The organism is Rhodopseudomonas sp. G2_2311 (genome assembly GCF_047501505.1).
GTDB classification, from domain to species: domain Bacteria; phylum Pseudomonadota; class Alphaproteobacteria; order Rhizobiales; family Xanthobacteraceae; genus Rhodopseudomonas; species Rhodopseudomonas palustris_H.
The window spans coordinates 454,184-511,854 of sequence record NZ_JAZDRK010000002.1 but is presented as its reverse complement, the minus strand read 5'-3'; the positions used below and the strand labels follow the sequence as shown (position 1 = coordinate 511,854).

The following is a 57,671-nucleotide window of genomic DNA, read 5'->3' as shown; positions in this document are numbered from 1 at the left end:
GACAGCGGCGCCATCACCAGGCCCTGGCCATAGCCGGCGACCAACAACGCCAGCGCCAACACGAACGGCGTCGGCGCCGCGATCACCGTCACCGTGGCGGCGATCAGGCCAAGACCTGCGACCTGCAGCAGGCAGCCTTCGATCAGCACCAGCGTGCCGCGGCGCCGGGCCCGCGCGCCGGAATGCCGCGACGCAATCACGAAGGCCAACGCCAGCGGCAGGAATACCAGGCCAGCCTGCAGCGGCGGCACGTTCAGCTCGAGCTGCATGTACAGCGTCATCACCAGATAGAATGACTGGTTGGCGAAGAAGAAGCAGAACACCGCGCCGAGGCCGCGGACGAAGGCACGGTCGCCGAGCAGCGTCAGGTCGACCACCGGCATGCCGCCATGCGCGGCGACGCGGCGCTCGTAGTGCAGGAACAGCGGCAGCATCGCGCCGCCGCCGGCCATCACGGCCCAGACCCAGCCGGCCCAGCCGACATCGCGGCCGAACAGCAATGGCCCGATCACGCAGACAAGGCCGGCAAACAGGATCACGGCGCCGCCGAGATCGAGCCGCGTGCCCGGCCGCCGCGGCGTCTGCGGCATCACCCGGGCGGCGGCCACGATGATGATCAGCCCCACCGGGCCATTGACGTAGAAGATCGACCGCCAGCCGAAGCCGCCGAGATCGAGCGTCACCAACAGGCCGCCGAGCGCAAAGCCGGTGGCGCCGGCAAGCCCCAGCACGGTGCCGTAAATCGCAAATGCCTTGGCGCGCGCGGCATCCGGAAACAGCACGTGCAGCGTCGCCAGCACCTGCGGCACCATGAACGCTGCCGTGGTGCCCTGCGCCAGCCGCGCCAGGATCAGTTCGGGACCGGAGCGCGCCAGCCCACACCACAGCGAAGTGAACGTGAAGCCAGCGACGCCGAGCAGGAACACCGTCTTGGTGCCAAAGATATCGCCGAGCCGGCCGCCGGTGACGATCAGCGTCGCATAGCCGATCAGGTAGATCGCGATCACCGCCTCGAGCTGCGACGACGAGGCGCCGAGTTCGGTCGAGATCGTCGGCAGCGCGACGTTGACGATAAAGGCATCGACCCCGAACATGAACTGCGCGGCGACCACGATCGCCAGCACCTGCCAGCGGCGCGAGTTATCGGTTGCGGCAACGGTCTGGTGCATGGTGGCAGATCCCGGCAAGGCTTGAGCTGTCCCACGGTCGCAGCCCGGCATCATCGGGTCGATTACCAGCCAGGTAAACAGCTGCCGTTCAGCAAAAATCTCTCCCGCGTCATTGCGAGCGCAGCGAAGCAATCCAGGAGTCCCGCGTACGGAGTTTATGGATTGCTTCGTCGCCTTCAGCTCCTCGCAATGACGGATGAAGGTCACCGATCAGCAAAAAGGCCCCGGCGAACCGGGGCCTTCGAAGCATCCATCACTTGGCAGGGACTAACCCCACGGACCGCGACCACGCGGCTGGCCACCCCAAGGGCTGCGGCCGGTGCCGCGCGGGGTGCCGCTCCAGGGCGCCGCGCCGCTCCGCGCGAACGCCGGAGCGGAGCGAGCCGAACCGCCGATCTCGACGGCGAGCCGCTGCAGCGCCGCAATCCGGTTGTCGGTCGACGGATGGGTGGCGAACAAATTGTCCATGCCCTGTCCCGACAGCGGGTTGATGATGAACATATGCGCAGTCGCCGGCGAGCGTTCGGCATCGTAGTTCGGCACCTGATGGGCCGCGGCTTCGATCCGACCGAGCGCCGAGGCGAGCCACATCGGCTGGCCGCAGATCCGCGCGCCCATCTCGTCGGCGGCGTATTCCCGGGTCCGGCTGATCGCCATCTGCACCAGCATGGCGCCGAGCGGCGCGAGGATCATCAACGCCAGCGAGCCGATCAGGCCCGGGCCGTTGTTGTTCTCGCGGTTGCCGCCGAAGAACATGCCGAATTGCGCCACCATCGAGATCGCACCGGCGATCGTCGCCGTGATGGTCATCAGCAGCGTGTCGTGGTTCTTGATGTGCGCCAGCTCGTGCGCCACCACGCCGGCGAGTTCCTCGCGGCTGAGCTGATGCATCAGGCCAGTCGTGACGGCAACGGCGGCGTTCTCCGGATTGCGGCCGGTAGCGAACGCGTTCGGCTGCGGGTTGTCCATGATGAACACCCGCGGCATCGGCAGCGAGGCGCGTCCGGCCAGTTCCGCCACCATCCGGTAGAGATCCGGCGCCGAGCGCTCGTCGACCTCCTGGGCACCGTACATCGACAGCACCATCCGGTCGGAATTCCAGTAGGTGAAGATGTTCATCGCCGCGGCAACGAGCAGCGCGATCAGCGCGCCGTTGGCGCCGCCGATCAGATAGCCGACCCCCATGAACAGCGCGGTCAGGCCGGCCAGCAAGAGAGCGGTCTTGAAGTAACTCATGGTCCTCCTCCTGCGTCTTCCACTCCTCGAGGGAGCCGGGATAACGCATCCGTGAGATGGGGAATTCCGCCAGCCGGGGCAAGATCGCTTCGTGCGGCAGGCCGTCGCGGCTCGCCGCCACCGCAATCCCTTAACGAAAGTTCCTGTGTGACCGATCCGACCGCACCACCCGACGCGATGCGCGTCTATCCCGCCGGCGTCAGCGTCGTCCGCCGCAGCCAGCGCGGCCCCGCCTGCCTGCCCGCCAGCATCACGCTGGCCGAGCTGGAAACCTGGCTGCTGCACGACGCCGCGGCAGAACCGGAGATGCTGCTGACGTTCGAATCGCTGATGTGGCGGATGACCGCGGTCGGGTTGCCGGTGCATCGCGCCACGCTGCACATCCGCACGCTGCATCCGCAGCTGCTCGGCTTCGCCTGGAACTGGCGCGCCTCCGACGGGCTGTGCGACGAAGTCCAGGTGAACCAATCGACCGCCGAGACCGACGCGTTCCGGCTCAATCCGCTGCACAACCTGTTCCAGGGCGGCAAGGCGATCCGGCGCAATCCGCAGGATGCCGCCGCGCAGGCGGAATTCCCGATCATGCGCGACCTCGCGGCCGGCGGTTACACCGAGTACCTGGCGCTGCCTATGGGCGGCGACCGCTTCCGCCACGCCGTCACCCTGGCGACCACCCAGCCGGGTGGCTTCAGCGACGAGCATTTGGCGCAGCTCAAGCGTCTGCTGACGCTGTTCGGCCTGCATGTCGGCCGCCACGTCGCCACCCGGATCGCCATCAATGCGCTCGGCGCCTATCTGGGCCCGGTGGCCGGCGCCAAGGTGCTGAGCGGCGACATCAAGCGCGGCGCCGGCGAGCCGATCCGCGCCATCATCTGGATGTCGGACCTGCGCGGCTTCACCGACCTGTCCGACCGGCTGTGCGGCAACGACATGATCGCACTGCTAAACGCTTACTTCGAGGTGTTCGCCGACGCGGTGCTGCGCAACGGCGGCGACGTCCTGAAGTTCATCGGCGACGGGCTGCTGGCGGTGTTTCCGCTCGGTGACGATTCGCGCGTCGCCGGCAACGCCGCCCTGACGGCCGCGATGGAGGCGCAGGCGGGGCTGGGGCGGCTCAACCTGGTCGATCCGGCCGGGGTGAATTGCGAAGGCTGGCGGCCGCTCCGTGCCGGCATCGCGCTGCACGAGGGCGAAGTGTTCTTCGGCAATATCGGCGCCGCCGAACGGCTCGACTTCACCGTGATCGGACCGGCGGTGAACGAAGCCAGCCGTGTCGAGGCACTGCAGAAGAGTACCGGGCGCAGTATCCTGGTGACGGCGGCGGCCGCGACCCATATCGACGCACCGCTAGAACCGCTCGGCGACTACCCGCTGCGCGGCGTCACCGTGCCGATGACGATTTTCAGCCCGCCCGAACAGCCGCTCCGGCAGCCATTAGCCGCTGCGTCATAATCCTCTCCGCCTCGGATTGGCCTTGCCAAGCCGAGCGGACGCCTCCTATTTTCAACTACAACACGCCACAGAACGGAGGCACACCTCCGCATGGCCGATACAACCGCCTAGGGAGGCCCCATGTCGATCCAAGTCGCGGATTCGTCACTCGTCGCTCGGCCAGTGCCGCCGAAGCCCAGCGCGCTCGCTCATATTCCCGGTGACGAAGGCTGGCCGATCATCGGCCGCACGCTCGCGGTGCTCGCCGATCCGAAAGGCGAGGTCGAGAAGATGGCGCGGACCCACGGTCCGGTCTATCGCAGCCGCGTGCTCGGCGAGACCTCGATCACCCTGCTCGGGCCGGACGCCAACGAACTGGTCCTGTTCGATAATACCAAGCTGTTTTCCTCGACCCATGGCTGGGGACCGATCCTCGGGCGACTGTTTCCGCGCGGCCTGATGATGCTCGATTTCGACGAGCACCGGCTGCACCGGCGCACCCTGTCGGTAGCGTTCAAGGCCGGGCCGATGCAGTCTTATCTGGCCGAACTCAACGCCGGCATCGCGCGCCGCGTCGCGGAGTGGCGCGCTCGGCCCGGCGAGATGCTGTGCTACCCGGCGATGAAGCAGCTCACGCTCGATCTCGCCGCGACCTCGTTCCTCGGCACCGCAATCGGCGCCGAGACCGAAGAGGTCAACCGCGCCTTCATCGACATGGTCGCAGCCTCGGTGGCGCCGATCCGCAAGCCGTGGCCGGGCACCGCGATGGCCCGCGGCGTCAAGGGCCGCCAGCGCATCGTCGCTTACTTCGCCGAACAGATTCCGATCCGCCGCGCCAAGGGCGGCGACGACCTGTTTTCGCAGCTCTGCCGCGCCACCCACGACGACGGCGCACTGCTGTCGAACCAGGCGATCATCGATCATATGAGCTTCCTGATGATGGCGGCGCACGACACGCTGACGTCGTCGCTGACCTCGTTCGTCGCCGCACTCGCGGCGCATCCGGAATGGCAGCAGAAGCTGCGCGAGGAAATCGCTGGTCTCGGCCTGAAGCCGGGCGAGCCGATCAGTTTCGAACAGCTCGACGCACTGCCCCTCACCGAAATGGCCTTCAAGGAAGCGATGCGGCTGCGGCCGCCGGTGCCGTCGCTGCCGCGCCGGGCAACCCGCGCCTTCAGCTTCAAGGGCTATACGATTCCGGCCGGCACCATGGTGGCGGTCAATCCGCTGTACACCCACCATATGCCGGAGATCTGGCCGAACCCCGATCAGTTCGATCCGCTGCGCTTCACCGACGACGCCTCCCGCGGCCGCCACCGCTTCGCCTGGATTCCCTATGGCGGCGGCGCGCATATGTGCCTCGGGCTCAACTTCGCCTACATGCAGGCGAAGTGCTTCGCCGTCCATCTGCTGCAGAACGTCGACCTGTCGCTGCCGCCGAACTACCAGGCTTCGTGGCAGATGTGGCCGATCCCGAAACCGAAAGACGGGCTTCGGGTCAATATCGCGCCGCTGAATTAGCTCGCAGAACAGCTTCTCTCGTCATTGCGAGCGCAGCGAAGCAATCCAGAGTTCAGTGCACCTGGCAGGATTGCTTCGTCACTTCGCTCTTCGCAATGACGGCAAGCGTGTTGTTCACCCCTCGCCGTGATCGAACGCCTTGCGGAGCGCGACGTAGCCCTGCTGCTGCGCGGTCCAGTTACGGCCGCCGGTGATGCCGCCGTCGACGACGAGATCATGACCATTGATGAAGGTCGACTCGTCGCTGGCGAGAAACACCGCGGCCTGAGCGATATCGTCCGGAATGCCGGCGCGCTGGATCGGCTGCGCGGTCTTGTAGATCTCGCGCATCGTCGCGGCGGTCTTTTCGGCCGCGTCGGTGGTCAGCCCCAGCGCCTTGCCGAAGATGCCGGTCGCGATCGCGCCGGGCGAGATCGAATTGACGCGGATGCCGGATTCGCCGAGCTCCATCGCGACGCATTTGGTCAGGTGATTCACCGCCGCCTTGGCGGCGCCATACACCAGCGACGACGAAAACCCGGCGAGCCGGCCGGCGATGCTGCCGTTGTTGATGATCGATCCGGCGCCCTGCTTCTTCATCGCCGGGGCGGCATGCTTCATGCCCAGCATCACGCTGCGCACCAGCGTCGCCATCGCAGCGTCGAAGCGATCGACCTCGAGGCCCTCGATGCCGCCGGTCTGCGCCGGCCCGCCGGCATTGTTGAACAGGCAATCGAGCCGGCCGAAGCTGTCGAGAGCGGTGCCGATCAGGGCCTTCACCTGGGCCTCGTCGGTGACGTCGGTCTGCTTGAACACACAGGACGAACCAAGCTGCGCCGCCAGCGCCTCGCCCTCTGCTGTGCGGCGGCCGGCGACGACGATCCGGGCGCCTTCGGCCACGAATACCTCCGCGGTACGCCAACCGATGCCGCTGGTCGCACCGGTGATCACCGCAACCTTACCGTCGAGCCGTCCCATCGCTGTCTCTCCCTGATCGGGCAACCGTTGCTGCCGCGTCTTTCGTTGTAGGTGTTGATACTCTGTTAATGACAAATACTCGACTGCAATTCAAATCCACTGCGGATGCAGGATTGAGCCGGCATTCAGGGGTGCACTTAACCATTATTACAGCGGCGTTCGCCATCCTTCGCGCGCATGACGAGCGCCGCACCAGCCTCTCCCTCAACCGTGACGACCGACGTCGCCGAGAGCGATGAGGCGCTTTCCGCGGACGCGGCGGGCATTGTGGCCGCTGACGCAGGGGACCTGCGGCTGTTCAAAGAAATCGTGCGCGCGCTGCCTTCGGCCGTGACGGTGCAGGACGAGCACGGCCGGTTTGTCTTCATCAACGACGCCGCCGCCGCACAATATCGACTTCTGCCTGAATCGACCGACACCGCCAGCAACCCGCCGCTCGATCGGCGCCGCAGCGACGGCGCCGCGCTGCTGTCCCAGGGCCTGTCCGGCACGCGCGAAGAACGCATCGCCCTCGGCGGCGCGGCCCGCGCGCTGCTGACCGCGCACAAGCCGGTGGAGATCGCGGGGCGCAAACTGTTGCTGTCGAGCTCGCTGGACATCACCGAGCAGAAGGTGATCGAGGACGAGCTGTTCCGCCGCGCCTATTACGACGAGCTCACCGGCCTGCCCAACCGCGCCGTGATCGAACGCCACGTCACCGCGCTGCTCGAGGACCACCGGCAGCACCATTTTGCGCTGGCGTTTCTCGACGTCGACAACTTCAAACATATCAACGATTACTACGGCCATTCGGTCGGCGACGCGCTGCTGGTCGGAATCGCCAAGCGGCTGTCGCTGGAGCTGCGCGACACCGACGTGTTGTCGCGGATCAGCGGCGACGAATTCTTGCTGCTGCTCGATCCCATCACCAGCGAAGCGGAAGTCGCCGATCACATCGAATTTCTGCTGCAGCGATTGAAAGCGCCGTTCTACATCGACGGCACCGAAGTGTTCGCGTCGGCGTCGATCGGCATCAGCCTGTATCCCGAGCACGGCCGCAACTACGAGGCGCTGCGGCAGAACGCCGATATCGCGATGTACCGGGTCAAGAGCGATGCCAAGGGCGCCTCGGCGATCTTCAGCATCGCGATGGAGCGCGAGGCATTGGAGCGGATGGCGGTGGAGCAGTCGCTGCGCCAGGCCATTCTCGACAGGCGCTTCTGCTGCGCATTCCAACCCAAAGTCGACATCCGCACCAACGAGGTCAAAGGCATTGAAGCGCTGGTGCGGCTGCGCGACGACAACGGGGTAATTCAGGCACCGGGCACCTTCGTCGATCTCGCGGTCGAACTCGGCCTGATCGACGAGCTGACTCATCTGGTGCTCGCCGAGATTATGAAGTCGATCGACCTGATCAACGCCACCTTCGGCGAACACGCCAGCATCAGCGTCAACGTCGCCGCCAAGCAGGCCGGCTCGCCGGACTTCATGCGCTCGTTCTGCGAGGCGCTGGCCGCGACCGAATGTCCGAAGCGGTTCATGGTGGAAATCACCGAGGACGCATTCGTCGCTAAAGCACACTTCCAGAAGCAAATCCTGCCGATGCTGCGGGAGATCGGCGTCGGACTTTCGATCGACGATTTCGGCATCGGCTACTCGTCACTGTCGGCGCTCGCCGATATCACCGCCGACGAGATCAAGATCGACCGTTCGTTCATCACAGACATTCACAAGCGGCCGCGCAGCCAGGGCATCTTGCGCGCCATCGAGTCGCTCAGTGAAGCGCTCGGCATGACGGTGATCGCCGAAGGGCTCGAGACCTTCGAAGAGCTCGCTTACCTGCAGGCGATGACCCGGATCCGCTATGCGCAAGGCTACTACTACTCCAAGCCGATCTTCCTCGAAGAACTGCGGCCGACCATTCCGACGTTCAGTACTGGCCGCCCCGGCGCGCCCGGTCGCCACCTCGAACAAGCGCGACTGCCGCTGACCCGGGCCACCTACGCGCGGCGCTGACCGCGCGATCAGCACCGCGCTACGCGGCCACAAAGCCGCATTCCGCACAGCGAACAAACGCCTGATTTTGCTGGCTTGTCAGCCGTTACCTCCGGTGATGTCCGGGGTATTTTGCTTGATCTATCGCAATGTGATTGGGGGGGCGTTCGGCGATTGTACCGCCACCGTCAGACATCTTGGAGGGCGAAATGCCTGCCCATAGCCGCCCCTATCCGCTCGTCGACCGGCTGATCGAAACCTTCGCCGACTGGCTGAAGCATCGCCGTGAAGTCGTCGAGATGTGCCAATTCGACTCTGCTGAATTCGGCCGTATCGCTCACGACCTCGGCGTCACCGCGTCGGATCTCGATGAGCTGGTCCGCCAGGGTCCGCACAAGGTTGAAGAGCTGCCGCAGCTCCTCAAGGTTCTCGGCATCGACGAAGACGCGATCGCCCGCGCTCAGCCGCTGGTGATGCGCGATCTCGAGCGCGTCTGCGCGCTGTGCCGCCACAAGGCGGAATGCGATCATGATATCGCCGACGGTTCGCTCGCCGAGCACTACCAGGCGTACTGCGCCAACAAGGTGACGCTCGACGCGCTGGACAAGGACTTCCACGTCGCGCCCGGCACGGTCCGCCACTAATCGTGACGATGCCGCAGGGTTGGTTTCGGCTCCCGGCCACTGGATTTCTGATCGTCGCGGTGCTGCTGATGGTTCGGCTGCACCGCGCCGACGCTGCCGCGCCGCAGGACGGCGTCTCTACCGGTCATAAGCTTGCCGCGCAGTGGTGTGCGGAGTGCCACGCCATTGAGCCGGACGATGCCCGCGACGGCAAAGGTCCGGGGTTCTCGCGGATCGCCAATTTGCCCTCGACCACCGCGCTGTCGCTGAACGTGTTCCTGCGCTCCAACCACACCGATATGCCGAACTTCATCATTGCGCCCGGCGATGCCGCCGAGATCGTGCAATACATCCTCAGCCTGAAGCGCAATTGATGCGGTCGCAGCGACGCCGCGCGCCGGCGCCACCGACCTCGGCGGACCACTCCGCCGCCCTTCCCGCCTGAGAGCCGCGTATGGATTTCGACCACAGCGACAAGGTGCAACGGCTGCGCGCGCAGCTTTCCGACTTCATGCGTTTCCACGTCGAGCCGGCCAACGTCGCCTGGCATCGTGAAGCGGCCGCGGGGCACTATCCGCTGGGGCTGATCGAACGGCTGAAGTCGCGGGCGTTCTCCGAGGATCTGTGGAATCTGTTTCTGCCGGGCCTGCGGGATGAGGATCCCGGCCAGCGTCTCAGCAACGTCGAATATGCACCGCTCGCCGAGATCATGGGCCGGGTGCATTGGGCCTCGGAAGTATTCAACTGCAATGCGCCCGACACTGGCAACATGGAGCTGCTGCATCTGGCAGCGACGCCGGAGCAGCGCGCCGAGTGGCTCGATCCGCTGCTGATCGGCGAAATCCGCTCCTGCTTCGCGATGAGCGAGCCGGATGCCGCCTCGTCGGATGCGCGTAATATTCGCACCACCATCACCCGTGACGGCGACGATTACGTCATCAACGGCCGCAAATGGTTTATCACCGGAGCGGCGCACCCGAACTGCAAATTGGCGATCGTGATGGGCGTCACCGGCGACCACCTGCCGGCGACTTCGACCGAGCGGCACTCGATGCTGCTGGTGCCGATGAACACGCCCGGCCTTTCGATCGTCCGCAACATCCCGGTGATGCACTACCACTCGCCGGAAGGGCATTGCGAGCTGGTGTTCCGCAACGTCCGGGTGCCGGCCGCCAATCTGCTCGGCGAGGAAGGCAAAGGCTTTCGCCTGGCGCAGGATCGGCTCGGGCCTGGGCGGGTGCATCATTGCATGCGCACCATCGGTCAATGCGAGGTCGCGCTCGAACTGATGGCGGAGCGCGCGCTCGAACGCGAGGCGTTCGGCAAGCACCTCGCCGACTTCGCGAATATTCAAGACTGGATCGCCGAATCGCGGCTGGAGATCGATCAGGCGCGGCTGCTGGTGATGCACGCGGCGCACCGCATGGACCGCGCCGGCAATGCGGCAGCGCGGGTCGACGTCTCGGCGATCAAGCTGGTGGCGGCGCGGCTGCAAACCCGGATCGTCGATCGCGCCATGCAGGTGTTCGGGGCGATGGGCCTGACGCCGGATACGCCGCTGTCTTACTTATGGACCTGGGGGCGCGCGATGCGGTTTCTCGACGGGCCTGATGAGGTGCATCTGCGCGTGGTGGCCCGCGCCGAACTGGCGAAGGCGAAAGCGCAGGCGGGCCAAAATGCCCACCACTTCGTTCCGCCGTCGCAATTGCTGCCCGAGTGATCAGCGCCGGGCCGGCTGCGCCATCACGGTGACGATCCAGCGCGGGGTCTCGCCGGTCTTGTCTTCCTTGACGGCGCGAACGATGCCGGTGACCGAGGAGCCGCCGACCTTCAGCGTGGCGGCACGGCCGCTGAACTGCGCGATCCGCGATCGGCGCGCTTCTTTCAAATCCGTGGTTTCGAGCGTCTGCAGCATGGGTATTCTCCCCTCAGGCTCGACTATTCGCAGTCGTCGTTACGCAGTGATTAAGTTGATCGCTGGTAAGAATACCGGTCAGCACTCGACCAAAGGCGAATACGCCGCAGCGGGAGCTTCGCTCCGCGCCCCACAGGATGCCGCACCTTGCCACCTATTGGTCCGGTCGGAACGTCCGCGAACCACTTTCATCCAATGATCACTGTCAGCAATTCGCCTGACTGGCAGCGTTTTCTCATTTGCCCTATTCAAAAAGAGCTGGGAATCGGCACGCGTCGATGTTCCGCAGGCGGTGGTTGTGAGCGCACGAGGATGACGACCTCCGCAACAGCGAGCGCGTGCCTGGCTTGTCATTCCACCTCACCCGCGACGACCGCGCGTGAGCGAACCTGAAAGGGCACCCGCGAGCGCCGGGTGACGAAAGGTAAATCAATGCAGTATTGGATCGGTGCTTTTGCAGTCGCCCTGGTGGTCGTGATCGGCTACGCGGGCGGCCCTCTCGCCGCGGTCATCACGATCGTCGCCTTCCTGGTCGCGCTATTCCTGCTGTGGGCGCGCGAACTCGGCTTCAAGGGTGCTTGGGAGAAGTTCGGCCTGCAGACCCTGGAGCTGCCGCTGAAGGTCGACAACTGGGATCGCTTCAAGCTGATTTTCGCCGACGAGAACAAGCTGGTGAAAGCCTGCGCCACGGCGGTCGCACTGATCGCGCTGGCGATGATCCTGCCGCGCAATCTGGCGGCGCTGGTGTATCTCGCCGCCGCCGCGTGGGGCGTGTTCGAAGTCTATCGTGCCAACAGCGCTGCAGCGCCGCGCGCCGGCACGCCGATCAACTAACCGGGCACCGCTCGGCACCGGCAGTCAGCTGCCGTTCGTATTTCGAAAGGGCCGGCGGAGCGATCCGCCGGCCCTTTGCTTTTGCGCGGCAGACCGTCGTTTGAACCTTCGCAGCAATTGACCCGCCAGCGCCGGTATGAGCAATATTGAACAGGCGCAGTCTTGAACAATTCCAGCGCCGCCCCCCGATTCAAGTTTTGCTTACCGTGATTGCTAACCCGCCTCTCATCTGTGGCAGGTAGTTTTCGCAGGATGCAGCACGTCCGGCCTCCAGATCCGGCTTTCGAACCTCCTCCTGACATCGGCGAGAACTCGTCCGTCGCCGGGATGCTGCGTCTTCGCCCGATCCTCTGGCTGATCCTGAGCGGCGCCCTGCTGATTGCCGGCATCGCGGTCACCACCACGCTGACGGTCAGCAACTTCAAAGAGAAGGCGCTGCGCAACGGCGAGCGCGAACTGTCCAACACTGCATTGCTGCTGGCGCTGCATTACGACCGCGAAATCGACGATTTCCTGGCGATGCAGAACGACATCGTCACCACCGCCCGCCAGATGCAGCAGCCCTCGGCCGAAGCGTTCGGCGGCACGATGGCGACGCTGGCGATGCATCAGACGCTGCGCTCGCGCGCCCGAGGCGCGACCGAGATCACCGCGCTGAAAATTTTCGATGCGGGCGGCACCCTGATCAATACCTCCGACGTGTGGCCGGTGCCGGTGCTGTCGATTGCCGATCAGCGCTACTTCCTCGACCACAAATCCGGGACCGCGCAGCGGGTTACCGTCGCGCTGGAGCAGAACGCGCTGGCCGGCGGCTGGAGCATCGTGCTGGCGCAGCGGCTGACCGCTGCCGACGGCGAATTCCTCGGCGTGGTGACGCGCGCGATCACGCCGGCGCATTTCGATCGCTTCCTGTCACAGGTCTCGCTGGTCGGCGAATCCGCCGTCTCGATGCACCACAGCGACGGTATCTTGCTGACACGCCATCCCTATGCGGAGGGCATGATCGGCCGCAACTTCCGCGACGGCCCGCCCCAGCAGCAGGCGATGTTCGACGACGACACCACCGCGCGGCTGACCAGCCCGATCGACGGGCAGGACCGGCTGGTCGCATCGCACGCGCTCACCGAACTGCCGATCGTGATGGTGGTCACCACCACCACCGAGGATGCGCTGGCGAGCTGGCGGACCCAGACCAAGCTGATGGTCTCGGTCGCGGCGGTCTCGGCTCTGGTGGTGACCGTGATCCTGTTGCTGATCATCAACCAGATCGGCAAGCACCACCGCGCTACCCAGCGCAAGCTGCAGCTCGACAAGCAGCGGCTCGACACCGCGATCAACAACATGTCACAGGGCTTGCTGCTGTTCGATGCCCAGGCCCGGCTGGTGATCTGCAATCAGCGCTACATGGAGATGTACGGCCTGTCGCCCGAGGTGGTGAAGCCCGGCTGCAGTCTGCGTGACGTGCTCGAACATCGGAAATCGACCGGTTCACTCGGCGGCAACATCGACAAAATCACTACCGACCTGATCGACCGGCTGTCGTCGCAACGCGTATCGGAGATTCACAGCATCCACGACCGCTCGATCGAGTTCTCAAGCGTGCCGGTGCCGGGCGGCGGCTGGGTCATCACCCACGAGGATGCCACCGAGCGCAAACGTTACGACGAGCGGATCTCCTATCTGGCGCATTTCGACAGCCTCACCGATCTGCCGAACCGCTCGATGTTCCGGCAGCGGCTCGAAAACGAACTGCAACGCGCCAGCCGCGGCGCGCCGTTCGCGCTGCTGTACATCGACATCGACGAGTTCAAGAGCATCAACGATACGCTCGGCCATCCGGTCGGCGACGAGCTCTTGAAGCAGGTCGCGGTCCGGCTGCGCGATTGCGTGCGCGAGACTGACTTTGTCGCCCGGCTCGGCGGCGACGAATTCGCCATCATCCAGATCGGAGTCGGCGGCGCCGACGAAGCCACCGCGCTGGTCGACCGCATCTACGAGTCGATCCGTCTGCCCTATCAGTGCCTCGGTCACCTGCTCTCCACCGACGCCTCGATCGGAATTGCGATCGCGCCGCGCGATGGCGCTGATCTCGACCAGTTGGTGAAAAACGCCGACCTGGCGATGTACAGCGCCAAGGCCGAAGGCCGGCGCACCTTCCGGTTCTTCGAGCCGGAAATGGACGCGGTCGCCAAGACCCGCCGCCAGCTCGAATTCGATCTGCGTAACGCGATCGCCGACCGCGGCTTCGAAATCCACTATCAGCCGCAGGTCGATCTGCGCAGCGGCGCGATCACCGGTTGCGAGGCGTTGCTGCGCTGGCGGCATCCGACCCGTGGCATGATCTCGCCGGCCGAGTTCATTCCGATCGCCGAGGACACCGGCCTGATCAACGAGATCGGCGCCTGGACGCTGGCGACCGCCTGCTCCGAGGCGGCCACATGGGACGCCGATATCACGCTCGCGGTGAACATCTCGCCGGTGCAATTCCGTCAGCCGTCGCTGGCGCTGCTGGTCGCCTCCGTGCTCGGTGCGGCGGGCCTGCCGGCGGAACGGCTCGAACTCGAAGTCACCGAGGCGGTTCTGATTCACGACGATGACGCTGCGCTGAGCACGCTGACCCAGCTTCGCGCGCTCGGGGTGAGGATCTCGCTCGACGATTTCGGCACCGGCTATTCGTCGCTGAGCTATCTGCAGCGCTTCCCGTTCGACAAGATCAAGATCGACCGCAGCTTTATCGACGGCATCGACACCACCGAAGGCTCGACCGCGATCGTGCAGGCCGTGGTCAACATCGCGGCGTCGCGCCGCATGACCACCACCGCCGAGGGCGTCGAGACCGCGCGGCAGCGCGAGATTCTCACGACGCTCGGCTGCACCCAGATGCAGGGTTGGCTGTTCAGCCCTGCCATCCCTGCCGCCGCGTTCCGCAAGTTGCTCACCTCGCACCTTTCAACCTGCGCCGCCTGATTATCATCACTGCTTCTGCGTCGTAGCAGCGGCTCGCCGCACGCCCTACACTACGCCGCGCTGGCGCACTGCGCCGGCCCCGCCGCGTGTTGTCCCCTTGCCAGCGAAAGCCTCCGCATGACCGACCAGTTCAGCCATCTGCAGCAGATCCGTAAGCCGGCGATCATTTCCAAGGGCGGCATCGTCGCGGCGCAGTCGCGCCGCGCGGCCGAGATCGGCGCCGACGTGCTGGCGGAAGGCGGCGACTGCATCGACGCGGTGATCGCCACCACCTTTGCGCTCGGCGTGCTCGAGCCGTGGATGAGCGGCATCGGCGGCGGCGGCGCGATGGTGCTGTACCGCGCCAAGGAAGACCGCACCGAAGTCATCGACTACGGGATGCGGGCGCCGCAGAGCCTGCGGGTCGAGGACTATCCGCTGACCGGCGCCGGCGCGGCGTCCGATCTGTTTCCGTGGCCGCGGGTGAAAGACGACCGCAACATCCACGGACCGGCCGCGGTCGCGGTGCCGGGCGTGGTTGCCGGCATGGAGGAGGCGCACCGGCGCTACGCCAGGCTGCCGTGGCGCGATCTGGTGGCGCCCAGCATCGCGCTCGCCGGCGACGGGCTCGCGGTCGACTGGTGGACCACGCTGATGATCGGCAGCGTCACGGCCGATCTGCGCCGGTATCAGGCCAGCGCCGCCTCGTATCTAGTCGACGGCCTGCCGCCGCACGCCCCGTGGGGCATCAAGTCGAACGTCGTCCTGCCGCAGGACCGGCTGCAGGCGACGCTGGCGCAGCTCGGCGAGCAAGGGCCGCGCGATTTTTACGAAGGCGATCTGGCGCGGAGCCTCGCAGCCGACATCCAGGCCGCCGGCGGCACACTGTCGGTGGAGGACCTCGCCGGCTTCCGCGCGCATCTGCGCGCTCCGCTGACGATCCCATATCGCGGCGGCGCGGTGTTCGCGACGCCGGAGCTGACCGCCGGACCGACGCTGGCGCACACGCTGCGTGTGCTCGGCGAGCACCTGACGCCGGCCGGCAGCGAACCCGACGCCGCGGCCTATCAGGCCTACGCGCTGGCGCTGCAATCGGCCTACGCAGAGCGGCTGCGCGACATGGGCGACGCCGACGGCCGCCGCGCGCTTGGCGCCGAGCATCTGGCGCCGGCGTGTACCACGCATTTCTCGGTGGTCGATCGCGACGGCAACATGGCGGCGGTGACGCAGACGCTGCTGTCGACCTTCGGCTCGAAATTCGAAACGCCGCACACCGGCATCATGATGAACAACGGCATCATGTGGTTCGATCCCGAGCCCGGCCGGCCGAACTCGCTGGCGCCCGGCAAGCGCTGCCTGACCAACTACACGCCGGTGCTGGCGCAGGCGCCGGGCGGCCGCAGGCTGGCGCTCGGCGCCTCCGGCGGCCGCCGCATTCTGCCGGCGGTGGCGCAGATGCTGTCGTTCGTCATCGACTACGGCATGGACCTCGACGCCGCGATCCATCAGCCGCGGATCGACGCCAGCGAAGGCGACGTGGTGATCGGCGACGTGCGCCTGCCGGCTGCGACGCGCAAGGCGTTGTGCCAGCGGTTCGATTACGAAGAGGCGCGGGTGCAGACCTTCCCGATGAAATTCGCCTGCCCCAGCGTGGTGCTGCGACACGGAACAACGAACAGCGGCGCGACCGAAATCGCCCAGCCGTGGGGCGACGCCGTGGCTGAAAGCTGAGCGGCGCGAGTTTAGTCCGCGCGCAGCAGAGTTAGGCCGGCATCGCTTCGGGCGCTGGCCGAGCCCGCGCAGTCGTCGTGCGCTCGGCGCGCGACCTCTGCGCCGGCACCTTCATCGGCTTCGGCCCGATCAGGTCATCGTCGTCGATGCCAAGCTCCGCGCCATCGAGCGAGCGATACGCCGCCACGTGGGCATCGAGCTGGGCGGTGCCGAAGGTGCGGCCATCCTCGTCGGTGATGACAACGTCCCAGCCTTCGCTCTCCCAGATCCGCGCCTTGGCGAACGCCACCAAAACACTGTCGCGCACGCAGCGCATCTTCTCATCTTGTCGAATGGCTGTGATGGTGTAGGGCAAGTCGCGATTCCTCGTGAACGAGGATTGCCGATACCCCGCAGCTTTGACCGCAATTCGCCGCCATAATGGCGATTTCGGGCTTAGGGAACCGGCTGTGGACATCTCGCTGCCGGGCCACGATGCTCGGCATGATTCCCGAGCCGACTGCGCTCTTGCCCGGCACGACGCAGACGTTGAAACGACCAACGTTTTTCCGGAAGGATTGGCCATGTCTCCCGTCTCGCTCCTGCTGAATATCCTTTGGATCGCGCTCGGCGGCTTCTGGATGGCTGTCGGCTGGGCGGTTGCGGCGGTCATCATGGCGATCACGATCATCGGTTTGCCGTGGGCGCGCGCGGCCTTCAGCATCGGCGTCTACACGCTGTTTCCGTTCGGTCAGACGGCGGTGCCCCGGGAAGCCGTCACCGGCCGCGAAGACATCGGCACCGGCCCGCTCGGGGTGATCGGCAACGTCATCTGGCTGGTGTTCGCCGGCTGGTGGCTCGCCATCGGGCATCTCGTCACCGCCGTGCTGCTCGCCGTGACGATCATCGGAATTCCGTTCGCCTGGGCCCACCTGAAGCTCGCCGGCATCGCGCTGTGGCCGATCGGCAAAGTCATCGTGCCGATCGACGACCTCGGCCTCAGAAGGTGACGCGGGCGTCGCCGCCGTCACACCCGTGGCACACCGCCACCGCTGCAGCCTCTCCCCGTCCCCTGCTCCGCCCCACACGATTCGAAGCCTGACGCCGCGACGTCATGCTTACCCCTTTGAGAAAATTTCGTTTTTCTCCCCCGTTGCCGATCTGGTTGCGATCGGCTACAGGAACGGAGCACGCACCCGTAGCTCAGCTGGATAGAGCGTTGCCCTCCGAAGGCAGACGCCATGTCAAGCGTGGAGTTTTCGGGTGTCGAAAAAGCGAGGGAAACCAAGGGATTGGTGAAGCTCGGCGAAAGAACGAATACCGCTTTGGAGGTCGCGGAAGCACTGCGGAAGCAAGTTGGAAGGAGGTTGTAGAGCGTAAGCGGCGCAAATCGGCGGGGTTGAAGCCCACCTTTTTTGCCGTCGATGCGATCACCGGATTCGGGATTGACCCTGGTCGATCTCGCCCACTATCTGAATATCGATGCACCCGTAGCTCAGTTGGATAGAGCGTCGGCCTCCGAAGCCGAAGGTCAGAGGTTCGAGTCCTCTCGGGTGCGCCAAATCTTCTAATAAAATCAGCGCATTGACAGGAGGTGCTCTCCTCCCTGCCGCGTTGTCGATTTCGAACCTACTTGCCTTGGATGCGGTGCCGGTTGCCTCCGCATGGCCGACAGCAAGGAGGGAGTCGATAAAGGTGAGCAGCTCTCCTTAGCCGCTTAAGATGAGAACCGGTGATCAATGCGGCTGAGCTGGGCCCGAACAACCTCAAAGCCGCCGTCACAGAAATCGTCGTTGCCGGCCAGCGCTCGATAGAGCTTCGCGAGCAAATAGTTCGGGCCGAACACTTCCTCAAAATCTTCCGCTCCCTCGATCAGCTTCTCTGCGACACGCTCCGCGTTTTCACCTTGGCCATAGGCGCGATTAAGCGCAGGGTGCTGCAGCTATTCTTCCGTCGATCTCCCAGGACAAGTGCATCAACGGCAAACGCCTATCCTCCCGGCCCTTCCGACACCCGGCGCGCCCAATCCGGCACGCCACGGCCAGCCACGCCTGACCATCGAGCATCTGAGGGGCCGGCAGCCCGTCAAGGGTGAGAAAGTGCCGGCTGCCTTTGGCTTCGACTCCGTGGCCGAATCCAAGCCAGAAACCGCCAAAGGCGAGACCTGATCACAATGCGCAACACTATCTTTACTGAAGAAACCATGACCCGGCCGCTCTTCGAGGAGCTTACCGGCGACCACGCGCGCGAGGACGAATGGTCGGGTCCGCACGGCTTCGCGGTCGGCGGTATGATGCAAGCCAATACCGCCTCTCTTGCCGAGGAATATTTCGCGGCCGCCAATGAGCTGGTGGACGCGATTAAGGAGAAGCGTATTGCCGACTATCAGGTCGGCAATGCCGCCCTATTCCTCTATCGGCACTCCTGCGAACTCATTCTCAAAGCCGCGTTGCCCATTTCCAAGCGAACTCACAATTTGACCGACCTCACCGACAGGTTCGTAGAAATGGTCAAAGAGAAATATGAGGAAGACGTACCTGTTTGGATCGTAAGGCGAATGAAGGAGTTGGCCGCCATCGATCCAAATTCGACCGCATTTCGTTATGGCAACTACGGAACGCCAATCGACGCGGCGGACGGCCCTATCGAGTCCGAAGCCTATGTCAGTCTGTCGCATCTGCAAGCTGCAATGCTGGCGCTTAATACTGCATTGGTTTCGACGGTCGCAGAGATCAGACTGGGTCGTCACGGACCCGCGTTATGACAAAGCGCGCGCCCGATCGCGATGGCGGGCGAGCCGCCGGCGATGCTCGTCAGTCAGCGAAATGGGCGAATCCCATCGGAGCTCGCCGCGTGCTTGCTCGCTGAGGTCGGGCGAGAATTCAGGATGGCCCTGGTCGTCGAAGGTCACGAGCGCGCGGTCGAAGGCGGCGTCCCACAGCGCCGACAGCAGCAGGCCATTATGCACGTCGAGCCGCTCGGCGTCGCTTTCGCAGTCAGCCCACGGGATGATGTGCGACGCGCGCAGCAGAGCCGGGTCGGAGATCCCGGTTAGCGGACAGCGCCCTTGCCAATAGTTCATCAGGCGATCACGAAAGACATCCTGCCCAATCCTCTGCACGACAAGCCGTTCGGCCTCGGTTGTCCGGGGCAAGCCGGCCACCCGGCGCTCAAACTCCTGGAGCGGCGCATCGGGCAGGCTGACACTCAGCCCGTAGATCCGATGCAGCGCCGCATAGAGCGTACTGAGCGTATCGAAGACGAAGCGGGCGTGGCCGGGACCTGAGATGTCGGCTTCGCGCACTTTGAATTCTCGGATGACGCCGAGATGGTCGAGGGCCAGATACCACGGCCCTGAAGGCCCCGTGCCCGCCAGATAGATTGTACCGTGCGCGGTAGTCGAGCCGAAAGCCGCCCAGCCGGCCTCTTCGCCCAGGATACGGCGGAAGCCGTTCTGCGATGCGGCCTTCTGGCATTCCTCACGGACGACAAAGGATTGGGGCGATTCGATCGTCATCGTGGCGGAGCTCAGATGTCCATGGCGAACAGACGTTGCTCCGCCGGAGTCGAACTCATCCGGAGCCTCACGTAGCTATCGCCCTGCAATTCAGGCGGCGGAGCTGTCGTCGTGGTTACGATGTATTGGAAACATGGCGTCCCGACTGCCTCCTCCCATTGATGCACCAGTTCGAACAGGCCGGCATAGAGCTGTCCGTCCAGATCGGCCTCGCGCGGACTGTCGTGAATGAGGAAGGCTGGCAGGTCCGCCTTCTCCTCGACCGCCATATGCAACGCGGCGAGATCGAATGCGACGATCTTCAGGGAATCCAACGCCGCCGTCGAAACTTCGCCTCGCCCCGAAAACTCCGCATCGACCTTCAGGCCGTGGCCGTCGAGCTTGACGGCGCCCGTTACCCCCTCGGGGAGCCAAGCCGCCATGATCCCTTGGTACTTTTCCTCCAGGGTCCTGATGGCCGCCCGTGCCCGTGAGCGCCCAGCGTCCAACTGCGCGCGAACCGCGTCCAGCGCAGCAGTCGCCGACGCCGTGGGCTTGGCTGCCGCCTCGCTTTCTCGGAGAGTCCGTACATCATCGAGCGTGCGTCTCGCCCGATAGACACGGTCCTGCACCGCCCTGGCGGCTGCCTGAGCGGCGCTGTTGGCGGCTGTGGCTGTCTTTGCCTCCGCCTCAAGCGCTTGCTTCCGGGGCTCAAGCTGCTGGATTAGGGAGCCGATGCGCTTCGCCTCCTGTTCCGCAGCGTTCGCCTCCGCGTCCAGTTCAGCGGCTTTCTTCTGCTTTTCCGCTATTGCCGCCCTCAGCGCAGGAAGATCGCACGGTTCGAGCGAAATGTTGCAACCCTTCGCTTTCACCTCATCTATGCCAATCCTACAGACTGGGCAGACTCTGATCCCTCCTTGAGTAATATCGACCTCACCGAGATTCGCTTCTGAACGAAGATGACTCGCTGCGATACGCTTGGGCTCAACATCCTTCTCGAACATTTGGCGTTTCGCCACCAACTCATCGCGTTCATCGTTCAGCGCCTTAAGACGCGCGAAGATCGAACTGACGTCGGGCGACTTCGGCAGATCGGCTCTCATGGCGTCGGCCAAGGCTGCCTCGGCCAGCGAGACCAATCCTTTTTGATCTATCGTGTCGTCGAAGCCCACGTCGTCGCCGACACCCAACGCCAGCCTCACAGCCTTCAGGCCATCGGCATATCGCTGTTGCTGATAGGTTTGGCGACGGCGTTCGTCCTCGACAGCAGCGACCAATTCCCGCTCGCGGACGGCGGCGGCGCGTTCTTCCGCGTCGAGCGCGCGCAACGCAAGACGAACCATGGTCAGCTTGGCTGTCTCGCCCAACACCTGCGCGCGGGATCGGGTCTGTGTCTGTGATGACCGCCAAGCCAGAATGTCGGCCAAGCGGCACTCCTGATCGCGTGTCAGCCACGCGCGAAGCACGTCCCAAACGTGGTCACCGCCGACCTCCGGCGGTGCTGCTGCCGCGATTGTCGAGAAGAAGCTGGAGACGATGACGGGATCGATGGATGTTTGATCGTCGTCGCGATGCCCCTGCGCGATCGCGTCTTCGATGGAAGCGGCCTGAACGACGAACTCCCCGCCCGGCACCCCCAGCGGGCGGATGGCGACCCAGCATGCGCCGTCGATCAGAACCTCGGCCGCGAACAGGCCATTCTGAAGCCTTGTCATGAGCCGCGACCGCTGAGCGTCCGTCGCATAAGCCGCTTCACCCAGGCACGCCCGGAGCAGACGGCAGAAGGTGGTCTTGCCACTACCATGCGCCAGGGCACGGCTGCCGCTGCTCGACATATCCGGCGTCCAGATGATGTTGAGGCCAGGCTTCAGGGGCACGTCGCGGATGATGGTCTGCGGATCGCGGAAGATTGCCAGACGACGCACCCAGAGCCGAGGCCCGGCCCGGCCTTCCGGCGCCTGCGGCGGTTGGATCGTCGGCGTGAAAAGGTCAGCCTGAGCGGCCATTTCCGAACCTCGCCCAGATCACATTGTCTTCGGGTGCTGCCGCAGCCGCGGTAAGGCTGCCGACGTCCATGCTCCGCACCGCGCGGATCGCGAAGGCGGTGCGCTGTGCATCGGCTGAGGCGGCTTGCAATCCCGTCGCGCTGAAGTGCTGTCCTCTCGTCCACGTCCCGTCGGCACGCTCCTCCAACTGACCCGAGGTGAGCAGCGTTTCGAACATCGATTGCCATGCCGCGTTGATGGCGGGACGAAGCCGGACGGTGCCCTGTGCCGGCTGCGCTTCGGAGCCGACGAGCCTGACCCATTGATTCCGATCATCGGCGGCGAGCAGAGGCGTCAACAATGCGGGTTCGGCGAGGCTGGCGATGATGAAGCGCATCCGTGCGCCATCATTCGCGGGGTCCATCTGCCAGAGCGCGTACTGCGCCGCGTAACGGAGACGATCCCGAGGCTGAATGCTTGAGGGCCAAGCCCATGCATCATTCGGTAGGCCTCCGAGAGGCGGCAATTCGACAGAAGCAGGAAGCGCAGCCGGCTGCTGGCTCTCATGCATCTGCTGCCACGCTTCCAGTACCAGACGTTCGGTGCGGTACTCGCCAAACTGACGCGCTTCTTTCTCTTTTAGTCCCCTGAAAGTTTCTGATGGATAGTCAGAGCCTTTGACCTTGGCTGGGTCGAGCACATATCGAAACTCCTCTTCGCTGAGACCGTATTTCCTGGCGAAGAAGGCGTCGAGTTCCGCGCGCAGTTGGGCGCGACGATCGCTGTCCCAAGCGAAAGGATTGCCGGAATATCCAAGAGTCTCCGCCCAGGGGTCCATGGCGCGGCTCGTGTAGGTCAGCTCCAGCACACGCGAGGCAATGAAGTTGAGATCTTTGTCAGAGAAATCAGAAGGAGGAAGGACCGGGAGCTGTTGGGCGATAAAAAAGTTAAGGTGAGTACCGCCAACTTTATGCCGGGCAGAAAAATCGAAAGTCAGGGAGCTAAGCATGCCGACAAAGGCCGCCGCTCGCTTTCCGTCGACGTCAGCGCCCGAATACCAAATAGGTAGGTTGTTGCCGACGCCGGCCTTGGGGAATACTCCCCCAACCACCGTCCGCTCGTTCGTCGCGTTGGTGATATCACGCCATCCAATGAGCCAACGCGGCTGTTTAATCGCGACCAGCAGTTCCGCGAGGGCGAGTACGTCCTCCGGCCCCTCGGCAATGAGGGTGAGATCAGCTCCCGTCAGCGGTGTTTCGTTTTGCATCTCGGCGGCGGCCGTGAGCGTCTTGGGATCGAGCAGAAAGCGTTCGGGCGATACCCTCAGAGCGGCACGCCAGTCCTGGGCTCGGCCGAGAAGGCGAAAGATGTCGGCTTCTCGGGCTGGGCGTCCTTCGAGAGCAGGCACTGCTCCAGCCAGCCATGTGGCGAGCACTTTAAGCGCCGCCAAGCGGCCGCTTTCCCCCACATCGGCGTCCACCTTGCGCCGTCCCTTTCCGCCTTCGCCTTTCACCAGCTTGATGGCGCTTTTCAATGCCGATGGCACACGGGCAGCGCGCAGGATGACCTCGTCCTCGGGCACCCAATAGCGCGGTGACGGTTCGAAACCCGGATTCTGCTTTTCGGCAAGGGTACAGTCGCGGGCACCTTCCTCATCGTCGCTCGCGCCGTCGCCGTAGGTTGCCCACCGATGATCGAAATGGTGGATCATCTTGGCTTCGTAGAGCGGCACGCGGCGTTCAACACCCGCCGCGATCTCCCGCACCCAATTCCCGCCTTCGCGCTGCCAGCCGTCGGCCTCCATCTGCCCTGGAGTGAGGAAATAGCCAGAGTCACCAGACATATCGAACATGCGCTGGAACGTGATGCCCCAGGGATTGATGTCGCCACCTTCTTCCTGCGGCCGTTCCCGGATCAGAACCGGAGCGCGGTCGTAGAGCTTCGCCGTCAACTCCGCATCGGCGCGCGTTCGGAAGACCGGCACTGTCTTGGTGTTGGGATTAACTGCGGCGATTTCGGCTGGCGACAAATGAAAATGCCGCCTCTCGTCGAGAAAATCTTCCGAAGTACGCGAGAAGAAACTAAAAGAAATTTCGGCTGGCCCTGCCTTAGGGGCAGCCAAGGTAAGGAGTGAAAACTTAAATCGCGCATGACCTATTCGGTCAAAGAAACCTCGGCCAGTCTGGAAATCATGCAGGCTGATCAATCGGCGTCCTTCCACCTGTGCGGCAAAAAAACTGGCCGTAGTGGAGTCGGTCGCGATGGCGGTTGGCACGATGACGCCGGCACGGCCAGTCGGCCCAACCAGACGCGAGAATAGCTCCGCAAAGAGCGCGTATGTATTGACATCACCTCGACCTGTGAGCGGGTAGCGGCCTGACGAGCGGGCAAATTCGCTCGCCGCTTCCGCTGTGCGCTTGGCGAAGACGAAGTCTTGCCAAAGACGTCCATCCGCACTTTCTGGGTCTGCCCTCTCCAGGTCATCGATTAGCTTCTGGCGCTCCGCCTTGTTCGGCGCGGCAGCGATCGCCGGCGAGCGCGCGGCGAAAAATTCCTGCTCTGAGAGCTTGATGCGCTCCCACGGCGGATTGCCGATGACGACATCGAAGCCACCGTCACGCTCCATGATCTCGGGAAATTCGATGAACCAGTGAAAGGCGCCCACCTTCTCGGAGGTCAGCGCTGCTCCCTGACGTAGATGCTCCGCGGGAGCCTGGCCGCCTGCCGCCTGCCACACATGCTCGGTGAGCGGCATGGCGTCCGTTCCTGTGGCGCCGACTGACTTCGGCGTGAAGAACGCCGCCATGTAGAAATTGGCCGAGATATAGAGATCGCTGGCCGTCTTTAGGCGTTGCCAGTCGTCGGACTGGCGGATCGCTTCGAAGCCTCGTGCTTTCGCCTCTACGCTCGCCAGATCATCTTGCGCGATCTCCTTCAACCTGTGATACCGCTCCGCTAGGATTTCGGGCGGCGACCAGTCTTTGAACAGTTGCGGATGCCCCTTCGCCCGATCGCGCTGCTCCTTATTGAGGCGGGCGTAACGACGGGAGAGTTCCTTGTCGTCGCCAGTCAACGGCTTGTAGGCCTCATCCGGCAATCCCTCTCGCAGCATCATGCGATCGAACACACCAATCAGGCTGTCGCCGCAACGAATCTGCGCGTCGAAGAACGCAAGCGGCCGGCCCGGCTCCAACGCTTCGATCCACAGCGCCACCTTGGTCAGCTCGACGGCCATGGGATTGCGGTCCACCCCGTAGAGGCAGCGACACGCGACCTCGCGCAACGCATGACGGAAGTCCGCAGCGGAAGGGATTCCGCCATTACGGTGGCGGGCAACGCGCGTGGCGATGCGTCGCGCCGCTGCGAGCAGAAAGTGCCCCGAGCCGCAGGCCGGATCGATGACGGTGAGCTTGAGCAGCTCCTCGGCGGGATCGGCAGCCCGGGCTTCCCGCTCGTCCAGTACCGGATCGAGCGTGGTGTCGAGCAGGAGCTGCACCAGACTGTCCGGCGTATAGTAGGAGCCAGTGGTTTTGCGCTGGTTGCCCTTCTGCTCGGCGGCTTCGGAGGCGAAGACGAGCGTCCTGCCGTCGTCACCAAGCTGCGGCTGGAGTTCGAGCAGGGATTCGTAAACCGAACCCAGCTCCTCCGTCTCCATCGCTCGCCAGTTCACCGGCACCATGCCGGTTCTGTCGGAAAGCCATGACAGACGGAACAGCGCCTCCATGAAGGCGCGATTGCGTAGACGTGCGGTTTCGAGATGCGGCAGCTTGTCGGCGCTGAATAGTCCGCCGAGCGCTGGAAGCCCGAGCGCGTCCTGTCCGCGCGCAAGGGCGCGGAAGACGACTTTGATACCCTCGTAGCGGTCGTGGTGCTTGTCCCAGGTTGCGGCGCGTGCCGCTTGCGCGCGAAGTGCGGTGAGGCTGTAACCTTCGGCGTAGAGCTTGCGGACGTCCGGCTTTGCCGTATCCGGGTGAAGCAGGCTCCGATCTTCCGCCACCATCAGGAAGATCAGGCGATAGACGAGGCGCAGAAGCTCGTTGAACCATTCGGTGAGATCGAGGTCGCCGGATTTCAGCCGGGCAGCGAGTTCGGGGTTGGCTTCGAGGAACCCCGAGCCGAGCACCTTGAGCGCGGTTTCGACTTGGGCCGCCAGCCGGTCACGGGCAGCTTCGCCCTCGCGCGAGCCCGACTCGCGCCAGCGTTCGAGCGCGCAATCGGTGACGGGCGTGCCGGCGACGCCGAACCGAGTGCGGTGGATCAGCGACCAGAGGACCGCGAAGGAAGCAGCGTCCTCGTTCGTAAAGATCGCGGCTAGGTCCGCCTCAACGTAGGCCGGCCGGGTCAAGGAGGCGTTGTCGCGCATAAGGCGGATCACGGTCCCGTTCGTGACCAGGCCCCAAAGGGCACCGTCGCTGTCGTTGAGATAGTCCTGAAGCGCAAATGCCGGAGACCGCGAACGATCGGTCGAAAGCGTCGGGCTGCGCCGATCGAGCTTTTCCTCAGATGGCGGCACGACGACGATCGGGACGCGGCCGCCGGCGAGGAAGGAGACCACGCCGTCGGCCGGGGCAAGATCATCGAAGCCGAAGGTTTCCGCCAGGAAGGCCCGCACGTAGCGGCGCGTCGCCTCCGCCGAGGGGTTTTGAAGTTTCAGGAAAGCGTCGAAATGAGACTGACCAACGCGGAAGGCGGTCGAGACCTCCTCGCGGATCGTCAGTCCCTTGCGGATCCGGTAGTCCTCCTCCGTCTGTTCGGAGGCTTGCCGGCGATCGATGCTGGCGACCATTGCTGGCGCGATGAGGTTGCCCTCCAGAGTGAGCGACGGCCAGGCCGAGATGTCGGTGACGGTCTTGCGCGCCATGGCTCAGGCCTCTCCCGGCATCAATACGAACAAGCCGATCACATCCGGCGGCAGCACGGCCTCCACCGTGACGCGCGAGGCCGAGCCTGACGCGGCGCGGAGGCGAGCATGGTCCTGCATCAGTTCTTGCGCGCGCGATCGGACGAAGTTGGCGACCGGCCCGTCGAGCAGGCTCGGCAGATCCTCTTTCGCCTTCACGATGAACCTGTCGCGAGCGATGGGCGCCAGATCGGACGTCGCTGGCGCGTTGAGCCAGTCCCGAGCGGTTTCCCCGACCGCCACAATCCGGCCGCCCTGGACCGCGATCAGCGCCGCTTCTTCCGCCAGCAGCAGTCGCTCCTTGCGGGCATGGACGGTCAGCTTGAACCGGATGCGGAGGAGAGCGAGGCGGGTTACTTGCTGAACGGCGGCGGTCGGCCAGGCGCCGACCCGACCGATGCCGAGACCCGACAGGGATTCCGGATCGAGCGAAGCCTCGACCAGCGCTTCGGCAAGCGTGGCCGTCAGGGGATGTGTCCGGGTAAGCAGCGCCGTGCCAGACGGCGCCGGTTCGACCGTCGCCAGACGCACCGATCCCGCCAGATCGTGCTCTTTCAACCGCTCACGCAACCCGGCGTCGAGGGCGTCGACATGAGCTAAAAGCACGGCTTTCCGGGTTTCCAGAGGCACGCCGAAACGGGCCATCGCCCGTTCGACGAAGAGCCTTGCCTCCGCTGGAGAGCCGAGGAGCGTCCGCACCTTCTCCCATTCCGGGGCGACTTCCTGCGGCTTCATCGCGTTCTGGGCAAAGCGCGCGCGGGATCGCTTCTCGTTTTCGGCGGCGTCGCGCCACCGTGTCTCCATGACCTTGGCCCCATCGTCGAGACGAAGATCGAGGGCGAGCTGGTGGGGCACGCCATGGCGCAGCATCATCGACGCCATCAGCGCGTCCGTCACTGGCCCGCGCTCCTCGGGGAGCGGCACGGTCACGCCCGTCGCCTTCCGGATCTCCTCAGCCTTACGAAGGATGACCTCGAGCACCGCGCCGTCGATGGCGCTGTCCGGCGAGAACATCATGATCGACCGGACGAGTTCCGCCGGCTGGCCGAAGCGGTCCACCCGCCCTTCACGCTGTTGGTGCCGGGTCGGGTTCCACGACAAGTCGTAATGGACGACCGTGTCGAAGAGCTGCTGAAGGTTGATGCCTTCCGAAAGGCAGTCGGTGGCGACGAGAATGCGCTGGACCGGCTTTTCGTCGTCCGCGGCCGCCATGTCGGCGACACGATCGCGACGCTCGTCCGGCGTGAGAACGCCCGTCACGGCTTCGATTGTCAGCTTCGAGAAAGCCTTGCGCAAGCCATCGCGCACATGCTCAGCCGTCGCCAGGTAGCGGCAGAAGACGACAGGGTTGGCGCCCTTCTTGATAAGGGGCGCCAACGCATCGACCAAGCCCGCTAGCTTCGGATCGGGCTTGCCGACCAATTCCTCGGCGCGCTTCACCAGGGCAAGAAGCTCCGGATCGGCATCGAAGGTCGTGCCAGGTTCGAGATCGACCGCGTCCTCGTCGTCACCGTCGTCATCATAAATCTGCGGTTCGAGGCGCTCGCTCTCGCTGGACATGCGGTTTCGCAGCGCGCTCAGGCCTGCCGCCGGCGAGGAGCCGACGCAGCGCATCAGGGCCAGCGTGCCCCAGAAAGCGAGGCGCCGTTCCCGCTGGCCCGAGCCTGCCCGGGACACGATCCCGAAACAGTAGTCGAGCACGGCTTCCTGGAAGGCACGGTGAGCTTCGGACAGACGATAGGCGAACTCCGTCGTCTCATGCTTCGGGAAGGCACGATCCTCATCCCAATCTCCCGAGATGAGATCGATCCGGCGGCGCTGCACAAAATGCCGGGCCAGGCGCTCGCGATAGCGCGTGTCCTCGAAGTCCATCGACGTGAATGACGGATCGACGAGGGACAGGAGGCGGGCGAAAGCTTCTTCGTCCCCCGAATGCGGCGTCGCGGTCAGAAGGATCATCCGCCGTTCGGGATTTCGGGCCAGTCCCGACAGAAGCTCGAAGCGCTGCTGCCGGCCTTGGTGTGTACCCACGCAAGCGTGGGCTTCATCGACAATGACGAAATCCGGGCAGGCGCGCGCGAAGCCCTCCCGGCGCTTCTCGGCCTTGATGTAGTCGAGGCTGACGACCGTGAAGGGATAGGCGTCGAACAGGGTCTGAGCGAGCGGCAGGCCGCGTTCCAGCCGGCTTGCGGTGCCGGATGTGACCGGGACGGCATCGATTCCGAAGCGCGCCTTCAGCTCTCCGACCCATTGTTCGACCAGATGCGGCGGGCAGAGCACGGAGAAGGCGTCCACCTCGCCCCGGTCCATCAGCTCGCGCAGAATGAGGCCGGCCTCGATCGTCTTGCCGATGCCGACGTCGTCCGCGATCAGGAGGCGCGGCACGGTCAAGCGAAGTGCCATCAGCAAGGGCACGAGCTGGTAGGTCCGCGGTTCGAAGGCGAGCTGCGCGGCAGATCGGAAGGGGCCTGCACCACGGCGCAAGGTCAGACGCATCGCGTCCGCAAGCAGCGCCGCTTTGGCCTGAACCGTCACCGCGGCATCGGCAGGGAGATCGAAGCGGGCCGGCTCGACCGGCAGGAGTTCGAGCACGGGATCGAGGACGACGGTGTCGTTCTCGCCACCCGACAGGGGACGCAGCGCCAGCACGCCATACCGGGGGGGCGGCAGTGCGACCCATTCACGTCCGCGCGCGCGGACCAAGTCCCCAGGGGCAAAGTTCATCGTCATCGGATTATTCCCCGAACATCGAGAGCATCGCGTCGGGCACACCCGCAGTGACAGCTTCCGGCAATTCAAACAGCGTCCAACCCTTGGCTTCCGCCTCCTGGCGCGTTGCCTCGGTGGGGGAGGAGACGCAAGCGGCCACAAAATGGCTGCGCCAGGCGAAGGTCATCTCCTGGCCCGAGAAGGCGACAGCCAAAACGTCAGGCGAAGGAATCCCCGCGTCCTTGAAGACGCCTTCCCATCCTCCGCTGTCGCCCGGCGGGCTCGAACGCGAGGCGAACACGACCTGGCCACGCGCGAGATCGACCAGCAGTTGTTTTACTTGCTCACTTGTCCGGTCGATCAGCTCGTGATCGGGCTGATTGAAATAGGAGAGGAGACAGCGGTAGCAGCCGTGCACACAGGCCACGCCTTCACGATCGACAAGCAGCTTGGGATCGCCGGCCGCGATCGCCTCGTCGACCTTTTCGAAGTGCATGAGGACCAGCGCTTCGCGGGCGACGGCGCCAAGCGCTTGCGGATCCTCAATCAGGCGGCTCAGAACGCCGGCGCCGCCCTCAGTGGCTTCGTAGGCCAGGACAGCTCGACGATTGTCGCGGGAAGGCAGCGGCTCGCCGAGAACCTCTCCCTCTTCTAGTTGGAAGACCACCTCAATGCCTCGCATGAGGGCGTGCTGGACCGTTACGATTGTCTCGGGCGCATAGCTCCCGGGCTCGATGAAACGGAAGAGCAGCGCATTCTTGTGGTCGCGGACGATCGGGACGATGCGAACCGGCTTGACCACGTCCGGCGGCGGATCGGTATCGGAATCTTCGTCATCGGCCTTCGCCCAGTAGCCGCTGCGCGGGTCGATATAGAAACCGAAGACGGTCTGATTGGCCCGCCGTTTGAGCCCCTTGTTGATCCGGCTGATCTCGGCGCTATTGGCGTATTGCAAGGTCAGAAGCCAGGCGTCCTCGCAACGGAAGTCGGCCTCGGTAATTTGGACCCGTCCGTCCCGCTTCGGCCAGGAAAACACGGTCTGAATGTCGAAGCCTTGCCGAACGCGCTCCTCATCGTTCGCTGTGATCCGCTCGGCGGGCGCCGCCTCGACGTTGTCGATCCTGAGTGTCCTCTGCACCGGGACCTCTCCCGCCATCGGACTGTTGCACGCATGGCAGCGCTCGACCTCCACGTCGTGGCAGGCGCCGCAGTTCGAACAGATGAAGATGTCCCGGGTGGCGAGCTCAGCCCCGTCTCCGGTTCGGACCTCCGGCGGCAACTTGGCCTTCATGACCCGATAGGCGCGGCCTTCGTGATAGATCAGGCTGCGTGGCCCGAACTCCGAAATGGCCAGGAAGCGGGCGCGCTGAAGGAACGAGCCTGATTTTCCCTCTCCGGGAATGAAGGCATAGAGCGGGAGCCGCGGGAAATTGTATCCCGGCAGGAAGCCCTCGGTGGCGAGATAGCGGTAGGAATAGAAATCCGAGCCATTCGAGGCCTTGCCCTGCTCGAGAATGGCGATCTGATCGCTCGCCTGTATCTGGGCGGCCTTGATCTTGCGGCGATCCGCCGCCGAGAGGCCCGTGATCTCCGAGCGGGCGTTGGCCTCCATCAGTTGCGTTCGCGCCGAGTTGTAAAGCTCTCGCCAGCGATCAAAGGCCTTGTCGAACTCCCGGGGCGCGCGTTGAGCCACTTGGATGACGAAATCGTCCGGATCGCTCATCCAGGCCGGCTTGCGGCTCTCCACCGAAGCGAGGATCTGATCGAGAACCCGCTTCATGGGATCATGTGCCGCCGTCGCCAGCTCCGGTCGATCGATGACATCGTGGATTTCCGGCTTCAGCGGATAGCCGGTCTCCGTCAGGTCGAGGATTTCTGGAATGTCCGGCGACAGGGCAAGTTTCGCTTCGGCAAGCCAGACAGCATGCAGGTGCGAGCGAACCAGCTCTTCGTTGGTGATGTCGAGCGCCGGCGGGCGGACAACGCCAGCGACCATCTCGTTACGACGTTCGAAGAAATACTGGTCGTGCGGCGACTGGGCCGCGCAATAGGTCACGATGACGGCGGCCTGACCGGAGCGGCCAGCGCGACCCGCGCGCTGAGCATAGTTCGCGGGCGTGGGCGGCACGTTGCGCAGATAGACGGCGTTGAGGGCGGAAATGTCGACGCCCAATTCCATGGTCGGCGAGCAGAACAAGGCGGGCAGGAATTGCTCGGACTCTCCAGCTACCCGGAGTTCCGCCACGTTTTTCGTGAGATTTTCCTGGTCTTCATTCTCGTACCGGAAGCGCCATTCACGATATTCGCGCAGCCTCTGAGAAACTTGGGCCGTGTGCTCGCGACCTTCGAGGCCCCAGAAAGCGCTGTGCCCCTCCTTCAGATCGACGGCGATTTCATTGTAGAGGTCGTGGAAATAACGGTTTCCTTGCGCCGCGCCTTTCCGGATGGCCTCGCCCGGCACGATGCGAACCGCCGACGGCGCCAGGCGCCAGCCCTGAAGATCCGCTTCAATGTCGACGCGGGAAACCAAGCCTTCGCTGGCGAGAAGCTCCATCAGGCCGGTCATGGCCGTCAGATAGTCAGCCTTGCCGAGCTTGGTCCCGATAACGCTCTTGCGGTTGATCAGGCGTCCGATGCGAGAATTGTGACCGGCGCGGACGATCGTCTGCTCTTCTCGCAGACTGACCCGGTCCTTGCCCGGAGCCTGGACAAACAGGGCCGTGCGGCTCCTCGGCGTCTCTTTCGCGTCGATGGCCCAGGGCGCGCGCAGGAGATTTCGCGACTTCTGCGCAACCGCGTCGAGTTCGGTCAAATCCAACGCTTCCGTGCCGACGGCCAAACCATCGAGCATGGCGCCCAGGAGCAGCTTCAGCACCTCCTTGCGCGCAGCGACGTCGAGCGTGCCGAATTCCGGGCGTATGGCGGCAAGCCGCTCCGTATCTGCCGCGATGTCGTCCAACCCGATAAACGCAACGTCGATGAGATCGAGCACGGAGAGGCTCGGGTTGGTATAGCGCCATCCCCGGCGCAGGTCCGTCCACAACCGATGAGCAAGAACCTTGGCGAGAGAGCGTTGCGCATCCTCCCGGATCACCGCACCGGCCTCTGGGTCTTGCATCCAGTGGATGCGGGCTTCCTTGTTGCTGGCCGTGAAGCCGAGCGCCTTTACAATCCGCAGGCCGAATTCGTCCTCGGCCATGCCATCGGCGCCGGCATCCAAAACAGCGCGCAAGATCGCTCCACGTAGGAGGCTGACGAAGAGAAAGTCGTTGAAATGGCCGGCCTGAAGCGCGGCGTCCTGCCGATTGTCAGTGAAGCCAAGGAGCTTTCGCTTCTCCTTGGGGACGCCGCTGTGGCGCTCATTCATCCACTCCAGAGCGGTCGAGACCAGCAGCGTAGTGGCTGAACTGCGGCCCTCGCCGGACAGGCCGGCAAGCTTGGTGCGCTCCCGCATGCTGGGATGCGGCTGATCGAGGCAGCAGGGGCAGAACCCAAATTTGCCCGGTATGAACCAGAAGCTTTTTCCCGTTGAAGCGGGGCGACCGTCGGGAGCGACTGAAATCATCTGCGGCGCCCGAGCTTTCCTGTTGGCGCGCAACCGTTCGACTCCGCTACGCTCCTCGCGCCAGTCTTCCGGATAGGTTTCGACGTCGCCCGTGAAGGCGTAGTCCGCATCGCCGTCACCGGTGGGCGTCAAATAGCCCGCAGCATCACCCTCCTGATCATTGAGCGGTGCATCATCGATGTTCCTTGGAACGAATAGGATGCCTTGAGCGTCGTCCATTCTGGTAACGACATGAGCCTCATGTCCGCACTCCCGGCAGAAGCGGGTCGGGTAGAGGCGATGGCCCGGCGCATTTGGGTCTTCGAGTTGCCCCTCGAACAGCACGTTTCTGGGCTGCGCGGCCAGCGTGGTGTAAATCTCTCCCGCGCCTGAGATGAACTGGTGAAGCTTGAAGGCCAGGAAAGCGCCGGCCCCAGAGCCGCCTCGGTCCTTTTCCGGGAGGCTGACCCGAGTGAGAAAGCCTTCGAAGCTGCTCCGGCAAATCTCGACATCGACGCCACTGTCGGCCGACAGCAGCGCGACGGCGTCCCCGAACGGGATGGGCCTCTTGCGCTTCAGTTCCTGACCATCCTCCAGGCCGATCGCCAATTCGGTCCAAACAGCCAAGGGGTGCTGCCTCAGAACCTCATCGGTTAATACTGTCGGAAGCGCGGATGTCAGGACCGAGGCGAGTTCTCCCCGCACATCGTCGAGCTTAAGACGATCGTCCGTCGCGCGTTCGAGCGATTCGTCGACGACCGATTCCGGCCCGATGGACGTCCCGAAAAGACGTGATGCCACATCGGCGACGGCTTGTGCTCGGTTGGCATCCGAACCTTCGCTCGCCATCGTAGCCGAAGTTCCGATGCAGATCGGCGCCTTGTCTGGCGTGCAGCGGTTGCGAAGGCGGCGGACGAGGATAGCGACATCGGCACCCTGCCGCCCCCGATAGGTGTGCAGTTCGTCGAGAACGATGAAATCCAGACCGCTCGCGTTCTCGATGACCTTGGTGTCGAGGCCGTCCTGCCGCGTCAGAAGCAGTTCGGCCATCATGAAGTTGGTGAGCAAAATATCCGGCGGGTTGTCCGCGATCCGCTGCCGTTCCTCCTGGCTTTCCTGGCCGGTGTAGCGGCGCACGACCGGCTTGATCTCGGAGGGCAGGCCAGATTGGGAGATGAACTTCTCGATCTCGTTGATCTGGCTGTTGGCCAAGGCATTCATCGGATAGACGATGATGGCGCGGGTCCTGCGCGGCTTGCCGGCCTTGCGCGCGCGAACGATCGAGTCGACCACGGGCACGAAAAAGCACAGCGACTTGCCCGAGCCCGTGCCGGTCGTGACCACATAACTCTGGCCCGCCCGCGCCTTGGCGATGGACTGCGCCTGATGGCGATGGAACCGCAGGGGCGTCGGCCCGAACCGGAAGATTTTCCCGGTTGCTTCGTCGAGATCGCCGGAGGCGACCAGATCGTCGACCGTCGGCCCTTGAAGGAAGCGAGGGTTGATGGACAGCAGGGCGTCAGGCCAGAAACGTCCCACGTCGTATTGGCGATCGATCTCCGCCTTCAGGTCTGCAGATCGGATGGCGCTGAAAGACCGAGAGAAACGGGCGTAGGAATCGATAAGACGATGGTCGAATTCGAATGCCCTCATCGCCTATCCCTCCCCGCAATATCTCCCATCTCTCCCCTCCCGTTCTATTTAGCCGCGTTATTTGTTTGTATTGTAATATCTGCACACTTCGCTATGAGCGCGCCGAACGGCTCAGCATCCCCCAGCAGGAGCCCGTCCTCAACCATGCGGGCGTAGTCCGCCTCAAGGGATTTCAAAGCATTGCCCACGGGAACAAGGCGCAAGCCGCCAGTGACCGCGACAGTGTAATCGATGGTGTTTCTGTCTGCGGCCTTCTCAGCGAAGAAAATGCTTTTGTGTCGAGCAACGGCCAGAGCAAGGTTGCGGTCGGCAATGGCCGCAGCGGCGATGCCGACTCCATCGAGCCGCACAACATCATGCCAGTGGTGGGCAAAGCGGTCTCCGCGCGGCCGTTCCTGCAAGCAGAAGACGTGGATGGCTGTGGCCTTTTCCCAGAACGTCCGCTCGGCGTGCATCACGCGCGGCCGCGCCACCGGGAAGACTACTCCCTCTACAAAGCCGGATGCGTCACAGGCGACATCGCGCAGGCTCGCCAGCTCGCCCGTCGAACGGGCGCCGAACTCAAGCATGACGACCGGTGCGACATAGTCCGACCCGTGGAGCTTGGCCAGCGCCCAGACCACCGAGACATCCTTTTCGAGGAGGTGGGCGGGACGTCCTGAACGGTCGGCCGCGACACCGAGAGCGTCGCGGCGATCCTCTGCCGACAAGCTTAGAAAGGCCTCAGCCATGAGCCGCCTTGCTCACACTCTGCGCGAGCCAGGTTGGGAGCTGCGGTGCCGCAGCCACCAGTTCGCCAAAGGCGGCTGGTGGCATTTTCCGTTTCAGCGTCCCAAGCGCCTCTCCCGCCTTCTTGGGACCGAGCCACGCCAAGGCCCGAACCGCTTCTCCCGCCGGCCGGTTGGCAAGCGTCAGTTGCCAGCGCGGCGCGTGCCGCAGCTCGACGATCTGCTTGCCAAGGCTCATCGTCCGGCTGCGGCCCGAGGTCAGATAGACCGAACGGACTGGCACCTGTGTCGTTAGGCCGAGCGCGTTTGCGGCGGCCGCACCGTTCGAGACGATGACCTCGCCCCTCTGGGCGGCGAGCGCCTCGACCGCCTGCTCTAGCGAGGGCGCCCGTGTGCCGAACCGGCTCGTGACCGGACGGAGATAGACGCCACGGCCCGCACGAATGAGCTGGCCGCGCCCGGCCAGGCGCGACAGGGCTTGGTCCACCGCAGCGCGATTGCCGAGGTGAAGCAAGCTTTTGGCGACCACGGGCGTCCCCTCGGGCAGCCTTTCCGCATAGGCTAGGATCTGTTCCGTCAACCGCTGCATCGGCGTTCTCCTGTCAGGAATATACGCAAATTTCTGACACTCCTCAAGGAGCTGTCCCAGCGGCTCCTCACGAAGAGCCGCGTGGGCACTCAGGCAGTTCATCGTCCCAAATGAAATAATCCGTCTCCCGCGCCTTGGCGGAATCCGCAGTACGTTTGGTAAGTTTTAGCATGTGTGGCGAGTGGCTTTCCCTTGGCGAACGCGCCAAGGAAGCGCCGGGAACGAGGAGCAACGAAGTGCCGCTTCCCCAGTCTGACTCGTCGGCGCGATTCGTGTTTCGTCTCAGCGCTTTAGACAGGGCAGCGCGACCGCGCCAACCCCACGCGCTTGACTACACACCCCGAAACCGAAGGTCACAGATTCGAATCCTGTCGGGTGCGCCAATTCAGAACTGCTCGCGCTAATCGTCGGCGAGCCCCGCCCTTGGGGGCACCGTCCGACGACCGAAGTGCGGACGGGGTATCCTAGCGGTGCCGACGGCGATCGCCGGCATCTACGGTATTAACTTCGAATACATGCCCGAATTGAAGGTCCACAACGGGTATTTCATCGTTTCAGGCGTCATCACAACCATATGCGTCATCCTTTACTCCAGGTTCAAACGGACAGGATGGTTGTAACGTCGATACATAGAGCGCGGAACCGAACGGAATCTCATGCACGAACGAGGATTTCACCAAATGCCCGGCAGCAGACGATAGCGCACGCGCCTAACATAGTCTCGATAGCCTGGAAGCTCCTCGGCCAAGACCTCTTCTTCTCCAAGCGTCCGCGCAGCAAGAATGACGGCCATCGGGACGAGTCCGACCAATCCCCACAGCGACCCGAGCATGAGCGTCGTGCCGATCGCGAACGGAAAAAGATAAGCATACATCGGATGGCGAATGACGGCGTAGGGGCCAGACGCTATCACCCTTTGGTTGCGTTCCTTTTGAACGCCAATTGTCGTGGCGGCAAAACTGTTGACGCGCAGAACCGTAAGGAAGCCCCAGAACGACCATACCATCAGCACCGCGCCAATCACCTGGAGCCAGATCGGCACATCGGACCATTCAAAGCGCTGCGCGTCGAGCGCAATGAAAACATACCAGGCACCGAAGAAGATCAAGAGCAGCGAGACGATAGCGCGATCGCGTGGTTTTTGTTCGGACTTGAGCGGCGATTGCATCCGCGCGGCCAACAGCGCGGGGTCGACCTTCAGCATCCAAAACGTCAAGGCGGTACTGCAACCGAAGAAAAGCAAGAGATATGCCCAGCCTTCCGGCCACGCTATCGTGCCAGCCGGCGCAAAAAGCAACAGGATGAATAGCAATACGCCGAACACCGATTGAACCAGGATTTTGCCGACCATGCCGCGACCTCGATCTACCAATCGCGCGACGGAGCGGCCGCGCGAGCAACCTTACTGTGGCTGGAAACCTAGTTCGTTCCTGAAATCTCTAAACCCGAGAGCCGGTAACCGACTTGCAACTCCGTGATCAGATGCACCGGCTGCGAGGGATCGTCCTCAAGCTTTTGCCGAAGCTGGGCCATGTAAATACGTATGTAGTGTGAGCGGTCGGCATAGCCCGGACCCCATACGTCCATGAGCAGTTGCCGATGCGTGAGAACCTTGCCGTGTCCATGGATCAGCGCCGTCAGCAGCCGAAATTCGTTCGGTGTCAGATGCACGGGTTCGTCTGCTCGCGCGACTTCATGGGTCGCGAGATTAACCGTCACCTGTCCAAACTTGACCAACGGCGAGGCCGTGTCGCCCTGTGAGACCGTGCTCGCGCGGCGCAGTTGCGCGCGCACGCGCGCAAGCAGCTCGGGAACGCCGAAGGGCTTTGTCAGATAGTCGTCGGCGCCGGCATCCAACGCTTCGACCTTTTCGGTTTCCTGTTCCCGCGCCGAAAGCACGAGAATCGGAGCCGACACCCAATTCCGAACCTCGCGAATAAGCGCCTTTCCATCCCCGTCCGGCAAGCCGAGGTCGACGATCATCAGGTCTGGTTTCCGGCTCCCTGCGTTGAGACGCGCGTCCTCGGCCGTGGTTGTCTCGAAAACGTTCATACCTTCCTTTTCCAGCGCCATGCGGACAAAGCGGCGGATGTCGGCTTCGTCCTCAACGATCAGGATTCGTGGCTTGATCATTCAAAGTCTCACTCTCGATCTCGGGGGGCGTACCGAGGGGCAGCCGGATCTCAAAGGCTGCGCCGTGCGGTTTGCGTGCTTCTGCCCTGATGCTCCCCCCGTGGGCGACAACGATGCTGCGACAGAGGGCCAGGCCGAGGCCGACGCCGGCGATTGAAGACTCCTTCTGACCCCGCGCAAAGGGCTCAAAGAGCGCCTCGGGAGTCGGCGTCGGCAGCCCCGGACCATCATCCTCGATGACCAAGTACATCGAGTCCCCCGACGCCCCGCCGCGAATGGTGATCGTGCTTGTCGTTGGTGTGTATTTCGCGGCATTGTCGAAAAGATTGATCAGGACACGCTCAATCAGGGTCGCATCGACCTCGACGAGAGGTAGGTTGGGCGTCAAGTTGGTTTGGACCGTCCTCGGCTTCAGAAATGTAGTCGATTGGGCGATTGCACTGCCTACGATCTCGCTAAGCGAATGCCATTCCCTATTGAGGCGCACGCCTTGGCTTTGCATTCGCGCCAAGTCGAGTAGATTGCTGACAAGCCGCTTCAGCTCGTCGGCTTGCTGCCTTATGGACCGGGCCAGGTCGCTTCGATCGCTGTCGGGAAGGCCGTGCGTCCGCTCAAGGGTCTCGGCCAGCCCGCGTATCGCTGTAAGCGGGGTCTTGAGATCGTGGGACACCGCGGACAAGAGGGCGTTACGAAGCTTCTCGCCTTCCATTCGGACCAGCGTGTCCTGGGCGACTTCCACGAAATGGATGCGCTCGAGCGCCAAGCCGATGGTCGAGCAGCAGGCGTCCAGTAGGCGGCGGTCATCCGGGTCGTACGCCGGCAGCTCGCCGATCGGCAGGACGGCAAGCACGCCTCGTGTCGCCATCGAAGCCTTCAGGGGAAGATAGAGGGCCTCGGCTGCGTTCAAGGTCTGAGTCCCAAGTCCGGCCTCTTGGGCGTGGTCGAAGGCCCATTGCGCGACGGACAGATCGACGTCGCCGCCCGTATCCTGGGTCGCTAGGAGTTGTCCCTTCTCATTCGGTATGAGGAGAATAGCCTGAGCGCCGATCAAAGGGGTAATTGCATCCCGGCATATTGAGAAAACCTGTTCGACCTTTATGGCGCTAGACAAGTCACGGGCGACGCGGGCCAGCGTGGAAGCCCTGCGCTCACCGGCCCGAGCGACCCGAGCCTCGGATCGCATGCGGGCGGCGAGTTGGCTGATGATAAGCGCCGCACCGAGCATCAATGCAAAAGTGAAGAGATACTGGGTGTCCGTGACGGCAAAAGACATCGTAGGCGCGATGAAGAAGAAGTCGAAGCAGGCGACAGACAGCAACGCCGCCCACGCGCCTGCGACGCGGCCGAGACGCATTGCGACAAAGACCACCGTCATCAGGAACAGCATAACGACGTTGGCGGGGTCGAAGACGCGGAGCAGCCAGGCGGCAAGCGCGGTCGTCAGACCACAAGCAAGCGTAGCGACGGCAAGCGCCCAACCGTAGCCTTCCGGTCTATCGGTGACTGTGCGTTTGACCGTCGGGCGGACCTCATCCACGCCGAGCAGGATCAGCCCCATTTCCGGGCCGGCGCGCGCGAGCCTCTCCTGAAGGCGTGATCGGAAGGGAATGAAGCGCCAGCCGAGCGGATTGCCGACGATGAGTTTGGTGACATTACGCCGACGTGCGAAATTCAGAAGCGTTTCGGCGACATCCTGCCCTGGCACGTTCGCAAATTCGGCCCCCGCGGCCTGGGCTGCTGAGGCGATGCTTTGCAGGGCCTCGCGAGCTTTGATGTCATCGCCGCGGTAGGGCCGATCAACGTGAACCACAATCCATTTGGTCTGCAAGCGCTGGGCGAGCCGTGCGCCTTCGCGGATCAACCGCTCTTGTGAGCGATCCGCACTGACGCAAACCATGAGCATGTCCTGCGTGGGCCAGACCGTCTTGACGGCGTGCGATACGCGATAGGTTCGCACGTCCGCATTGACCCGATCGGCGACCCGGCGGAGCGCTAGTTCGCGGAGCGCGATCAGGTTGCCGCGGCGGAAAAAATTCTGGCGCGCGCGCTCGATCGAGACCGGCAGATAGACTTTGCCGGCGTTCAGCCGCGCCAGCAGATCGTCCGGCGGCAAGTCAACGAGAACGACATCGGTTGCGGAGTCAAAGATGCGGTCGGGAACGGTCTCCCGGACGCGAATACCAATGATGCCACCAACGATGTCGTTGAGACTTTCGAGGTGCTGGACATTGAGCGCCGTGAAGACGTCGATGCCGGCGTCGAGCAGCTCTTCGACATCCTGCCAGCGTTTTGAGTGGCGGCTGCCGGCCGCGTTGGTGTGCGCCAACTCATCGACGACCAGGAGCTTGTATCCCGACGCGAGAGCGCCATCGAGATCGAACTCGGTGGTGGGCCTTCCGTTACCGCTTACCGTGTTGCGCGGCAAAACAGGAAGGCCCTCCAGCATTCCTTCGGTGTCTTTTCGTCCGTGGGTTTCGACGACCCCGATCCCGACTGCAACGCCCTCAGCGTGGAGGTGGCGCGCTGCCTGAAGCATTGCGAAGGTTTTCCCCACCCCGGCGCAGGCGCCGAAGAAAATCTTCAGCTGCCCGCGTTTGGCGCGATGGGTTTCATCCTTCACGACCTCCAGCAGATCGTCAGGATCGGGTCTTTCATTCGTCATCACCTGATATAACCCTCAAGACCGGACCCACCTCTGCTTGAGTTTCCTTCGCTAGAAGAAGGGGGTCAGCAGGATGTCGATCAGCTTTATACCGATAAACGGCGCTATTATCCCACCCAATCCGTAGATCAGCAGGTTCCGGCTGAGGAGCCGCGCCGCCGGTTCAGCCCGATATTGGACCCCCCGGAGGGCCAGGGGGATCAGCACCACGATGATCAGGGCATTGAAGATCACTGCGGAAAGGATCGCCGATGCCGGGCTGTGGAGGCCCATGATGTTGAGGGCAGCCAGCGAAGGATAGGTCGCCACGAAGGCGGCCGGAATGATCGCGAAATATTTCGCCAGGTCGTTGGCGACGCTAAACGTCGTCAGCGCGCCGCGGGTCATAATCATCTGCTTTCCGACTTCGACGACGCGCAGGAGCTTGGTGGGATTGCTGTCGAGGTCCACCATGTTGCCGGCTTCCTTGGCGGCCTGCGTGCCACTGTTCATTGCCAAGGCGACATCGGCCTGGGCCAGCGCAGGGGCGTCGTTGGTGCCGTCACCGGTCATAGCGACCAGCCGTCCTTCGGCTTGGTAATCCCGAATGAGGCGCAGCTTATCTTCCGGTGTCGCCTCCGCGAGATAGTCGTCGACGCCTGCCTCCGCCGCGATTGCCGCGGCAGTAAGCTTATTGTCGCCGGTGATCATCACGGTTTTGATTCCCATGCCGCGGAGTTCGGCAAAGCGCTCCTTGATGCCGCCCTTGACGATGTCTTTCAGCTCGACGACGCCAAGAACCTTAACGCCATCACTGACAACCAGCGGCGTGCTACCGCGCCGGGAGACGTCGTCGACGATCTTCCCGACCTCCTGGGGGAATACGCCTCCCATCGCTTCGACATGCGCGCGGATCGCACTGGCCGCACCCTTTCGGATTTCACGCCCATCGATGTTAATTCCGCTCATGCGTGTATGGGCGCTAAACGCGATCGCTTCAGCACCGTGCAGCTCGCGACCACGGATATTGAAGGTGTTCTTGGCCAACACTACGATCGAGCGACCTTCCGGGGTCTCGTCGGCGAGCGAAGCAAGCTGAGCCGCGTCAGCAAGCGCGCGTTCCTCAACACGGGGGGCCGGATGAAATTTGGTGGCCTCACGATTGCCGAGAGTGATCGTGCCCGTCTTGTCGAGCAAAAGAACGTCGACGTCGCCTGCCGCCTCGATGGCACGCCCTGAGGTCGCTAGCACGTTGGCCTTTATCATTCGGCTCATGCCGGCGATGCCGATTGCCGAAAGCAGCGCACCGATGGTCGTCGGGATCAGGCAGACGAGCAGGGCGATCAGCACGGTGATCGTCACGACCGAACCACCGCCAGCAACCAGCGTGCTGAAACTCGAGAACGGCAGCAGGGTTACGCACACCAGGAGGAAGATCAGGGTGAGCGCCACGAGCAAGATGGTCAGCGCGATTTCGTTAGGTGTTTTCCCACGCTTGGCGCCTTCCACCATAGCGATCATGCGGTCCAAGAACGCTTCGCCGGGCTTTGCGGTCACGCGCATGATGATCCAGTCCGACAAGACGCGCGTGCCGCCCGTAACAGAGCAAAAGTCGCCGCCTGATTCGCGGATCACTGGGGCGGATTCGCCGGTGATGGCGGATTCGTCGACGGAAGCCGCGCCTTCGATCACTTCCCCGTCTGCGGGAATGATCTCTCCAGCTTCAACGAGGAGGTACGTGCCGACACTCAGCTCGTCACTTGGCTGCGGCCAAGATTCGCTCTCGCGGCTTGGCTCCTTGAGCACGCGGGCGACGACCCGCTGGCGGGTTGCCCGGAGGGCGTCGGCCTGGGCCTTTCCCCGCCCTTCTGCCAACGCTTCAGCCGCGTTGGCGAAAAGGACAGTAAACCACAGCCAAGCCGCGACGGCGAAGATGAAGATGGCCGAAGCCTCCCCCTTTCCCGTCAGCGACTGAATCCAGAGCAACGTGGTCACGATGCTTCCGAGATAGACGACGAACATCACCGGGTTCTTCGCCTGGATCCGTGGAGACAGCTTGGCGAAGGATTCGCCGAGGACCGATGTCCATGAAATAGGCTTGACGTTGCCGGTCAGACTCGCGCTCTGCGACGTCGTTACATCCAGATGTGACATGATTACACCGCTTTCTTATTGCGCTGTGCGCCGCCCTTGGGCGGCGGCATCGAGCGCAAGATTCAATTCCAGGACATTGATCCTCGCATCACCGAGGAGACCGAGTTGGCGGCTGGTCGTGTGTTGATCGACGAGGGAAAGGACGCTCTCGGTAGAGAGGCCGCGCGCTTTGGCTACTCGTGGTGCCTGCAGGCGGGCGTTAGCGATCGAAATGTCCGGATCGAGGCCGGAGGCTGACGCCGTAACGGCGTCGACGGGTACGGGCGCGTTGGCAGCCAGGCCGTTTTCTTCGCGGTAGGCTTTGGTACGCTCCGCCACAGCATCGAGCAGCTTCTTGCTGATCGCACCTTGATTGCTGGCGGCGCTCAGAGCGGCGTTATAGGGCTGATCGACGGTCTTTGATGGGTCATTGGGATCCGTCCCCGACGTGACGCTCGGCCGACCGTGGAAGTATTCGGGTTTGGTGAAATACTGCCCAATCAGGCGCGAACCGACAGCCTTCCCGTCTTTGACGATCAGACTTCCTTGTGCCTGATCGGGAAAGAGTAGGTTTGCGACACCTGTCGTCGCCAGGGGGTAGGCAAGCCCGGTTACCAGCATGAAAAAGACCGCTGATACGAGCACTGGCCGCGTGAGGCCCTTGAACGCAGGCTGCGATGCCGGGACGGGCGCGTGCATGATGGTTTGTTCGTTGCGCATGAGAGTCATTTCCTCAGAATGTCGTTCCGGCGAGCATCAATAGATGTTCGACGATCGGGCCGAGCGCGAGCGCAGGCAGGAACGTCAAGCCGCCGACGACCAGAACCACGAACACCAGCAATCCGGTGAACAGAGGGGTCGCCGTCGACAGCGTTCCGGGTCCTTCGGGAACGGCTTTCTTGGCGGCCATCACGCCAGCGACGGCAAGCATCGGCAGGAGAGTGAAGAACCTGCCAATCAACATGGCGAGGCCAATCGTGGTGTTGAAGAACGGCGTGTTAGCGTTGAAGCCAGCGAAGGCGGAGCCGTTGTTGGCGGTGCCTGACGTGTATGCGTAGAGTACTTCGCTGAATCCGTGCGGACCCATGTTCGCAAGACTGCCTAGAGTAGCTGGCATCAGACAAGCCAACGCGGTGAAGCCCAAGATACTGAACGGATGCGCCAGCACGGCGATCATCACGTATTTCATCTCACGCGCCTCGACTTTCTTGCCGAGAAACTCCGGAGTGCGCCCGATCATCATGCCGACGAGGAAGACCGTAAGGATCGCGTAGGTCACAAGGTTGATCAGACCGACACCGTCGCCGCCGAACACGTTGTTCAGCATCATCTGCGCGATCGGTACCAGACCACCGAGCGGCGTGAGCGACGCGTGCATCGAATCGACCGAACCGGTGGTCGCCGCGGTTGTTGTCGTCACGAACAGGCTCGTCTGAGCAATGCCGAAGCGCAGTTCCTTGCCTTCCATATTGCCGCCAGCTTGGAGAGCTGTCTGAGCCTGGTTGACGCCCATCGGGGACAGTAGCGGATTGCCGCCCTGCTCAGAGCTATAGACAAGCGCAAGGAAGCCGATGAACATCACAAGGAAGGCGCCGAAGAATGCCCAACCCTGGCGGCGGCGCAGCACCATCGATCCGAAGGTGTAGGTCAGCGCCGACGGGATCAGCAACATGCTGAGGATGTGTAACGTGTTGGTGAGCGGAGTTGGGTTCTCGAACGGATGAGCCGCGTTCATGCCGTAGAAACCGCCGCCATTGGTGCCGATGTGCTTGATGGTCTCGAAGCTCGCCACCGGGCCCAGGATCAACTGTTGTTTGACGCCTTCCAGAGTTGTCACGATCGCATCGGCACTGAGCGTCTGCGGCATGCCCTGCCAAACATAGACAAGGGCCATAACGAAGCAGAGTGGCAAAAGCAGGCGGTAGAGAACCCGCGTAAAGTCGACCCAGTAACTGCCAATATCGGCAGTCGTCTTGCGGCTGAGTCCACGGATAAATCCGCCCGCCGCTGCGACGCCAGTCGCAGCGCTGATCGACATCAGAAAGGTGATGGCCGCCATTTGCGAGAAATTCGAGAGGCTCGATTCGCCCGAGTAAGCCTGCCAGTTCGTGTTGGTCGTGAAGGACGCGGCGGTGTTAAAGGCGAGGTCTGGCGTCTGGGCGGCGCGCGCGAGCGTATCGCCCGGCAGGAACCCCTGCATTCGAAGCAGGAAATAGCCCAGCAAGAGCATGGCGGCGTTGCTGAGCAGCAGCACGATTCCGTAGCGCTTCCACGACATGCGCTCCTCAGGATCGACGCCCAGGATACGATAGGTGGCCCGCTCGATAATGTTGTGTTTGGGGCTGGTGAATAGGTGTGTCATCCACTTGCCGAGGACCACGACCAGCCCGGTCATGATCGCAAGGATGACGACAAATTGTGTGATGCCTTCAGTCATGACGAGCGCCCCTCAAATCCGATCCAGGGCGATGATGAACCCCGCCGTGGTTACGAAGAAGACGAGCGTCACAGCTACGAATATGAGGTCGCCCATAGTTGTCACCGAGTTTTATTGTTACGATTACCGTCCTCAGAAGCGTTCCGGCTTCACGAGGGCGTAGAAGAGATAGACCGTGAGGCCGGCGGCGCAGAGGCCGGCGAGCCAGGTCATTGCTGCAGCCGCCATGGCTCACCTCCGGCGGGTTGCGAGGTAATGGAAATAACCAGAAGGCCAAGCGACGCGCACGGGTCGTTTGCGACGCACCTCGATGGTGGCCTTGATGATGGTAGTAGGTGACTGTTGAGCATGCGTATTGGCTCCAGTTTCAGCTTGGAATGCTGGCCCGGATGTAGTCCGTCGCATGTCAGGGTGGCGCTGAGTTTTTATGCCAACGCGTAAGGACGGCATAAAGATAAGAAGATCTGGCAGGTGGCGGCCTGCCTTAACTAAGGCTCTATGGCAAGCTGGGCGTAGTCTTAAGGCAGCCGTACATGGTTGGGGGAGAGTGTGGGCGCAAGCGGCTTGCCTAGCGCTTTACGCGATTCTTATATCGACGAATAAAACAGTATGCCGAATTTACATCCGTCTGCGTAAGTCAGCTTTTCCCCTCGGGCGACTAAGTGGCTGATAACTAGCTGACGTTGGGACAAGATTCGGAACGACCTCCTCCTGCCACGTGGTGACCCCATCCTAAATCGCAGATGAACTGATCGTGTCTATGCCGAAGTGCAATGTTGAGGTTCGGCACCTTCGCTTTGTCGTGACGGCCGCGGCCGAAGGGAGCTTCAGAAGAGCCTCCGCCAAGCTCGGCGTGCGGGAGTCGACGATCAGCCGGCAGATCAGGGATTTGGAAGATGGACTCGGCTCCAGTCTTTTCATCCGACGACGATCCGGCGTGTCTCTCACGCAAGCCGGGGAGAATTTTGTTCGCCGGGCGCAATGCGCGCTGACGCAAATTGAATATGCGGTGCGCGATATCGGCGTGATCGGGCGTGGCGGCAGCGGCGTCATCCGGATCGGCCTCTTTTCTTCTTTGGCGACCGGCTTCGTTGCCGAACTAATTTCGCGCTTTAGCGAACATCATCGTGAAGTCCAATTTGAATTCGTCGAAGATTATCACATTGAACTTATACCAGCGATTCGTCGGCACGAGCTTGATGTCGCTTTCCTGACCGAGCCATTAGAAATCGAAGGCTTTAGTTCCATTCGCTTCTGGAACGAACAGGTGTACGTCGTTCTGGCTGAGGGCGATCCACTCGCGTGTCAATCTGAAATCTCATTTGGCGATATACGCTACCGACGCTTCATAGTGACCGAAGTTGCACCAGGACGGGATATAGAAAGCTTCCTCATTCGTAATTTATCGACATTCGGGCATCAGCCCCAGATCCAGCGCAACCAAGTGTCTCGTCAAACCCTAATGCAGCTTGTCGCGTGTGGCCGTGGAATTACCCTAGCGAGCCACTCCGTTACAGAAGCGCGATTTGCTGGCGTTGTTTACCGGCCTCTGGCTGGATGTTCTCTTCCTTTTTGCGGGATATGGTCGGATGAGAATGACAATCCCGCGTTCCGACGGCTATTGAGCGTGGCAAACATCCTATGCAGGGGGCGCTTGGGTTTTGCGTCAAATGGATCCCGCGTCCCCCGGTCTAGCGCAGACTCAACCGATATTGCTTCTTCTATGTAATAGGGAGGCATCGTCGTTATATGATCCTTACGGGTCATGGGAAGATAAAGCGCCGATTTTACACCCCTCCTCTTAATTCTCGCGTGCATCGACCTTCAAGCAAGGGAAATGCACCTAATGACAACTCCTTTATCCCCACCATTGCGTGTTCTTTGTACTTCTCGGCGTTCGGGACGTGGCCGTCGCGGCAGCCCATCCGTGCGAGTGTTCCTTTTGCTTGGCAGTATCGGCGCCCTCTCCTGGGCCGGTATGGCCAACGCCGACCCACTTCCAAGCCCCAGCTTTTCCGGGCCGCTCGTCCCTAACCCGCAACCCTTCACGGTCGACGCGGGGCCCTTCGGATCGGTCGCCATTACCGGCCAGGTGAGCGGAATCGGCACCCTCCAGACGAATGCGAATCATGCCGGGGGGATCGGCAATCAAGATGGGTTTGTCGATCTGAGCAATGGACAGATCGAGATTCAGACCACCCAAGGGCCTCTGCAGTTCTACGTTCAGGCCGGTGCCTATTCCCTGCCGTCGCTAGGCTCGTCCTACCTGCAAGCGACCAAAGCGACGGACCAGTTGTTCGGTCCTGTTCCGGTCGCCTATGCGAAGGGGGTGATTACGCCGGAGCTGTCGGTCATGGCCGGCCTGCTTCCGACGATGGTGGGCGCGGAATCGACCTTCACTTTCCAGAACGTCAACATCGAACGCGGGCTGCTCTGGAATCAAGAGCCGGCCGTCAGCCGCGGCGTGCAGGTCAATTATGCGCACGGGCCAGTCTCCGCGGCGATCTCGCTGAACGACGGGTATTTTTCCGGCAAGCTTAACTGGCTTTCGGGGACGTTGGGCTATGCGATCGACTCGTCGAGCTCGATCAGCTTCGTAGGCGCCGGCAGCCTTTCGCGAAACGACAAGTCGTCGGTCGCCACCCCTGTCGCGCAGAACAACAGCAGCATCTTCAATCTCATCTTCACCCACACCAGCGGGCCGCTGACGCTCACCCCCTATCTGCAGTACAGCCATGTCGGGCGTGATGACCGGCTCGGCATCAACCGCCCGGCTGACACCTATGGCGGCGCGCTGCTCGTGAAATACACGCTGAACAGCGAATGGTCGGTCGGCGGCCGCGCCGAATATCTGAAGACGACCGGCGGGACATGCGGGGCGGACGCCAACTGCATGCCGACCAATCTGCTCTACGGCGCAAAGAGCGACGCCTGGTCGCTCACGCTCACGCCGACCTATCAGAAGGGCGTGTTCTTCGCACGTGGCGAGCTGTCTTACACCCGGATCGGCGGCCTTCAGTCCGGCTCGGGCTTCGGCCGCGACTTTAACCAGCGCGACCAGGTCCGCGGCCTAATCGAGACCGGAATCCTCTTCTGATGCTTGGGCGGCGTGGTCGGAAAGCTGCGCCGCCCAACCAAACGCAGACGATCACTCACGAGCAAGGAGATAGAGTATGACCTCCGACGAATCCGACGAACCTGACGGTGAATCACGTCAGCTCTTTTTCATGGCCCCCGACCATCTGGGCCATTGGGTCGTTCAAGACCGGTCCTGCAGCCGATCAGGCTATTTCACCAATCGGGAATGGGCGCAAAAATTCGCCCTCTCCGAAAATGGGCGCCGCCCTGACCTGATCGTCGAACTTCCCGAAGCCAGCGCCCTCATTTTTCGGCAAGTGGCCTTCCACAACAGCGATGCTTCGAAGAGCAGAGCGCCCTCTTATCGGAAGGCGGCCTGACATGCTCGCAATCAGCAAAGAAGTTCGCACGTCGCCTGTTGCGAAAGCCTACGACCTGTCGGGTGCCGCCTATGGCAGCTATGCCGATGGAGATACATCGGATCTGTTCCGCTTTAGCGGGCCGCACGCCTACGCGGACCACCAAGTCTGGACGTGCATCATGGCCAAGCTATCCGAGATACGCCGGTCCGGCGCGACGTCCGTCAGCGTCCTCGACGCTGGGTGTGGGCCCGGTACATGGCTAAAGCGCTTGGTGATCAGTGCTAGAGAAATGGGCTTCGTCGAGATCTCGGCCCGTGGATTCGATGTTTCCGCGGAGCAGATCCAGCAGGCGCGCCTATATTGCCGCAGCCTCTCATCTCTTCCCGGTGTCAGGCTGGAATTCACGGTCGGGGACCTTACCCATTCTCTTCCCGAGGCGGATGACAGCATCGATCTTACGCTGTGTCTCTACAGCGTACTCAGCCACATTCCTCCAGCGGAGCTTCCATCCGTCGCGAGGGAATTTGGGCGCGTTACCCGCGGCAGTTTCATAACGACCGTCCGGCCGCTTGGGAGTATGGCCTCCGGACTTGTCGCGTCGATAAGCGACGTGCGTCAACTCCGCCATGATCAGCGACGTAATTGGTGCGAAGTGGAACTCGCAGACGGCTGCCGCGCTGCGTTCAGCTTCCATCTCTTCTCCACCGACGAACTGAGATCGCTCTTTAGAGGCGTCTTTGAGATCGAGGTTCTTGAAGGATTAGATTTCTTTCATGGGCGCTTCGCGGCCGACCCGCGATGGAATCCGCCTGGCCAAGACCTTAGCCATGCACTGGCGCTGGAACTTGCCAAGATGGAGAAGAGCTTCTCGGCCAACTCCGAATACAACGATCACGCCAATCACCTGCTACTGATCGGTCACAAGCTGGCAGTCGCTCATCAATCGGACAAACAGCCGACCCGGCCCAAGCTAACGCTACGTTCGGCTCGATAGACATAGCTTAAATTGAGGGTGCGGTCGGTGAGTTGGCCCGGTATTCTCGTCTTCCTTATTGTGGTCGGCGCTCTGGCGGCCGCTGCATGGTTGAGTAGAATTGCCGGCGCCAAGTCACCGATCGATCCGACGATTGGGTTCCGCGATCCCGAGCGGGACTATTGGGAACTGCATCGCGAGAGACATCCCCACCTATCGCGGGCGGTTGAGGGGGGTGAACGTGGCAAAGCCCGTTCAGTCACGGAGGGCGGCGGCGGCCCCTCGCATTGACGGCGGTCTTATCCGCCGAGAAGGCGGTATCCGACGCACCGCTCGGTCTTCAAGAGGCGCTGATCGTTCGAACGTCCGGTCAGCTTGCGCCGGAGGCTCTGGATGACCTGGCGCAGCGCCGTGCGACGCGCATTGGAGGACGTCCCCCAAACGCTCTTCTCAAGATCGCGGAAGCGAGAAACGCCGCCGCGGCTTTGCGCCAAGGTCCAGAGCGCCCGATATTCAACCGCTGTCAGCGCGATCTCACGGCCTCCGGCCTGAGCGCGAGGCTGGTGCAGGTGGAGACGGATAGCGGCTTCGCCGCCTGGGATAACCAAGCCATGCTGCCGCCAGACGGCCCGGAACAGCAGTCCGGCCCGCGCGATCAGGTCCGATTCCAGGAAGGGCGCTTCGAGGCAGTCGATCCCAGAGTCGACCACCTGCACAATGGTGTCTGGATCGCCGTTCTGGAGAACGAACAGCATGGGCAGCTCGGGGCGCACGCCAAGGAGGGAAGCGCACCACGCCAGCTCTGCTGGGTCGCCCGACACTACAGCGACATCGTATTGACGTTTGGCGAGCGCGCCCAACACCGCCCGCGGTTCGGTGAAGCCAGTCGCCTTGCATCCGGCACGTTGTAAAATGCGTGCAATATAGCGCCGGCTGCCTGCGTCAGGAGCGATAACCGGGATCGTGGCGTAGCCGTCCAGGGCTACCTGCGGCCACTGGCGCACGACGCGCTCGTCCTCGAGCCCGCTGCTTTGCAAGGCGACGATGGGGCCGACCGCGGATACGGAGGCGGTCGTCCCGTGGGTCGGGGATCGAACAAGCTGAAGCTCAAGGCCGTCGTCGCCGGACCTGATGTTCGACATCGGCTGTGGCTGCATGTGCATTTACGCCAACGCCCTGAGCACGACCGAGCTGATCAGCATCAAAAGGAGCATGGCGAAGCCGTGATCCCAGACGCACAGGCTGGCGGGAGGAATTGGATCGCGCTTCCAGAGCGCGGCGCCGAATACGAGCAGCGCCGAAAATCCGAACATGAGATGGATCAGCGATAGGAAGAGTATCGGTCTATGCTGATCAATGGCCAGTGTAGGAGAGATAAACAGAACGATGAAGCCGACCTGCCCTCCGAACAGCCGTAGATGTCTACGCGAGCGCTCATCGGGATCGCGTAGCACCCTGAGCCAACGACCTGGACCGTACTCGAGCTGCATGGGCGGACGGCTAACATAGCCGGTGTCAGGGTAGCGTAACGTTTGGGGGCGGGCCTGTAAGAACCGTATAGGGATGGCTTCACCGACCTGCCGCTGCGCCCCCTCGCGGCGGCGCAAAATTTGATGCTGTCTTTATTCGGGGGTCGATAGACACAGAGGAAACGCTCGTGATCGACCGACCGAATCATGCTGTCCCGCCTCAATGCCGGATCGCGCCTCGCGATCCGTCGCTTTTGCACGAAACTCGCGATTTCGGCCGTGATCGGCACATACGGTAAGGCTGGCTATCTCACGGCTGTGTCTTTTTGGATCGGCCTTTATTCCGCGTGTTGCGTGGCCTTCGCCCTGATCCTCAAGGAACGCTTTTTTCAGCGAGACGGCTTCAACCATTGGGACGAAGCATTGTGGTTAGGGTTCGTGGCGCTTGGACTGCATATCGCCCGTAATTTTGCCCACTAGCGGCGCAGCGAATGGCAGCAGCCAGGCCGATGGACTCAGCTATCGACCTTCCCGGCCCCAATAGATCGTCGCGTCTTTGCGAAGCCTCGATCCGTGGCGATAAAGCGTTGCAGCATGGGCACGATCAAACGCACGGGGTCAGCGGGCGGATGATTGGTCTCCCGGCCGAGAATTTCGGCATAGGCCGCAAGATCGCGATGAAGGCTGGCGGGCAGCTCCAGCGTGACCTTCACGGGCTTGTCGTCGGCAATTGGGCCGAGCTTCAGCTTCGTCATGTCAACTCCCGTAGGGTTCGAGCGTTAAATCGCGCGTGACGATGACGCGGACGGGGAAACCCGGCCTGATGGTGAGCGTGGGCGCGATGTTGAGCTGGCGCTGGACGATCTGCTGGCCGGTCTGGCTGATGCTGTCGGACGCGCCCTGGCGCAACGCCCGCGCGATGTCGCTCTCCTGGCCGGATGTTCCGGCCTCGGCACCGACGCTCAGGATGGTGGACAGCGCCGCGGCCTTGAACAGTTCGCCCCAGTGATAGTCGACGCCATCCTCGAGGCCGGCATAGCCCTCGGCGTCGGCGCCCGGCTGACGCTCCAGAACGATGGAACGGCCATTGGGGAAGATCAGCCGATTCCAGACGAGCAACACGCGGCGTTGCCCGAAGCCGATGCCGCTGTCATATTGACCGATGACGCGCGTGCCCTGCGGGATCAGGAGAATCCGTCCCGTGGGACTGTCATAGACGTTCTCCGTCACCTGTGCCGTAATCTGGCCGGGAAGATCGGAGCGGATGCCAGTGATGAGCGCGGCGGGGATGATGGCGCCGGCCTGCACCACGTTCGGGGACGTCAGCGCAGCGACGCGATCGGGCGAAGCGATGCGTCGATCGGGCGCCTGGTTGAGGAAGGCGAGCTGGCGATCCTGCGCGGAGGGCGTGGCCGGCGTGGGCGCGAGGCCGAGACTGGCAAGGTCGGTCTGTGGCGCGGCGGCTGGCGCAGGTGAAGTCGTGGCCCCGGCGGCGCTTGGCCGTGTCTCCGTGGACGCGAACAGGCGGGCCGTCCGCGCCGCTTCCAGCTCCTGAATCCGGCGCTGCTCCTCCCGGCTGATCCTCGGAGCGGGTGTCCCACCCGGCGGAGTTGGTGTGGGCTGGCCGGCGTTCTGGGCGCCGATGATCGGTCGGCCCAGATCTCCCGGCAGCGGCGGACCGAGTATCGGGCCGGTATAGTCGCGCGGTAGCGTGTTGAGACCATCCGGCGTCGAGCGGTTGTCGGTCGAGTATAGCTCCTCGCTCGGTTTTCCACCGTGTTGGGTCTGAAGCGCATAGAGGAGCGCGCCGCCGACCCCGACGCCGGCGACCAGGCCGAGCCCCGCCAACACCTTGCGCGACAGCCGCATCACGCGCGGTGGATCGGGCCGCAGCCGCATAGCCGAAGCCGGTTCGCCGGTCAGCGGCCGAGCCTCATCCTCGCTGGCCGGTTCCGACGGGGACGCGCCGACCGGCTTCGCCCCTTGCTCCTTTTCGGGATCGAACTGGTTGGTCACGACGCCGTCCTCCCGTCGGTGCGGGTGATGCGAACGCGCTTCTGATTCTTGTCGGAACCGAAGCGCAGCTCGGCCGCGGCGAAGAGCCGGTCCACGATCATGTAGTTGTCGCGCACGCGATAGTTCACGAGTTCGGAGGTGTCGCCTTCGGCGCCGACGACAAACAGCGGCGGCATTTCTCCCTGGGCGATACCGCGCGGAAACTCGATGAACACTTGCCTGCCGTCGTCGAAAGCGCGCAGCGGCCGCCAGGGGGCTCGGTCGCCCGTCACCTCGTAGCGGAAGTTGACGCGCGATAGATCGACACCGTTGGCGATCGGTTGGGCGGCCTGCGCCTGTTCGTTTTGACGGCGAAGGGCAATGAGCTGGTCCTGCGGATATTGCCAGGACACGGACGCCATGTATGTCGAGGCCGTGGAGCGCAGCTCGACGTAGTAGGTCCGCATGTTGGTGTTGATGACCAGGTTGGTCATCAGGTCCGGCCGCGTGGGCTTGACGAGGATGTGTATCTGCCTCGTGGCGCCGGCTCCGCTCTCGGTGTCGCCGATGATCCAGCGCACGGTGTCGCCAGCGGCGACGGGGCCGGAGCCCACGAATTGCTCGCCGGGCTGGAGGGCGATGTCGGTGATCTGACCGACGGCGGTATAGACCTGATAGAGAGCGCCGGTCGCGAACGGATAGACCTGCATCGAGTTGATGAAGCCGTCGCGGACGGGCTGGACGCGGGCCTGTGCGTTGGCCTGGTTCACGCGCGCCGCCGGGTCGGCCGGTTCGGGCGTGCGGCTCGATGGCCCCACCGGCTTCAACTGGCCGGGCAACGGCAGCGGGCGCGGCAGCTCGACCACCTTGACCGGCGCGGGAGGATCGACGGTCTGCACGGCCGGGGCGGCGTTGTCGTAGGAAATTTCGGGCGGTTTCTGCATGGTGGCGCAGCCGGCGAGCGCCGACGTCGACAGCAGCAAAACCGCGAACGAGGAATTACGGAAAGCCGGCCCTCCGGCTTTGCGGAAGGTGGGCGTCATTGTCCAAGCTCCTTCGACCAGTTGATGGCGTTGACGTAAATTCCGAGCGGATTGGCTCGGAGCTTTTCGGCGTCGCGCGGAGTTTGCACGACGATGGTGAGGATCGCGCTCCAGCGTTCAGTGGCGGCGAGTGCGCCGTCCTGATAGCGGCGCTCGATCCAGGCGACGCGGAAGGAATTGGGCGACGCCCGGATGACGCTGGAGACGTCGACGGCGACCTGCTGCTTGCCGACTTTCGCGAAAGGGTCGTTCGATCGCGCATAGTCGTTGAGCGCAACCGCTCCGGCCTGCGTGGTGAAGTCGTAGGCCCTGAGCCAGTTCTGCCGCACGATGATCGGATCGGCAGGAATTGACCGGACCTGCTCGACGAAGCGGGCCAGGTGGAAGGCGATTTGCGGATCGGTCGGCTGATAGTCGGCGACGGCTGGCGCGACGGCCTGAGCCTGACCGAGCTTATCGACCTGCACCACCCACGGCACGATCGAGCCGTTGGCCGATTGCCAGACGAGCGAGCTCGCCAGTCCGGCCGACAAGGCGAGCGAGCCGAAGGCCATCAGTCGCCAGTTGCGGGCCTGAACGCGAGCGGAGCCGATGCGGTCATCCCATATCTGCGCGGCGCGCTGATAGGGCGTCTCGGGTTGCGGTGTCTTGCCATAGTGGGTGGAGGGTCGTTTGAACATCAGCGGTCGCTTTCGGAGAGGTTGATGGAAGAGCCGCCGCCGTGGCTGTCGCCGGAGCGCACGGCATGGATGGCCGCCTGGACGCCGTGGGACATTTGCTGCGAGCGTTTAATGCGCTTCGCCCAAGCGGGCGGGCCGTCCATCGTCGAGGACGCTGCCGCGGCTTCGGTCGCGGCGGCTTCACCGCCGATCGTGCCGGCAGTGGACGATCCACCTGTCACCTCGAAGGCGGCCCGAGCGCCGGACTGGTAGCTGGACTTGAGGCTGTCAGCCGCGCGGGACGCCGCGCGCTTCAGCGGCGAGGCCGCGGCTTGCGCGCCTGCGCTCGCCACATTGCCGAGACCGGACGTTACAGCGGATGCGCCGGACTGGCCGGCTGCGCCGAGGCTGTAGGCGGTCGAAGCACCACCAGCGAGCGCCGCACCGCCACGAGCAGCGGCGGCGACGCCGCCGGCCAGCGCCGTACCACCGGAAACGGTGGCGCCAGCGGCCGCGGCGCCGGCCGCGACCATCCCGCCTGCGGCCAGGCCAGTTCCAAGGGCGGCGCCGGCGCCAAGCTGCGGGCCGCCTGAGACGAGACCATTCGCGATGCCTGGGCCGAAGATGCCGAGACCTAGGAGCGACAAGGCCGCCAGGACGATCGCCATTGCATCGTCGATGCTCGGTGTAGCCCCCCCGAAGCCGGCGGTGAACTCGGAGAAAAGCGTTGAGCCGATGCCGATGATGACCGCGAGGACGAGCACCTTGATGCCGGAGGAGATGACGTTGCCGAGCACGCGCTCGGCCATGAACGCCGACTTGCCGAAGAGACCGAAGGGAATGAGGACGAAGCCGGCCAGCGTCGTCAGCTTGAATTCGATCAAGGTGACGAACAGTTGGACGGCTAGGATGAAGAAGGCGAGCAGAATCAGCGCCCAAGCGAAGAGCAGGCACGCGATCTGGATGAAATTCTCAAAGAAGGAGACCCATCCCATCAGGTCCGAGATGGAATCGAGCAGAGGTCGTCCGGCGTCGAGGCCGGTCTGAGCCACCTTGCCGGGCCGCAGAAGGTCGGCGACGGTGAACCCCGTGCCGCTCGCTTTCAGCCCCAGGCCAGCGAAGCTGTCGAAGACGATGCGGGCGAGATTATTCCAGTTGCCGATGATGTAGGCGAAGGCGCCGACGAAGAGCGTCTTCTTGACGAGGCGCGCAAAGATGTCGTCGTTAGCGCCCCAACTCCAGAACAGGGCCGCCAGCGTCACGTCGATGACGATCAGTGTGGTGGCGATGAAGGCGACTTCGCCCGTCAGCAAGCCGAAGCCGGAGTCGATGTAGCGGGTGAATACATCGAGGAAGTGGTCGATGACGCCGGTGTTGCCCATGTGCCTACCGAGCCTCCGTCTGGGCAGGCCCGAGCTGCACGGGCGCGTTGGCGGCGGGCGCGCCCTCCTTGCGCAGGAGATCTTCGGCGGGCGTTGTTTCCGCTGGAGGAGTCGACGACGACGGCCCCGACGTCGGGTGCTGGCCAAGGAAGCGGTCGCGATTCTGCGCCCAGACGCGGAGACAGACCGGATTGCGCAGGGCGGGCTCGCCCATGTCTCGACACTGACGGAGCAAGGCGCGCATCGGATCGATCGCGGGGCGTGGCTGGATGGCCATCGCCACCGGCGCGTCCTCTTTGCGGGTCAGCTCAATGACCGTGGCGGTGATGGCGACGGCGACGAACACAACAGCGCCAACGCGAGCGAGCATCTTGCCCTCCATGACGCGATCCTCCCGCTCAGTTGTGGAACATCTGCGCGTTGCCAGGTTGGTAGCCCGCGCCCGGCGTCAGGAAGCGGCGACGCTGTTCGCGGCCCTGTTCGGCGGCGGCGGCCCGCTCGGCGTCGCTCAGCGCCTGGGCGCGGCCATTGGCGCTGACGACGGCGGTGAGATCGGCGAGCTGTTGGGCCTGAAGCGCTAAAAGCTGGTTGCCGGCCTGCGTCGCCTGAAGCGCGCCCGTGGCCGACTGGCTCGCGTTCACCAGCGCCGACATCTGCGTTCGGTTGGTGTCGATATTGCCGACGACGCCGGCTTGCACGCGCATCGCGTCTTGGAGGCTGCCAACGGTGTTCTGCCAGCGCGAGCGGGCGTCGGCGACAAGTTGCGCGTCCGACGCCGACATCGAGACGTTGGCGTATTTCTGCTGGAAGATCTGGTCGATCTGCTGGACGTCGTAGGCGATGTTTTGCGCCTGCTGTAGAAGCTGTTGCGTCCGCTGCACGGACTGTTGAAGCTGTTGCAGCGAGGAATACGGAAGGTTCGCCAGATTCCGGGCCTGGTTGATGAGCATCTGCGCTTGGTTCTGAAGCGCGGTGATCTGATTGGTGACTTGTTGCAGCGACCTGGCCGCGGTCAGCACGTTCTGGGCATAGTTCGACGGATCGAACACGATGCCGCCGAACTGCGCGTGGGCAGGCGCGGCGATGAACGGGCCGCCGGCGACGGTGGCGGCGAGCAATGCGGCGACAAGGCGCGCCGCGCGCGAACGACGCGGAGTCATGAGGGCGTCTCCATGTTGGTGAGGTTGGGAACGAGGTCAGCCGCCCAGCCGAGGTCGCGATGGCGCAGCCAGGCCTCGAGAAAGCCTTCGCGTCCCTGTTCGGCGACGATGTTGGTGATGGCGGTTTGATCGGTCTTGGCGGAAGCGGCGCAGAGCGCGAGCGCCACATCCGACAGCCCTAGCTCGAACAGGCGATTGCCCCTTCGGCTTTGGCAGTAGTAGTCGCGCTTCGGCATGGCCCGCGCGAGGATCTCGATCTGTCGGTCGTTGAGCCCGAAGCGGCGAT

Annotated in this window: 45 protein-coding genes, 2 tRNA genes and 1 pseudogene (2 of these 48 running past the window's edge); 19 read left to right on the top strand and 29 right to left on the bottom strand. The window is 63.4% G+C overall.

The genetic code is table 11. The features are described from left to right. A protein-coding gene (locus VRZ08_RS05275; protein ID WP_414531818.1) for an MFS transporter crosses the window boundary here: on the bottom strand, positions 1-1,169 show its 5' portion. The gene continues 244 nt to the left of window position 1, outside the view; only the first 1,169 of its 1,413 coding nucleotides appear in the window; its start codon is at positions 1,167-1,169; its stop codon lies off the left edge, out of view. A 267-nt stretch (positions 1,170-1,436) separates the two neighbouring features. Further along, on the bottom strand, positions 1,437-2,405 hold the full coding sequence (gene htpX, locus VRZ08_RS05270) for a zinc metalloprotease HtpX (RefSeq protein WP_264054297.1): 969 nt from the start codon (positions 2,403-2,405) through the stop codon (positions 1,437-1,439). Positions 2,406-2,552: 147 nt separating this feature from the next. Between htpX and VRZ08_RS05265 the strand changes: the two genes are divergently transcribed. Both VRZ08_RS05265 and VRZ08_RS05260 read left to right on the top strand, forming a co-directional pair. After that, positions 2,553-3,857: an adenylate/guanylate cyclase domain-containing protein gene (locus VRZ08_RS05265; RefSeq protein ID WP_414531817.1), complete on the top strand. Its 1,305-nt coding sequence runs from the start codon at positions 2,553-2,555 to the stop codon at positions 3,855-3,857. Between the two features lie 120 nt (positions 3,858-3,977). Continuing rightward, positions 3,978-5,357 carry a cytochrome P450 gene (locus VRZ08_RS05260; protein WP_414531816.1) on the top strand — a complete coding sequence of 460 codons (1,380 nt, stop codon included), beginning with the start codon at positions 3,978-3,980 and terminating at the stop codon, positions 5,355-5,357. A gap of 114 nt (positions 5,358-5,471) precedes the next feature. Here the strand turns inward: VRZ08_RS05260 and VRZ08_RS05255 are convergent, their stop codons facing one another. Beyond that, positions 5,472-6,314 carry an SDR family NAD(P)-dependent oxidoreductase gene (locus tag VRZ08_RS05255; protein WP_107354248.1) on the bottom strand — a complete coding sequence of 281 codons (843 nt, stop codon included), beginning with the start codon at positions 6,312-6,314 and terminating at the stop codon, positions 5,472-5,474. A gap of 177 nt (positions 6,315-6,491) precedes the next feature. Between VRZ08_RS05255 and VRZ08_RS05250 the strand changes: the two genes are divergently transcribed. From VRZ08_RS05250 to VRZ08_RS05235, 4 genes are all read left to right on the top strand, one after another. Further along, positions 6,492-8,309 (top strand): putative bifunctional diguanylate cyclase/phosphodiesterase, encoded by a 1,818-nt coding sequence (locus VRZ08_RS05250; RefSeq protein ID WP_414531815.1) that lies wholly within the window; start codon positions 6,492-6,494, stop codon positions 8,307-8,309. Between the two features lie 188 nt (positions 8,310-8,497). Beyond that, a complete protein-coding gene (locus tag VRZ08_RS05245; RefSeq protein ID WP_107342962.1) occupies positions 8,498-8,932 on the top strand; it encodes a hypothetical protein in 435 nt (144 codons plus the stop codon). 8 nt (positions 8,933-8,940) lie between these two features. Continuing rightward, on the top strand, positions 8,941-9,285 hold the full coding sequence (locus VRZ08_RS05240; RefSeq protein WP_414531814.1) for a c-type cytochrome: 345 nt from the start codon (positions 8,941-8,943) through the stop codon (positions 9,283-9,285). An 80-nt stretch (positions 9,286-9,365) separates the two neighbouring features. Then, positions 9,366-10,631, top strand: a complete 1,266-nt coding sequence (locus VRZ08_RS05235; RefSeq protein ID WP_414531813.1) for an acyl-CoA dehydrogenase family protein — start codon at positions 9,366-9,368, stop codon at positions 10,629-10,631. Here VRZ08_RS05235 and VRZ08_RS05230 read toward each other — a convergent pair whose 3' ends face one another. Further along, positions 10,632-10,826: a hypothetical protein gene (locus tag VRZ08_RS05230; RefSeq protein ID WP_011156346.1), complete on the bottom strand. Its 195-nt coding sequence runs from the start codon at positions 10,824-10,826 to the stop codon at positions 10,632-10,634. A 432-nt stretch (positions 10,827-11,258) separates the two neighbouring features. Between VRZ08_RS05230 and VRZ08_RS05225 the strand changes: the two genes are divergently transcribed. The 3 genes from VRZ08_RS05225 to VRZ08_RS05215 all read left to right on the top strand — a co-directional run bounded on the left by VRZ08_RS05225 (position 11,259) and on the right by VRZ08_RS05215 (position 16,337). Beyond that, positions 11,259-11,660, top strand: a complete 402-nt coding sequence (locus tag VRZ08_RS05225) for a hypothetical protein (protein WP_011156345.1) — start codon at positions 11,259-11,261, stop codon at positions 11,658-11,660. Positions 11,661-11,987: 327 nt separating this feature from the next. Continuing rightward, positions 11,988-14,627, top strand: a complete 2,640-nt coding sequence (locus VRZ08_RS05220) for an EAL domain-containing protein (RefSeq protein ID WP_414531812.1) — start codon at positions 11,988-11,990, stop codon at positions 14,625-14,627. A gap of 117 nt (positions 14,628-14,744) precedes the next feature. Continuing rightward, complete coding sequence (locus VRZ08_RS05215; RefSeq protein ID WP_414531811.1) at positions 14,745-16,337, top strand: gamma-glutamyltransferase; 1,593 nt, start codon at positions 14,745-14,747, stop codon at positions 16,335-16,337. A 31-nt stretch (positions 16,338-16,368) separates the two neighbouring features. On the opposite strand, the gene VRZ08_RS05210 is transcribed toward VRZ08_RS05215, so the two are convergent. Continuing rightward, complete coding sequence (locus VRZ08_RS05210) at positions 16,369-16,653, bottom strand: hypothetical protein (protein WP_414531837.1); 285 nt, start codon at positions 16,651-16,653, stop codon at positions 16,369-16,371. Between the two features lie 247 nt (positions 16,654-16,900). Between VRZ08_RS05210 and VRZ08_RS05205 the strand changes: the two genes are divergently transcribed. From VRZ08_RS05205 to VRZ08_RS05190, 4 genes are all read left to right on the top strand, one after another. Further along, positions 16,901-17,326: a YccF domain-containing protein gene (locus tag VRZ08_RS05205; protein ID WP_104511920.1), complete on the top strand. Its 426-nt coding sequence runs from the start codon at positions 16,901-16,903 to the stop codon at positions 17,324-17,326. A 182-nt stretch (positions 17,327-17,508) separates the two neighbouring features. Further along, positions 17,509-17,584 (top strand) — tRNA-Arg (locus tag VRZ08_RS05200). A gap of 216 nt (positions 17,585-17,800) precedes the next feature. Continuing rightward, positions 17,801-17,877, top strand: a tRNA-Arg gene (locus tag VRZ08_RS05195). Between the two features lie 612 nt (positions 17,878-18,489). Then, the gene (locus VRZ08_RS05190; protein WP_414531810.1) at positions 18,490-19,080 is read left to right on the top strand and encodes a hypothetical protein; all 591 of its coding nucleotides are present in this window, start codon (positions 18,490-18,492) and stop codon (positions 19,078-19,080) included. Here the strand turns inward: VRZ08_RS05190 and VRZ08_RS05185 are convergent. Genes VRZ08_RS05185 through VRZ08_RS05155 form a run of 7 tightly spaced genes read right to left on the bottom strand, consistent with a single transcriptional unit; the run spans position 19,075 to position 35,920 of the window. Then, on the bottom strand, positions 19,075-19,833 hold the full coding sequence (locus VRZ08_RS05185) for an HNH endonuclease (RefSeq protein ID WP_414531809.1): 759 nt from the start codon (positions 19,831-19,833) through the stop codon (positions 19,075-19,077). The two genes, VRZ08_RS05190 and VRZ08_RS05185, sit on opposite strands and share 6 nt — an antisense overlap. Positions 19,834-19,844: 11 nt before the next feature. Further along, positions 19,845-21,818, bottom strand: coding sequence for a DUF2326 domain-containing protein (locus VRZ08_RS05180; RefSeq protein ID WP_414531808.1), 1,974 nt, complete (start codon positions 21,816-21,818; stop codon positions 19,845-19,847). Then, positions 21,802-26,658 (bottom strand): Eco57I restriction-modification methylase domain-containing protein, encoded by a 4,857-nt coding sequence (locus VRZ08_RS05175; protein ID WP_414531807.1) that lies wholly within the window; start codon positions 26,656-26,658, stop codon positions 21,802-21,804. The genes VRZ08_RS05180 and VRZ08_RS05175 overlap by 17 nt, the downstream gene beginning before the upstream one ends. 3 nt (positions 26,659-26,661) lie before the next feature. Beyond that, a complete protein-coding gene (locus tag VRZ08_RS05170) occupies positions 26,662-29,427 on the bottom strand; it encodes a helicase-related protein (RefSeq protein WP_414531806.1) in 2,766 nt (921 codons plus the stop codon). Between the two features lie 4 nt (positions 29,428-29,431). Then, positions 29,432-34,603, bottom strand: a complete 5,172-nt coding sequence (locus VRZ08_RS05165; protein WP_414531805.1) for a DEAD/DEAH box helicase — start codon at positions 34,601-34,603, stop codon at positions 29,432-29,434. Between the two features lie 44 nt (positions 34,604-34,647). Then, positions 34,648-35,334 carry a nucleotidyl transferase AbiEii/AbiGii toxin family protein gene (locus VRZ08_RS05160; RefSeq protein WP_414531804.1) on the bottom strand — a complete coding sequence of 229 codons (687 nt, stop codon included), beginning with the start codon at positions 35,332-35,334 and terminating at the stop codon, positions 34,648-34,650. Beyond that, positions 35,327-35,920, bottom strand: coding sequence for a DUF6088 family protein (locus VRZ08_RS05155; protein ID WP_414531803.1), 594 nt, complete (start codon positions 35,918-35,920; stop codon positions 35,327-35,329). Before VRZ08_RS05155 ends, VRZ08_RS05160 begins: the two co-directional genes overlap by 8 nt. 428 nt (positions 35,921-36,348) lie before the next feature. On the opposite strand from VRZ08_RS05155, the pseudogene VRZ08_RS05150 reads away from it, so the two are divergent. Beyond that, positions 36,349-36,540: pseudogene (locus VRZ08_RS05150) on the top strand (CorA family divalent cation transporter); the annotation flags it as partial. Positions 36,541-36,593: 53 nt separating this feature from the next. On the opposite strand, the gene VRZ08_RS05145 reads toward VRZ08_RS05150, so the two are convergent. The 7 genes from VRZ08_RS05145 to kdpF all read right to left on the bottom strand — a co-directional run bounded on the left by VRZ08_RS05145 (position 36,594) and on the right by kdpF (position 45,492). Beyond that, complete coding sequence (locus tag VRZ08_RS05145; RefSeq protein WP_414531802.1) at positions 36,594-37,271, bottom strand: methyltransferase family protein; 678 nt, start codon at positions 37,269-37,271, stop codon at positions 36,594-36,596. A 68-nt stretch (positions 37,272-37,339) separates the two neighbouring features. Next, positions 37,340-38,053, bottom strand: a complete 714-nt coding sequence (locus VRZ08_RS05140; RefSeq protein ID WP_414531801.1) for a response regulator — start codon at positions 38,051-38,053, stop codon at positions 37,340-37,342. Beyond that, positions 38,025-40,715, bottom strand: coding sequence for a DUF4118 domain-containing protein (locus VRZ08_RS05135; protein WP_414531836.1), 2,691 nt, complete (start codon positions 40,713-40,715; stop codon positions 38,025-38,027). Before VRZ08_RS05135 ends, VRZ08_RS05140 begins: the two co-directional genes overlap by 29 nt. Before the next feature lie 51 nt (positions 40,716-40,766). Continuing rightward, the gene (gene kdpB, locus VRZ08_RS05130) at positions 40,767-42,848 is read right to left on the bottom strand and encodes a potassium-transporting ATPase subunit KdpB (RefSeq protein WP_414531800.1); all 2,082 of its coding nucleotides are present in this window, start codon (positions 42,846-42,848) and stop codon (positions 40,767-40,769) included. A gap of 15 nt (positions 42,849-42,863) precedes the next feature. After that, entirely contained in the window at positions 42,864-43,526 is a 663-nt protein-coding gene (gene kdpC, locus VRZ08_RS05125) for a potassium-transporting ATPase subunit KdpC (RefSeq protein ID WP_414531835.1), read from the bottom strand. Positions 43,527-43,560: 34 nt separating this feature from the next. Then, a complete protein-coding gene (gene kdpA, locus VRZ08_RS05120) occupies positions 43,561-45,264 on the bottom strand; it encodes a potassium-transporting ATPase subunit KdpA (RefSeq protein ID WP_414531799.1) in 1,704 nt (567 codons plus the stop codon). A gap of 132 nt (positions 45,265-45,396) precedes the next feature. After that, positions 45,397-45,492, bottom strand: a complete 96-nt coding sequence (gene kdpF / locus VRZ08_RS05115) for a K(+)-transporting ATPase subunit F (protein ID WP_414531798.1) — start codon at positions 45,490-45,492, stop codon at positions 45,397-45,399. A gap of 532 nt (positions 45,493-46,024) precedes the next feature. Between kdpF and VRZ08_RS05110 the strand changes: the two genes are divergently transcribed. The 4 genes from VRZ08_RS05110 (at position 46,025) to VRZ08_RS05095 (ending at position 49,698) form a co-directional block, all read left to right on the top strand. After that, on the top strand, positions 46,025-46,993 hold the full coding sequence (locus tag VRZ08_RS05110) for a LysR family transcriptional regulator (protein WP_414531834.1): 969 nt from the start codon (positions 46,025-46,027) through the stop codon (positions 46,991-46,993). Positions 46,994-47,242: 249 nt separating this feature from the next. Further along, complete coding sequence (locus VRZ08_RS05105) at positions 47,243-48,361, top strand: outer membrane beta-barrel protein (RefSeq protein WP_414531797.1); 1,119 nt, start codon at positions 47,243-47,245, stop codon at positions 48,359-48,361. 76 nt (positions 48,362-48,437) lie between these two features. After that, positions 48,438-48,722, top strand: coding sequence for a hypothetical protein (locus VRZ08_RS05100; protein WP_414531796.1), 285 nt, complete (start codon positions 48,438-48,440; stop codon positions 48,720-48,722). 1 nt (position 48,723) lies between these two features. Beyond that, complete coding sequence (locus tag VRZ08_RS05095; RefSeq protein WP_414531795.1) at positions 48,724-49,698, top strand: class I SAM-dependent methyltransferase; 975 nt, start codon at positions 48,724-48,726, stop codon at positions 49,696-49,698. 278 nt (positions 49,699-49,976) lie between these two features. On the opposite strand, the gene VRZ08_RS05090 is transcribed toward VRZ08_RS05095, so the two are convergent. Continuing rightward, the gene (locus VRZ08_RS05090; protein WP_414531794.1) at positions 49,977-50,819 is read right to left on the bottom strand and encodes a winged helix-turn-helix domain-containing protein; all 843 of its coding nucleotides are present in this window, start codon (positions 50,817-50,819) and stop codon (positions 49,977-49,979) included. 21 nt (positions 50,820-50,840) lie between these two features. Continuing rightward, a complete protein-coding gene (locus VRZ08_RS05085) occupies positions 50,841-51,167 on the bottom strand; it encodes a hypothetical protein (protein WP_414531793.1) in 327 nt (108 codons plus the stop codon). A gap of 186 nt (positions 51,168-51,353) precedes the next feature. Between VRZ08_RS05085 and VRZ08_RS05080 the strand changes: the two genes are divergently transcribed. Beyond that, positions 51,354-51,626: a hypothetical protein gene (locus tag VRZ08_RS05080; protein ID WP_414531792.1), complete on the top strand. Its 273-nt coding sequence runs from the start codon at positions 51,354-51,356 to the stop codon at positions 51,624-51,626. Positions 51,627-51,661: 35 nt separating this feature from the next. On the opposite strand, the gene VRZ08_RS05075 is transcribed toward VRZ08_RS05080, so the two are convergent. The 8 genes in view from VRZ08_RS05075 to trbE are tightly spaced (at most 16 nt apart) and all read right to left on the bottom strand, a layout consistent with a single transcriptional unit that may run on beyond the window. After that, on the bottom strand, positions 51,662-51,901 hold the full coding sequence (locus tag VRZ08_RS05075) for a DUF2274 domain-containing protein (protein ID WP_414531791.1): 240 nt from the start codon (positions 51,899-51,901) through the stop codon (positions 51,662-51,664). 1 nt (position 51,902) lies between these two features. Beyond that, the gene (locus VRZ08_RS05070) at positions 51,903-53,162 is read right to left on the bottom strand and encodes a TrbI/VirB10 family protein (RefSeq protein WP_414531790.1); all 1,260 of its coding nucleotides are present in this window, start codon (positions 53,160-53,162) and stop codon (positions 51,903-51,905) included. After that, positions 53,159-54,184, bottom strand: coding sequence for a P-type conjugative transfer protein TrbG (gene trbG, locus VRZ08_RS05065; RefSeq protein WP_414531789.1), 1,026 nt, complete (start codon positions 54,182-54,184; stop codon positions 53,159-53,161). The genes VRZ08_RS05070 and trbG overlap by 4 nt, the downstream gene beginning before the upstream one ends. Next, on the bottom strand, positions 54,181-54,864 hold the full coding sequence (gene trbF, locus VRZ08_RS05060) for a conjugal transfer protein TrbF (RefSeq protein ID WP_414531788.1): 684 nt from the start codon (positions 54,862-54,864) through the stop codon (positions 54,181-54,183). Before trbF ends, trbG begins: the two co-directional genes overlap by 4 nt. Continuing rightward, positions 54,864-56,225, bottom strand: coding sequence for a P-type conjugative transfer protein TrbL (gene trbL, locus VRZ08_RS05055; RefSeq protein WP_414531787.1), 1,362 nt, complete (start codon positions 56,223-56,225; stop codon positions 54,864-54,866). Before trbL ends, trbF begins: the two co-directional genes overlap by 1 nt. 4 nt (positions 56,226-56,229) lie before the next feature. After that, positions 56,230-56,607: a putative entry exclusion protein TrbK-alt gene (trbK-alt, locus tag VRZ08_RS05050; protein WP_414531786.1), complete on the bottom strand. Its 378-nt coding sequence runs from the start codon at positions 56,605-56,607 to the stop codon at positions 56,230-56,232. Between the two features lie 16 nt (positions 56,608-56,623). Then, positions 56,624-57,385, bottom strand: coding sequence for a P-type conjugative transfer protein TrbJ (trbJ, locus tag VRZ08_RS05045; protein WP_414531785.1), 762 nt, complete (start codon positions 57,383-57,385; stop codon positions 56,624-56,626). Then, positions 57,382-57,671: the 3' portion of a conjugal transfer protein TrbE gene (gene trbE / locus VRZ08_RS05040; RefSeq protein ID WP_414531784.1), read on the bottom strand. The gene runs 2,149 nt beyond the window's last position; the window shows 290 of its 2,439 coding nt (coding positions 2,150-2,439); the start codon falls outside the window, past its right edge; it ends in the stop codon at positions 57,382-57,384. Before trbE ends, trbJ begins: the two co-directional genes overlap by 4 nt.

Bases quoted from the DNA above. Each gene is read 5' to 3' on its own strand.
- VRZ08_RS05240 (WP_414531814.1), top strand. From the start codon at position 8,941: ATGCCGCAGGGTTGGTTTCGGCTCCCGGCCACTGGATTTCTGATCGTC.
- VRZ08_RS05085 (WP_414531793.1), bottom strand. From the start codon at position 51,167: ATGCAGCTCGAGTACGGTCCAGGTCGTTGGCTCAGGGTGCTACGCGAT.
- VRZ08_RS05180 (WP_414531808.1), bottom strand. From the start codon at position 21,818: ATGGCCGCTCAGGCTGACCTTTTCACGCCGACGATCCAACCGCCGCAG.
- trbL (WP_414531787.1), bottom strand. From the start codon at position 56,225: ATGGGCAACACCGGCGTCATCGACCACTTCCTCGATGTATTCACCCGC.
- VRZ08_RS05135 (WP_414531836.1), bottom strand. From the start codon at position 40,715: ATGACGAATGAAAGACCCGATCCTGACGATCTGCTGGAGGTCGTGAAG.
- trbG (WP_414531789.1), bottom strand. From the start codon at position 54,184: ATGACGCCCACCTTCCGCAAAGCCGGAGGGCCGGCTTTCCGTAATTCC.
- VRZ08_RS05080 (WP_414531792.1), top strand. From the start codon at position 51,354: ATGCTGTCCCGCCTCAATGCCGGATCGCGCCTCGCGATCCGTCGCTTT.
- VRZ08_RS05190 (WP_414531810.1), top strand. From the start codon at position 18,490: ATGCGCAACACTATCTTTACTGAAGAAACCATGACCCGGCCGCTCTTC.
- VRZ08_RS05205 (WP_104511920.1), top strand. From the start codon at position 16,901: ATGTCTCCCGTCTCGCTCCTGCTGAATATCCTTTGGATCGCGCTCGGC.
- VRZ08_RS05215 (WP_414531811.1), top strand. From the start codon at position 14,745: ATGACCGACCAGTTCAGCCATCTGCAGCAGATCCGTAAGCCGGCGATC.
- VRZ08_RS05210 (WP_414531837.1), bottom strand. From the start codon at position 16,653: ATGCGCTGCGTGCGCGACAGTGTTTTGGTGGCGTTCGCCAAGGCGCGG.
- VRZ08_RS05155 (WP_414531803.1), bottom strand. From the start codon at position 35,920: ATGCAGCGGTTGACGGAACAGATCCTAGCCTATGCGGAAAGGCTGCCC.
- VRZ08_RS05090 (WP_414531794.1), bottom strand. From the start codon at position 50,819: ATGTCGAACATCAGGTCCGGCGACGACGGCCTTGAGCTTCAGCTTGTT.
- VRZ08_RS05235 (WP_414531813.1), top strand. From the start codon at position 9,366: ATGGATTTCGACCACAGCGACAAGGTGCAACGGCTGCGCGCGCAGCTT.
- VRZ08_RS05110 (WP_414531834.1), top strand. From the start codon at position 46,025: ATGCCGAAGTGCAATGTTGAGGTTCGGCACCTTCGCTTTGTCGTGACG.
- kdpF (WP_414531798.1), bottom strand. From the start codon at position 45,492: ATGGCGGCTGCAGCAATGACCTGGCTCGCCGGCCTCTGCGCCGCCGGC.
- trbK-alt (WP_414531786.1), bottom strand. From the start codon at position 56,607: ATGGAGGGCAAGATGCTCGCTCGCGTTGGCGCTGTTGTGTTCGTCGCC.
- VRZ08_RS05100 (WP_414531796.1), top strand. From the start codon at position 48,438: ATGACCTCCGACGAATCCGACGAACCTGACGGTGAATCACGTCAGCTC.
- VRZ08_RS05105 (WP_414531797.1), top strand. From the start codon at position 47,243: ATGGCCAACGCCGACCCACTTCCAAGCCCCAGCTTTTCCGGGCCGCTC.
- VRZ08_RS05260 (WP_414531816.1), top strand. From the start codon at position 3,978: ATGTCGATCCAAGTCGCGGATTCGTCACTCGTCGCTCGGCCAGTGCCG.
- VRZ08_RS05230 (WP_011156346.1), bottom strand. From the start codon at position 10,826: ATGCTGCAGACGCTCGAAACCACGGATTTGAAAGAAGCGCGCCGATCG.
- trbJ (WP_414531785.1), bottom strand. From the start codon at position 57,385: ATGACTCCGCGTCGTTCGCGCGCGGCGCGCCTTGTCGCCGCATTGCTC.
- VRZ08_RS05165 (WP_414531805.1), bottom strand. From the start codon at position 34,603: ATGAGGGCATTCGAATTCGACCATCGTCTTATCGATTCCTACGCCCGT.
- VRZ08_RS05170 (WP_414531806.1), bottom strand. From the start codon at position 29,427: ATGACGATGAACTTTGCCCCTGGGGACTTGGTCCGCGCGCGCGGACGT.
- VRZ08_RS05250 (WP_414531815.1), top strand. From the start codon at position 6,492: ATGACGAGCGCCGCACCAGCCTCTCCCTCAACCGTGACGACCGACGTC.
- kdpB (WP_414531800.1), bottom strand. From the start codon at position 42,848: ATGTCACATCTGGATGTAACGACGTCGCAGAGCGCGAGTCTGACCGGC.
- trbF (WP_414531788.1), bottom strand. From the start codon at position 54,864: ATGTTCAAACGACCCTCCACCCACTATGGCAAGACACCGCAACCCGAG.
- VRZ08_RS05075 (WP_414531791.1), bottom strand. From the start codon at position 51,901: ATGACGAAGCTGAAGCTCGGCCCAATTGCCGACGACAAGCCCGTGAAG.
- VRZ08_RS05255 (WP_107354248.1), bottom strand. From the start codon at position 6,314: ATGGGACGGCTCGACGGTAAGGTTGCGGTGATCACCGGTGCGACCAGC.
- kdpC (WP_414531835.1), bottom strand. From the start codon at position 43,526: ATGCACGCGCCCGTCCCGGCATCGCAGCCTGCGTTCAAGGGCCTCACG.
- VRZ08_RS05175 (WP_414531807.1), bottom strand. From the start codon at position 26,658: ATGGCGCGCAAGACCGTCACCGACATCTCGGCCTGGCCGTCGCTCACT.
- VRZ08_RS05245 (WP_107342962.1), top strand. From the start codon at position 8,498: ATGCCTGCCCATAGCCGCCCCTATCCGCTCGTCGACCGGCTGATCGAA.
- VRZ08_RS05220 (WP_414531812.1), top strand. From the start codon at position 11,988: ATGCTGCGTCTTCGCCCGATCCTCTGGCTGATCCTGAGCGGCGCCCTG.
- htpX (WP_264054297.1), bottom strand. From the start codon at position 2,405: ATGAGTTACTTCAAGACCGCTCTCTTGCTGGCCGGCCTGACCGCGCTG.
- VRZ08_RS05095 (WP_414531795.1), top strand. From the start codon at position 48,724: ATGCTCGCAATCAGCAAAGAAGTTCGCACGTCGCCTGTTGCGAAAGCC.
- VRZ08_RS05225 (WP_011156345.1), top strand. From the start codon at position 11,259: ATGCAGTATTGGATCGGTGCTTTTGCAGTCGCCCTGGTGGTCGTGATC.
- VRZ08_RS05185 (WP_414531809.1), bottom strand. From the start codon at position 19,833: ATGACGATCGAATCGCCCCAATCCTTTGTCGTCCGTGAGGAATGCCAG.
- kdpA (WP_414531799.1), bottom strand. From the start codon at position 45,264: ATGACTGAAGGCATCACACAATTTGTCGTCATCCTTGCGATCATGACC.
- VRZ08_RS05160 (WP_414531804.1), bottom strand. From the start codon at position 35,334: ATGGCTGAGGCCTTTCTAAGCTTGTCGGCAGAGGATCGCCGCGACGCT.
- VRZ08_RS05145 (WP_414531802.1), bottom strand. From the start codon at position 37,271: ATGGTCGGCAAAATCCTGGTTCAATCGGTGTTCGGCGTATTGCTATTC.
- VRZ08_RS05140 (WP_414531801.1), bottom strand. From the start codon at position 38,053: ATGATCAAGCCACGAATCCTGATCGTTGAGGACGAAGCCGACATCCGC.